The sequence below is a fragment of the Desulfosoma sp. genome, assembly GCF_052743555.1.
Window position 1 is genome coordinate 1 of record NZ_JBRAHS010000005.1, and the last position, 56,685, is coordinate 56,685.

Below are 56,685 nucleotides of genomic sequence, written 5' to 3' on the forward strand. Positions count from 1 at the left end.
AACTGAGCAAGCGCATTGACGAAACCAATCAGCGCATTGATGCTGTTCGAGAGGAATTGGGTAGGCGCATTGATGAAAACACTGCTCGAGCCGACGCCATCAACCAGAGACTGGATCGGTTTCTCGGCGAGATGGTGCGGCACCACGAGCATGCCCAGCTGGCGCAGCGTGTTGCAGTCCTTGAGCACGACGTGAGAGAGCTCAAGAAGAAAGTCGCTTGAAAGGGGCATGGGCAACGGCGCTCATGGGTCGATTTGTTCTCCCGTTTTTTGCAGGATGTGAATACCCGGTCCTCTGGGGCGGAGCGTGCAGGTGGCCGAGGGGGCCTGCCCTGCCACGGCATTCATAAAGCGTTCCAGGTGCGGCTGATCGCGCAGCCATGAAACAGCCCCGTGAATCATTACTGAGGCGAATTAGACAATCTCAATCTATTAGTGCGTTGGGCAGAAGATAAGCTTCGCGCATCAGTGGAATGATCAAGCGAGCCGCTGGTTATCTTGCCCTTCTTTGCAAATCCCCTCAGATTGGCTCTTTGACCAATTGGGGTACGAGCTTGCCGGCTTTCCCAAGGAGGCTCACATCGAAAGCGCGGCTATAAGGTGTGGGTTCCAGGTTGATTTCTACGACGAAAGCGCCGTGCTGTTGGGCATACAGGCCCATGGAGGCGGCAGGCTGAACGACGCCCGAGGTGCCGATGACCAGCATGAGATCGCATTCTTCTAAAGTGGTGTAGGCGCGGTGCAAGACTCCGGAATCCAAAGACTCGCCGAACCAGACCACGTCGGGACGTAGCATGCCGCCGCAGGCGTCGCAGTGTGGCGGAAAGGGGATGGGCACACGGCGGTCCTCAGCCTTAAGGCCGCATCCCGTGCAGCGCACCCACCAGATATTGCCGTGCAATTCCAGCACAGCGCGAGATCCAGCGGCCTGGTGCAACCCATCGATATTTTGCGTCAGCAGAACGAAATGTTGGCAGCGTTTTTCCAAGGCCGCCAACGCCTTGTGGGCGGCGTTGGGCTGAAGGGAGTGAAGCACTTCTCGACGATAGTTGTAGAATTCCCACACCAACTGAGGGTTTTTGGTAAAGGCTTCCGGTGTCGCTAGGTCTGTGGCCCGATAGGTGCGCCACATCCCTCCCGCACCGCGAAAGGTGGGCACGCCGGATTCGGCCGAAACGCCTGCACCCGTCAGAACCACAACGCGGCGAGCTTGCCGCAGCTTTTCTCGAACCAGCGCTATGTTTTCCGCTACCTGCTCCGGCCGAGTCACAGTGCTCCTCCTTCGTCCAAAGATCGAAAAACGGCGTAAATATCCAGCCCCCGCCGTCGAAACCCCTCCAACCCGTAGACCATGTTCGCTTCCAGGACCCACCAACGGCCGTGGGCGTAACAGATGTCCAGCCCCACTTCGTCGAAACGGCACACTGTGGCCGTCCATCGCGCAAAATCCAAGGCCTTTTGCGGAATGTCTTCGAAGCTGATGGAGCCGCCTCGAGACACATTGTTGCGGAACTCTCCGGCGGGAGCCATCCTCCAATAGGCGTGCACTACCTGCTGCGCAATCAGCACCACGCGCAGGTCTCTGTCGATGGGAAGATATTCTTGAATGTACGCTGGGTGATGTTTGTCCAGGTAGGCTTCCAGATCCGCTGCCGTGCGCACCAACCAAACCCCTTCGCCCTGTGAAGATCCCACGGGATTTTTAGCAATCAGAGGGAAGGGAAAATCCCTCATGATCCGCTCGCTGCGGTTGGAGCCGTAGTAGAGTCTGGTCCGAGGGTGAGGCACATGCAGGAGTTGAAATAGAGCGGTTTGGCGAATCTTGTGGCCCATGAAGCCATAATAGTTTTGAGGGAAAACCCTTTTACCCAGGGAGCGGAAAAGATCTTCATAAAGGCGGCTGGGGTAGTACACGATCGAGCTCTGGGCGATTGTTTCCCGAACCTCTCTGGGATAATCTGACCAGTTAGGCTGCACGCCGACGCAGTCCACGGAAGAGCAGTGGCGCAAGCGCTTGCCTAAAGACACCCGTTTCCTTGACATCATCTTCCCCTTTCGCCGTTTTTATGTGACACAGGAGAGAAGGCTACGTCAAAATTTTCGCGATCAACCGTTGCCAACAAAGGAGCATGCCATGGTGCGAATTGTTGCCTTGTACGGAAGCCCGAGAAAATCCGGAAACACTGCGATGCTGCTTTCCCGCGCCGTGGAAGGAGCTCGCGAAGCCGGGGCCGTCGTCGACTGTTTTTACCTGCGGGACCTCAAGATTTCTCCATGCCTGGAACTCTACGGGTGCAAAGCCTCGGGGCGATGCATCATCGAAGACGACTTTCACAAGATTGCCGACGCCATTTTACAGTCCCGCGGTATCATGCTGGCCTCCCCTGTTTTCTTTTACACGGTGTCGGCGCATACCAAGATCTTCATGGATCGATGTCAGTCTCTGTGGGTGAAACGCTATTGGATCGACGCGGTCCCGTTCGGCTCCAAGGACTACCCTCGCCGAGGTTTCTTCATAGCCGCAGGAGCAACGCAGGGGAAAAAACTCTTTGACGGCGTGTTGCTGACCGCTCGCTATTTCTTTGACGCCGTGGGCGCCGACCTCTGGGACAGCCTGCTGGTGCGTGGTGTCGACGCCGAAGGTGACGTTCTTCATAGGCCTCAGGACTTGATTACCGCACAGGAGAAAGGTAAAGAGTTCGCCCGGGTCCTGATAGAAAGTTTCTGATGAAACTGGCGAGACTAGCGATGGATGGCCATGTTTTTTCAGAAGGATCACAAAGTCCTTGTTGTGCGCTCGCGGCTCGTGCCGCTTTCAAAGAGGGATGCGTCAAAGCCTGGGCCGCAAGGAGCCGGTCCCTGCGGACGCGTTTTCGTGCCATGACCACGAATGAAAGGATGTGTTCCCAACAGGCGGTCATAGCCTCACAAGACTGCGAGGAACCCGGTGCAAAACGAAACTCAAAAGGCCTTTCTTATTCTAAACAGCATTTTTGTGGGCAGTTTGGTTATCGCCTCGGTGTTGGCGAGTAAAATCATCACGGTCTTCGGCCTGGTGGTCCCGGCGGGGGTGTTGGCCTATTGCGTCACATTTGTCGTCACTGACGTGATTAGCGAACTCTGGGGCCGGGAAAAGGCCAACTCCGTGGTTCTTGGTGGATTTGTCGCCCTCGTCTTCTCCCTCCTTTTGGTGCGCCTCGCCGTGGTGTGGACTCCTGCGCCTTTTTGGCCTCATGACCCGGCCTTTCGAACTGTCCTGGACAGCACGTCTCGCATTATCGTGGCCTCCTTCTGTGCGTACCTGCTCAGCCAATACCACGATGTGTGGGCCTTTCACTTGCTGCGCCAGCTCACGGGAGGAAAGCATTTGTGGCTGAGAAACAATCTCTCCACAGCCGTCTCTCAGTTGATCGACACGGTGGTCTTCATCACCATCGCTTTTTACAGGGTCATGCCGATCGCTCCATTGATCCTCGGTCAATGGGTCATCAAGCTCGTCATTGCGATTCTGGACACTCCGGTCGTCTATGCGGTCGTCTGGCTTTTGAAGGCATGCCGGTGGGCTCCGGAATCTTCGGCCCTTCCATCACCTTCGACCCGATGAGGTTCTTGCCGTGACGGGCCATCGGCCCCAAAAGATACAGGCCTGCCAGCTTTCGAAGGCCCTGGGGTTCCTCAAACCCTTGGTGGCCCGTTATGCATGGCGGCTGGGTTTCGGCTTTGTGTGCCTGGCCGTTGTGGACCTTCTGCAGCTCTGGATTCCTCGCATCATGAAACACGCCGTGGACGGTGTCTCCACCGGCGAGGACTTTCGCCGGCTCTCCCTGCGTGCCACGCAGATCGTGGCCTTGGCCCTGGTCATCGCCGTATTGAGATACTTTTGGCGGTATCTTCTTTTGGGTTTTTCTCGGCTCCTGGAAAAAGACATTCGTCGAAACATGCTTGTCCATGTGCTGAACCTGGACCGTACGGTCCTGCATAGGCGAAGCCCCGGAGACATTCTGGCCCTTTCCGGAAACGACCTTGCCTCAGTGCAGCTTGCGGTGGGCATGGGGCTGGTGGCCTTCGTCGATGCGGTCTTTATGAGCCTGGCCGCTCTGGCCTTTATGGCCGCTCTTCACGGTCCACTGACGGGCATCGCTATCGCTCCTTTTCCCTTCTTGGCCTTGGCGACCCGATTTTTATCGGAGCGACTGCATCAGCGTTTTGTGCGGGTTCAAGAGAAGTTTTCCGAACTTACCGAATGCGCGCGCATCACCCTGGCATCCATTCGATTGTTCAAAGCATATAATCAAGAAGAGCCGCAAACGGCGCGCTTCGATGCTCTGGGCCGTGCCTATGTGCATCACAACCTGCGGGCGGCCATGGTGCAGGGCACTCTTTTCCCTTTTGCTGGTCTGGTGAGTAATACCAGTGTGTTGCTCGTCCTCTATTTCGGCGGCCTCTTGACCATGCATAAGGCCCTGACTGCTGGGGATTTCGTGGCGTTCATGGCTTATCTGCATCTTTTGACATGGCCCATGATGGCTTTCGGATGGGTGGCCAATCTGTTTCAGCGGGGCTTGACGAGCCTGGAACGGATTCAAGGGCTTCTCGCCGACCGTGCCGCCCTTGAGGATTCCCCGCGCCCCGTTTCCCTGCCGGAAGGCCCTTTCACGCTTCGGCTTCACAGCTGCACCTTTGCGTACCCGGCCATGGAATCTCCCTCGCTTCAAGATTGTTCCATTACCCTGACGCCTGGCATCACGGGCCTTGTGGGCCCGACGGGATCAGGCAAATCCACCCTGTGTCATATTTTGACGCGGCTCTACCCTGTGCCTCGAGGGGCCTACACGGTCAACGGTTGTGACGTCAATGATCTGCGCATCGCCGACCTGAGGTCCCTCATTGCCTACGTGCCTCAGGAAGGGGTGCTTTTTTCGGACACAGTCGCCGCCAATATCGCTTTTGGCAAGCCTGACGCCACCCTTGAAGAAATCGAGGCGGTGGCACGAGCAGCGGCCATTCACGAAGAAATTCTCGCCATGACTTCCGGTTATGAAACGCTCTTAGGAGAAAAGGGTGTACGCCTTTCCGGAGGCCAACGCCAGCGGATTGCTTTGGCTCGAGCCCTTTTGCTCGATCGGCCCATCCTCATCATCGACGATGCCCTTTCCGCCGTGGATACCGAAACCGAACGACGGATCCTCAGGGAATTGGCCGAACGCTGCCAGGGTAAGACCTGCTTGATGATCTCCCACAGAATCACCCAGCTTGCGGACGCTCACAGGGTTTTGGTCATGGACAACGGCCGCGTCGTGGATGCCGGTACCCATCACGACCTGCTGGAACGCAATCCCTTTTATCGAACGATTCACCATCACCAGACCCGCACGTCGTGTGCACGTTGAGGTGCCATGCATTACGGCTACGGATACTTTGAAGAAACTCAACTGGGACGCGTACGGGATCTGAAACTCTGGAACCGCCTTTTAGAGGTTCTGCGGCCCTTTTGGAAACCCATTCTTGGAGCTGCCCTGCTGTCTCTTGGCATTTCCGCCGCGGGTCTGGCCATTCCATATGTGGTGCGCTTGGGAGTGGATCAGTTCGTAACTCAAGAGACCCTGCCCTTGGTGATCCGCATGGAGGGATTGCGTCAGCTTGCCTGGGTCTTTGGGGGCCTGATGGCCTTCGGGTTTGTGGGTAGCTTTTTCCAAGTGGTCCTCTTGGAATGGGCTGGCCAACAGGTGATGCACACGCTTCGACAGCGCCTCTTTCACCATGTGGTGCATCTGGACGTGGCTTTTTTCAACCGGCAACCTGTAGGTAAGCTGGTCACGCGCCTGACCAACGATATTCAAAACATGCACGAAGCCATGACGTCGGTCGTGGTGACGGTGTTCAACGACTTCCTGCAATTGTTCGGTATTCTCGCGATTTTGTTCTGGATGAACTGGCGTCTCACGGCGTTGCTCTGCACGGTGATTCCTGTGGTGATTCTGGTGACGCTGTGGTTCAGCCGGCTGGCTCGAGAGTCCTTCCGGGACCTGCGAACGCGCTTGGCGCGCCTCAACTCCTTTTTGCAGGAAGTGCTGAGCGGATTGTTCATTATTCAAACATTTCAGAGGGAAAAGGATACCGCCACCCGGTTCGAAGCGCTCAATGAAGCGCATCGATTGGCTGCCTTTCGCCAGATTCATCTGTTCGGTCTTTTTATGCCTTTCATTGAAGTGGTCCATTCCAGCGCGGTGGCTCTCATGATCTGGTTCGGTGGTCGAGGCATCGTGGAAGGCTCCATGTCTTTGGGAACCCTGATTGCCTTCTTGTCCTACGTGCGCCTGTGCTTTCAGCCGATCAGGGAATTGTCGCAAAAATATTCCATCGTGCAATCTGCTTTGGCGTCCGCGGAAAGAATCTTTGAACTCCTGGACACGCCGCGGTCCGTGTCGAATTCCCGCGGCGCTGTTCGGCTGCCTCAGCTGCGCGGCGCCCTCACCTTTGATGGCATTTCCTTCGGCTACGACGCCACCCGTCTTGTGCTCAAGGACGTCTCTTTTCATGTCAACCCGGGTGAAACGGTGGCCGTTCTCGGCGCCACGGGAGCCGGCAAGACCACATTGATCCATTTGCTGGAACGATTCTATGAACCCTTAGCCGGGCGCATTCTCTTGGACGGCTACGATCTTAGACACTTAGACCTTACCTGGCTGCGCCGTCAGATCGGTTTGGTCTTGCAGGATGTGTTCCTTGTGTCGGGAACGCTTGGAGACAACATCTGCTTGGATCTTTCCTTGGATGCCGAGACCTTGGATCGCATTGTGCATCATGCGCAGCTGCGTTCTTTGATTCAGCGTCTTCCCGATGGTTTGAACACGCGCATCGGCCCCGGGGGTATGGATCTTTCTGCGGGGCAAAAGCAGCTGTTGGCCTTTGCCCGCGTCTTGGCACGAGACCCCAAAATTCTTATTCTTGACGAGGCCACCTCCAATGTGGATTCCTCCACGGAAGGGGATATGAATGTGGCCATGGAAACCATGCTGGCGGGCAGGACGGCCATTTTGATCGCTCACCGGCTGTCCACGGTGCAAAAAGCCACTCGCATCCTTGTACTGGAAGAGGGCCGCGTGGTGGAATGGGGGTCCCCTGAGGAGCTTCTTCGAAGAAATGGGGCTTACGCCAGGCTGGTTCGCGGTGATTCGGCCTGTGTGGAGGCGATGGATAATGGTACCATCGGGTCTTCTTATGAATTTTTACCCTCAAAATGAAGGAGCGTGTTATGGCCGTCGAGAAGCTGCACATTCTGATCTGTCTTCTCCTTGTGTCGTGCATGATCTTTGCTTCAGCGACTCTTTCCCTGGCTCAACCCGCTGCCGGGCAAATGGGTGGATGGGAAAAAGGAGGGGCTTATGATCGGTTCTACAATCCTCAGGAATTGGACAAGATTAAGGGGACGGTGGTGAAAATTCAGGAAGTGACCCCTGTGGAAGGGATGAGCCCTGGGGTGGCTCTGATGATCGAGGACAAGGAAGGCTCCAGAACGTTGGTCCACCTGGGGCCGCGATGGTTCATCGATCCCAAGACCATGGGGATTCAGGTGGGTGACAAAGTCGCGGTGAGGGGCTGCTGGGCGGACATCAACGGCCAAGAAGTGTTCATGGCCTCCAAGGTCAAAAAAGGGGACCACTTCGAATTCAAAGTGCGGCTCACCAAGGACGGTACGCCCTTTTGGGCCATGAGCCCTGAAGAATTGGCGAAAGAGCGGGCGGGCGACTGAGGTCATGAAGACTTTTCTGCCCGCCTTTCTCACCGTCTACACCACCATGCACGCGGTGTTTCTTTACCGCGTGCATGGCCTTTTTGCAGGTCGCAAAGGCTGGTGGACGGCCTTGTTGGTTTTTTGCGCCTTCATGGTGCTGGCGCCCATGCTGTGCCGCGTCCTGGAACGGACAGGCTGGGAAATGCCTGCGCGCCTTCTGGCCTATATGGGCTATCCCTGGATGGGGTTTCTCTTCCTGGCTTTTTGGCTGTCGCTCATTGTGGGCGCTGTCAACGGCGTGTTGTGGCTCCTGCACCGCTTTGCTGGACTGGGCACAGGCAGCCTTTTGGACACGCCGACGGCTCTGGGGGTGATCGTGGCTGCAGCCGTCCTGAGCTTTTACGCTGCCTGGGAAGCGCAGCACCTGCACATTGAACGCGTGCGAGTGTCCACGGAAAAGTTGCCAGCCCATGTGCCTCGCCTGGTGGTGGCGCAAATTTCGGATGTGCATCTGGGCCTTAACGGCAGGCACGCCCGTTCGGAAAGGATCGCCCAAGTGTTGCGGGACATCGCCCCGGATCTTGTTATATCTACGGGGGATCTGGTGGACGGCCGACCCCATGCCTTGGAACCGTTGCTTCCCGTGTGGCAAAACCTTAAGCCGCCCTTAGGAAAAGTGGCTATCGTGGGAAACCACGAATACTACGTGGGTTTGCCAGAAGCCATGGATTGGACACGACGGGCCGGCTTTGTGTTGCTCAGGGACGACGCCATGACCCTTGGGGGCCTTCTCAACGTGGTGGGCGTGGACGACACCTGGAAGGACCGCCCCGAAACCGAATCCCACCTGCTTCAATCCGCCGCCAACGGCCTTTTAACCCTCTACCTGAAACACAGGCCTCAAATCTGCCCCGACACCCTCGGCCTCTTTGATGTGCAACTCTCAGGGCACACGCATCGCGGGCAAATTTTTCCTTTCACCCTCTTCGTGGCCATGATGTATCCTTTTTTTAATGGGACTTATACGCTGGACAAGGGGTCCATCCTTCACACCAGTCGAGGCACGGGGACGTGGGGGCCTCCCATGCGACTCTTGGCCCCGCCGGAAATCACCGTGCTGGAATTCGTTCGAAAGGAATGAGAGGGCGTGCCGTGCCGCCCGATCGGCGAAGCCGTCGTCAGTCACAAAGGCTCTAAAAAAAGGAGGGCGAAACCGTGGACAAGAACCGATGGCTGTATCTCGTCGGCGCCTTAATGTATGTGGATTTGACGGCTTTGGTGATTCTCGGCCTGCTGCTAAAGTTCGTCATTCCCACAGGAGCTCGGGCCTTGGGATCCCCTCCTGCTTTTCTAGGGCTTTCGCGCCATGGTTGGGCGGACATTCACGGCACTCTGGGAATCCTTTTCGTGGGACTGACGGTGGTCCATCTTGTTTTGAATTGGAACTGGGTGGTCCAGTCTTCCAAACGCTACTTTCAGGACAAATGGGCAAAAGCCCTGTTGGTCCTGAGCGGCGTGTGGGTGCCGGTGCTTTTCGTCGGCTGGATTGCCTCACGCCCTTAGAAGCTCCTCCGAAGATGCCATCCATGGGTTTTTGCCAGCGGATGGATGATTCCTGCGCCCACGCTTTTGAAGGGACGGCCTTCTGGTCGTCCGCGAACTCTCGGAGCGCGAAGGCGCGGACCGTCCGCCGGAACGTGCCGGCCCATAAGAACACCAAGAGCCAAGGGGCAGATCGCGAGGATGCGGTTTCTTTACCAGGAATAAGCGGCGGCATGGGGCGCAAGGCCATCGAACACGCACTTAAAAGCGGATTCCTTCATCACTCCATGGAAAGCTTTCCCCGTTGAGGACCAGCCGTTCCTTGGTGAACCACAGGACCTGGCCGTCCTCACCGTTGGCTTTGGCTTTCTTGGTTTCTTTTCTCTTGCCCGATTCTTTAGCGAGGAATTCCAAAGTCTTGTCTTCGCCAAGGGAACTGTTGGTCACAAGATATGACGTGTACTTGTTGATCTTTTCCAATTGTTCGTGGGCAGAGATCACCGTGACCGAAAAAATCATGGCAATGGTGTAGGCTTCTCGAGCGCTCCTATCTTCGGCTAGTTTTTCCCGTGCCAGCGAAACAATGATCTGAGCCTGACGCTTCTTTTTAAGAAATTTCTTGGTGGACAGGGCATCTTTGAAGGTCAGCACCGTCACCTGAGGATGGTGGGTCAAGGGGGCTACATCTGAGGGCTCGACCTTGTGCTCTCCGTCCTCATCCACCACCCGGAGCTGGACGATGACGTTGTCGGCCATCCATCGAGTGGGCAAGAGCAAGGTCAGATTGTCGCCTCGAAACACGTTGAGCGGGTTCAGCCAGGATTTGTTTTCGGCAAGGAGCAGCACGTGGTCGAACTCCGATTGAATTCGCCGCAGAATGTCCCGGTTTCGAAGCTGGCCGTAGAGCCACAACACATCGTAGTTTTTGACCTGATTGTTTTTCAGTAAGGTGTCCAGAATGCGGTCGAAGACATCGCTGCGCGCATGAAGCAGCAAGGCCGGGCCGAGGGCACGCAACATTTCGGGGTCTTCGATAAAGGCCATGTGGCCGTTGTCCAGATTGCGCATAATGAGGCGTCCGGCCATGTCGTGATCCCCTAGGCGCGCATATTGCAAGGCGGCAAAGAGGATGTTTCCCCAGTCTTCATCATTGGAATTGGCGAGAACCACTTCCAGGTCGCGACGAATCTGCGTTGCGGAAGCGTCCTGGACGGTGAGCATGATCTTGTGCATGGCCGTGGAAGCGGCAAAGGGATCCTTGCGCAAAATGCCCTGGTGAATGTTTTGAAACTCGACAAAACAGCGCAAAGCTTCCCTGTGGTTGCCCATTTCGTAGGCGGCTTGTCCGCGGTAATACCAGTAGGGCGGAAACTGTTGAAACGATGCCTCCAGCCGCTCCAATTTACGATAACGCCGGTCAATGTCGGGTTCCTTGAGAATGGCGGTGTAGTCGGTCAGCTGCTTTTCATTAAGGCGCCACTCATCGGGCAACTGATAGCGGCGTATGAGATTCCATGAGTACTTCAGCAGATTCTTGTAAAAGTTGTTGAGTCCCTGAAGGGTGGCCGCTTCGATTTTCCACGCCGCCTCCTCACGCTCCTTTTTATAATCGTCCATGCGATCGCGGTAATTGAAGTAAAACGATCCCACGTTGACGATGGCGCTGAGCACGCCCATGTAAGGATTGAGAAGGAGGTCGGTTTCAAAGACGCGCTTTCGAAGCCTCCTTCTCAACTCTTCCTGCACGTTTTTTTCATAGGTTCGTGAAAGATAAGCCCTTTCATGCTCCTGAATCTTGGAACTGGTCAGCAGGTCCATGAGTTCCTGCAGCAGACTGATGATGTCGGCATCGGGAATCTTGCTCAAGTTCAAGTTATTGATGATGGTATTATATTCTTGGTCCAGTACGACCTTGTCGTTGTAAGTCAGAATGTGCGTCAGGGACACGACGATCTGGTTCAAGGTCTGCAAAACCTGCAGTTGGACCAAATGGTCGGCGGCGGTGTTGAAGGACTGATCGTCAGCGTGGACGGCCGTCGTGACAGCGACGCAGATCAAACCGAGGCTCGTCCCCAGCGTGCTGAAAAACCGACGAAATCTTGACCCGCTTTTACACATGCGTTCTCGGCACATTCGCTTGCCCTTTAGTCCGTGCTTGTCCTTTTTCAGCTCGTCCCCTGGTGGTGAAAGAAAAGGGTTCATGCACCAGGAGGTATTGATGACCACAGAGACGGTTGGTCTGCATGCCCATGCAGCACAACGGCATGGGCGGAAAAGCCGGCCCACGCCACATCACCTTCCTTGAATGATAAGCGTTGTTCGCTTTCTGTTGACACGATGGCACACAGCGCCGTCCCGTCGGCCAGTTCCACCGTCACCTCAGCGGTCACCTGTCCCCGCACGATACGGCGGATTGTTCCCTGGAATCGGTTTTCCAGGCTCATCAAGGGTTGTTCGGAACCCACAGCCAAAACGACCCACGGCGCCTTCACTTCCGCCACCATGACCGGCCCTTTCTGAATGGCCAGAGCCTCAAGCTGTCCATAGTGATGACCGTGGTGACGCGATGTCCTGCCACAGTGACCAAGCCCACCTTGGCCTGAATGTCACCGAAAAGCATTGCGTCCACGCGCCCGTCAAATGCGTTGCGCGCACTGCTCTGGCCGCTGGTTTCCCGTTCTACGAATAGTTTCATCACTTGACGCATGTCCTTGTCCGAAAAGGACGGATGCGGCAGAGGTCCGCTGGAGACGGTAAGGCCGAGAACCTTTTGCACTACAGACAGAGGAGGATGCCCGCTCAGCAGCTCCATGGCTCGAGCCTTTTGGATCATTTCAGGTGCGCCCAGCGCCGGGAAAACCCGCAGGCCTCAGCCCTCTCGTAAAACTTGCGCCGCACAAGGGGGCGTCCACGTCCAAGTGCTCTTCAAGATGCCCTGTGCGTATGAGCGCTTCCACGACGGCTCGAATCGCCTCCAGCCCGTAACGCGAAACATCCACAACGCGAAATGAAGCATTTCGGCCATGGCGTGCCGTTCGAAAATAGAGGCATCGCGCGTTCCAGTCGATGTCCTGGGAAGTGTTGAGCCGAAGCACCTCATTGAGTTTCGCTCCGGATTGGTGAATCAAAAGGTAAAGAAGAAAGATGCGAAGCCGTGCCGGCCGGTGCGTTGAAAAGGCATCCACCCAGCGCCGAAAGGATTCTTCCAAACGTCGCAGTCCCTCGGTGTCCAAACACGCTACCGATCGGCGCCGCCTTGGGGCCTCCTGTAAGTCTTGCACGGAAGTAGGTTTTTCAGACTTTCTTGCTGCCATGGGACCCATGCACGGTTTCCTTTGCAATGACCCGGTCCACGCCGCCTTCAATCGATCCGCGGCCTTTGCCATTTGCCTTTGGCTTACTCATCCCTTGTAACACAGCTGCCGTTCCACTTTCCAGCAAAGCGCTTTCCTGCAGCACAATGACCATGAAAAGCGAAGCACAGACGCCGCGCTCATCTGAAGCATCGGCCCATTCTTTGGTCTAGGAGGAAAAGCGGCGTGCGGTGAGTGCGTGAGAATTAGGACACAGAAGGACACCGAGGGTGAAAAGGCCATTGACCCTTTACAGCACGCCTTATAGTATGATAGGGAAAATACCCTTTTCGTGTCATACTAAGGATGGGTTTTTGGTGAAAAAAATGGGGGGGTTATGGTTTTTCATAGGGCTGGGATTGAGGTGGCGCCCTGGATACCGCCGCTCGTGGCCTTCGGGATTTCCTTTTTCACGTCCATGGGTGGAGTTTCCGGAGCCTTTTTGCTGCTTCCCTTTCAGATGTCCGTTCTGGGTTACACGCATCCATCGGTGAGCGCCACCAATCAGTTGTTTAACATTGTGGCCATTCCCAGCGGGGTGTACCGGTATTGGAAAGAAGGCCGCATGGTGTGGCCCCTCACCTGGGTTGTGGTTGCGGGCACTTTGCCCGGGGTGCTCACCGGAGCCGTGGTTCGGGTGGCCTACCTTCCCAATCCCAAACATTTCAAATTGTTCGCCGCCGCTGTGTTACTCTACATCGGGTTGCGCATGGTTCAGGATCTGCTCAAGAAGAGCACGGTGGCCAACACAAAAGCCGACGCCGAAGAAAAATTCCAGGAAATGGTGCGTCGTCATCGAGTCCAGGCGGTCCAACCTGGGGAAGGGGCGGCTCAAGCGCTGCCTTCAGTGAAGGTGACGCACTTCAACACACGACGCCTGGGTTACACTTTTTACGAAGAATCCTACGACATTCCCGTTTGGGGTATTTTCGCGCTGACTTTTATTGTCGGTATTGTGGGCGGCATCTACGGAATCGGCGGCGGGTCCATTATCGCGCCTTTTTTCGTCTCTTTCTTTAAGCAGCCTGTCTACACGGTGGCCGGCGCCGCTCTCATGGGAACCTTCGTCACCTCCGTGGCCGGCGTCGGCTTCTATCAGGCCATCGCCCCCTTGTATCCGAACATGTCCGTAGCGCCGGACTGGCTTCTGGGCATTCTTTTTGGGCTTGGGGGCATGGCGGGCATGTACCTTGGCGCACGTTGCCAAAAGTATGTGCCGGCACGGGCGATCAAATGGATGCTGGCTGGCATCATTGTGTTCACGGCCTTGAAGTACGTGGCAGCGTTTTTCGGCTATTAGAGGGCTTCAAGATTCAAAGAGTGTGCGGCCCTAAGTGGCTCTGAAGACGGTCTTTCTCATCGCCCCTTGACAGAGAAAAAAGGATTTTGTTAACGTCGGCTCGTTAAAACTTATATAGCATAAAGGCAATGAAGTCTGCCTGAACCGCCTCCCTCTCTTTCCGGGCGTGGGGATGATGACTTCTCCAAGGAGCTCGAGGGGCACAGGTTGAACGGCCTGTCAGCGTAGTGGCCTTCGGGTGGGGGCGGGAAGCGCGCTGATTTCATTAGAGAACCCCACCCGGTTTCGGGATTGGGGTTTTTTTTGCCGGGTGGGTGCAAAGAGGAGAATGCGATGCTACAAAGCTATCGAAAAACACAAGCTAAGCTTTTAAAAGCTCTGGATGATATCCGTCAGCTCAACACCTTGAACCTCAAGGACACCATCACTGAAAGAATCGATGAACTCAGCAAGAAGATTCAGCAGAGTGCCTTTTACCTCGTGGTCCTTGGGGAATTCAAGAGAGGCAAGAGCACCCTGATCAACGCCATTCTCAAAGATAACCTTCTGCCCACGGCGGTTATTCCCTTAACGTCTATTGTGACCATGATTCACTACGGTCCCGAAGAAAAAATTTCGGTTCGCTTTAAAAACGGATCAATACAGAACATTCCTCGGCGGGCTTTGGCAGACTACGTGACAGAAAGAGGAAACCCCGATAACAGCAAAGGGGTTCAACGGGTGGAAATCGCCTATCCCGCGGATACACTTCGGGGCGGTGTTCATTTGATCGACACCCCCGGAGTGGGCTCCATTTTCGAAACCAACACCCAGGCCACTTACGATTTTCTCCCCCAGGTGGACGCAGCTCTTTTCCTGTTCACCGCTGATCCTCCCCTCAGCCGATCGGAGTTGGCTTTTCTGCGCGATGTGTGTCAGTACGTCTCAAAGATCTTTTTCGTCCAAAACAAAATCGATGTTGTGGCCCCGGAAGACCGAGAACAATCTTTGGCGTTTTCGGAGCAGGTTTTGAGACAAGTTTTAGGAAATACAGAGATACGCATCCTGCCCCTTTCCGCCAAACTGGCCTTGGAGGGTCGCCTCATCGGGGATGAAGACAAGATTTCCCAGAGTTATTTCCCTCAGCTGGAAGAGCTTTTGACACAGTTTTTGACTCAGGAAAAAGGTCGAGTCCTTTTGCACTCCGGCCTGCAGTCGGCCCGAAAGATCCTCAATGATGTGGAGTATACAGCTCAATTGGAACAAAAAGCCATTGAAATGCCGCTTAAGGATTTGGAACAAAAAATCGCTTTATTTCAAAAAGAGCTTCAAAAAATCCAACGGGAGCGAGACGAAAACGGGTATTATTTTGAAGCGGAAATCAGGCGGATCATGGACGGGCTGGATCGCGAAATAAAAAGGCTTCAAAAAAACTGTCTGCCTGAACTGATGGAAGATTTGCGGGAACAGGGCGAAAAACTTCAACATCTTCCCGTATCTCGTTATGTGGAAAAGATGGAAACGTGTTTGAGCGAAGGCATTATTCGTACCTTCGATAATTGGATCATACAACAAGAAAAGGCGCTCAACGAGGAATTTGCCCGCGTCTCGCGACAGTACTCGGACCGGACGAATCAGGTCATCGATCGACTCATCCAGGCCTCCGCCAAATTGTTTGACATTCCTTTTGAAACGATCCAAGCGGATGAATCCCTGCATGCTGACAGCCGTTTCTATTACCTGCTCGGTGACCCTCCCCGTTTTTTTGACATCGCCGGAGCGCTCGATTTCTTTTCCCGCAAAATCATGCCAAAAAGCTTTTCCCAAAGAAAAGTCTTGAGTGATCTGATGAAAAAACTCCCGGAACGCATCGATGCCAACTGCGGGCGGGTCCGCGCCGACTTCATGCGACGTGTGCAGGAGAGTTTCCTGGAATTTCGCTGGAATTTGAATGCGAAGATCGATGCCACGGCAAAGAGTATTCAGGATGCTATGAATGAGGCCGTGGTGCTCCAAAAGGCCGAAGCCCATGAGCGAGACAAAAAAAAGGCAATACTTCACGAGGCCATGCAACGCATCATGAGCATCCAAAGGGATTTGGAGGGAATTGCCTCAGAAATCGCTTAAGGCTTAGCGCACGGCGTGAGTGCAGGAGGCTTTGTCATGGCTATAAGCCTGGCTGTCATTATCGTTTTCGGTCTTCTTGCGAACTACATTTTACAAGAGAATCAAGCTACCGGGTCTGGTGGGAATATTATTTATGGGGATTCTTGTGGGGCCCTACGTTTTGGGTCTTATGCGCCCCGAAATGATGCAGGTCTCAGCGGAATTTCGAAAGATCGCCCTCATTGTCATTTTGCTGCGGGCGGGGTTTGAGCTGCATCGTGACACCTTGAACCGCGTGCGGCGTGCCGCGTTGACCATGAGTGCTGTGACGGCCGTTTTTGAAATCCTGGGCGTCACGTTGGTGGCTCCCCAGTGGCTGGGCATGAGCCTTGTTGAGGCGGCGATCCTTGGATCGATTCTTGGCGCCGTTTCTCCAGCCGTCGTCGTCCCCTTGATGATCGACTACATGGATCGGGGGCTCGGCACGCACAAAGGCTGCCGACACTGATTGTCGGGGCCTCTTCGGTGGACGATGTTTTGTCGTTGTATTGTTCACCATTTTTCTCGGCATGTATGATGGCGGGAAGGTGAATATCGGGGCGAAGCTCGCATAAATCCCCGTCTCCATCGAGCTGGGCATTCTGGTCGGGGCCATTCCCGGTTACCTGCTTCACAAGCTCTTTACCCTCTACGACTGGAATCCCCGAAGCGGACCTTGGTGGTCCTAGGGGTTTCCATTGTTTTGACCTGGCTGGAATCGGCCGTGGAACATTGGGTCCCGGTGGCCAGCCTTCTGGGTGTGATGGCCATTGGGTTCGTGGTTTTGGAAAAGGCCGAACCCATTGCCCACCTGATTTCTCAAGAACTCAGGAAGCTTTGGGTCTTTGCGGAAATGTTGCTGTTCGTGTTGGTGGGAGCCCAGGTGAACGTTCATGTGGCTTGGAAGGCCGGCCTGGCTGGAACGGCGGTCATTTTTGTGGGGCTGATTTTTCGCAGCGTGGGCACGTGTTGTTCCTTGTGGGGTACCCCCTTCAATTGGAAAGAAAAACTTTTCTGCGTGGTCGCCTATATTCCCAAAGCCACCGTGCAGGCGGCCATCGGCGCCGTGCCCATGGCCGCCGGTGTGGCTTCGGGTGAAGTGATTCTTGCCGTGGCGGTTCTCTCCATTCTCTTGAGCGCCCCGCTGGGAGCCATTGGTATTCTGCTGCTGGGCGATTAATGCTTGGAAAAGGGTGATGTGAGCCCGTATCGTTTCAAGGCGCTTCGCGCCAAGCTGGATCTTCCGCAGGTGGGGGAGCGAGTGCGCAGCAAGCGTTATGGAACCGTCTGGAAAATTATTGAAGAAAAAGAGACCTGGATTTCCGTGCCGGCACACCTTCGCGGTCTTTGGTTTCCGGACGGAAAAATGCCGGCCATCGTGGTTCGCTTTTGGAAAGAGGACAGCGCCAAGGGCCCGGAACCGGAAAGACCATGACCCATCGGTACAGTCAGGCAGATCCTTCCTTTCAGGAGCACTGGGAAGTCTTCTACGACTGGTAACGGCTGAGGACCACGAAAAGGAGCCCATGTTCCCGCATGCATGGCGATCCGCCGATGCGGTTTCAAGATCTCCGGCTGCAGGGCTTTAAAAAGCCTGTGCAACGAAAGCCGTGTGGACCTGGCCACTGCTCCGCTTCGTGTCATGGGCACAGGAAGGTGCGGTTCTGGGTTTCTTGAAGCAGAGCGGGGATGGTGCGGGCGCGATATCGAAAAATCCATGCGATGAGCGCGCCAATCACCGGAGCGGCCCATTCCCCGAACGGGTACAGTGGAAGCGCCCATTGGACATGATCGTGCATCCAGACCCCTTTGGGCGTGGCCTGAAATGTGTGCGTGTGGATCCATTGCCGGTATGGGCCGTGAATCTGCTCGTCCACGAAGCAGCATGGAGGATTCCACACGGTGATACGTGTTGTCCAGCCAAAGGGAATGCCGAAAAGCCGCAAGCGGTACTGGATAAGGGTGCCGACGCCCATGGAAATGGGCAAGGGTGTCAGGATGCGAAAATGCAGCGCCGGCGGTGTGATGCATTCTAGGTTGGCCGCATCGGCAAAGAAAGAAAACACATGATCCATGGAATGAGGGAGCAGGATTTTCGTCTCAAAAACCCGCGCCCTCAACCCCCGATTCCAAAGCCCACCGCCGCTACCGGTGGGCATTTGAGGCACGCTTTGGCGCGTGCGGCGACCTTTTGTGGAGGTCAGAAACCGTGAAAGGGTGGCGCGATTTCTCGAGGAGGTCACACAGATGAAAGAGCTGCTTAAGGGTTTTCCAGTGATCATCGAACTTCCTGTGGTATGGGGTGAAATGGACGCCTTTCAACATGTGAACAACGTGGTCTATTTTCGGTATATGGAAACGGCCCGCATCGCCTATTTTCTCAAGATGAATTACATGAAAATCATGGAGGAAACGGGGCTGGGGCCCATCCTTGGTTCCACGCAATGCCGGTACCGTTTCCCTTTGACCTATCCGGACACCGTCTCCGTGGGGGCACGCGTGCCGGAACTGAATGCGGATCGATTTCGTATGGAATATCGCATTGTCAGTCATCGTCATCAAAGCATCGCGGCCGAAGGGGATGCGGTGGTCGTTTCCTATGACTACAGAAACCGCACCAAGGCCCCGTTGCCCGATGTGGTGCGCCGCTACATCCTGGAACTGGAAGGACGAGGCAGCTAGTCGGCACCCACGTGCGCTTCGGATTCCTGAATCTGGATAGAAAATTCTCCGTATGGAAGACGCACCGTCGCCTTGACCAAAACGGCAGGGCTGCCGTATAGAGTCCATGCATGCAAGGAGGATTGTTCCAGAGCATGGGGTTTTCCTGCGAGGACACGCACCGAGGCCTGCCACATCTCGGCATCGCGTTTTCCCCATGGGGTGCGGACGGGTTCCCGTCCCACCGAGGTCATGCGCACCTCAAAGACCCTTTTCCCGTCCGTGACCAACATGGCACTGGCACGAAAGGCATCTTCGGATGCCGACAGAAACCGATAGACCGCTCCCAGAGGATCCACAGTGCCCAACGGCGCTTGAAGGATTCTTCGAAGTTTGCCGTTCTTGAAGACACTGACCGTGTTTTGGTCCGACGCAAAAATGAGTAACTCCGTTTTCTTCTTTTTCGTTCCCTCTCGGGTTTCTTCCTTGTATTGTAAAGGGTGTGCGCCGTCGGCACGAAGGCGGGAATCGGCGCTGATTTTTATAGGATACACGGTGTTCAGCACGGCGAGGGTTTCTCCTTGAAGCTGCATCAGAACTTCGTGGTCCGTTCGACGACACTGTAGCTTCGCCTTACCCGCCGGGAGGCCGTTCCAGAGAATACTGTAGGCTGCGCTGTGGCTCGGGGCCGAGGTTCCCTGTGGGGAACGCCCCTCCCCCGGTGAACCGCACGTCACGAAGAGCACCAGGCCAAAAAGGAGCCCCAGAACATGTCGGGCATTCGGTGGATCTTGACCTGTGCGGGATGCTATGCGCTGTATTGCCTGCTCTTGTTTTTGCTGCAGCGCCATCTCATTTTTCCGTCGCTTTTCGTGGGCTTACCCGATGACCCTTCCCTGCCGGAATTCGTGGAACGGCTATGGGTGAGCGTTCCCGGCGCCAAGGTGGAAGGCTGGTTTCTTCCAAGTGACATCTCGAAAGAGAGCCCAAGGCCTTTGGTCATTTTCGCCCACGGCAATGGGGAACTGATCGATTGGTGGCCGGAGACCTTTCGCGGTTTAAACCGCCGCGGCCTTCATGTGCTGCTTTTGGAATACCCCGGCTATGGCCGATCCTTGGGCAAACCTTCGCAGAAAAGCATCGCACGAGCTTTTTGCGCCGCCCATGACCTTATGACGCAAAGGCCTGATGTGGACGCTTCCCGGATCATTCTTTTCGGCCGATCCATCGGCGGGGGTGTCGCCTGTGCTTTAGCATCCCAGAGATCCTCCGCGGCGCTTATTCTTACGTCCACCTTTACGAGTCTGCACCCCTTTGCGCGGCGCTACCTTGCCCCGAGTTTTCTCCTTCGAGATCCCTTTGACAACAAGGCTGTAGTTTCTTCCTACGCGGGTCCCGTGCTCATTGTCCATGGAACACACGACACCGTTGTCCCCTATGCCCACGGCAAGGCCTTGGCCCAAGCCGCCCGGCATAGCCGATTCGTTGCCTACGACGCCGATCATAATGACTGTCCTCCAGACTGGGAAGCCTTCTTTGACGTCCTGGTTGATTTTCTTGAGCAAACGCGCGTGCTCTAGAGCCTCTGAGGGGGAAATGGCATGCCCGAACCCATGATTCAGGTGAAAGGGCTTCGAAAAAGCTTTACGTCCGTGGAAGCCGTGGCGGGCATTTCTTTTGAGGTGGCCAGGGGAGAAATCTTTGGCTTTCTTGGTCCGAACGGCGCTGGAAAAACCACCACCATCAACATGCTTACCGGCCTGGCACGCCCCGATGCCGGAACTGTAACTATCGCCGGAATCCACTGCACGGACAACCCCAAGGCCGCCCAGCATCTCATCGGTGTGGTTCCCGATGAAAGCAACCTGTACCCGGAATTGACCGGCTTTGAGAACCTGTGTTTTTGCGCGGCACTCTATGGCATTTCCAAGAAGGACAGGAAACGGCGCGCTGAAGAACTCTTGAAGGCTTTTGGTCTCTCGGAAGCCGCCCACAGAAAATTCGCTGCGTATTCCAAAGGCATGAAACGCAAGCTGACTCTAGCGGCAGGCATCATTCATCAACCCGCCATTCTTTTTCTCGACGAACCGACCACGGGCATCGATGTGGCCAGTGCGCGCCACGTCCGCCAGCTCATCGCTCGTCTTCATGAAGGCGGCACGACCATTTTTCTCACAACCCACTACATCGAAGAAGCCGAACGCTTGTGCCAACGTATCGCCTTTCTCGTCTCCGGCCGCATCGTGCGGACGGACTCTGTGGCCAACCTTTTGCAACCGGTCAAGGACCATTTCGTGCTGCATGTGACCTGCGCGCAGCCCCCACCCGAGGATCTCCTTCAGGATATGGCCCGTGTCTTCGGCACGGTTACGTTTTCCCTGGAAAATGGAGAGCATTTGCGCCTTGAATCGAGGCAGCCCATACGTGTGGGCCCCCTAGTGCGGGTTCTGGAAGAGCGCGGTGTGGACGTTCTGGAAGCCCGGCGCGGCCAGCCGTCTCTGGAAGATGTGTTTGTGCACGTGACAGGTCTGGCCGCCGAAGCTTTAAGGAAAGAGAGAGAAAAGTCGGGCGCAGGAGGTTCTTCATGACAACCGGGGCTGTTGCCTTTTGGAACATTTTGATCAAAGACATGCGCACGTATTACCTCAAGCCTCCCAACATCAGCTGGGGAATTGTTTTTCCCCTGGCCTGGACCGCCATGTTTTTCATTAAATCCGGCGAAGGATTACACGACATGCGTCAAGTGCTTCCCGGCGTGGTGGCCGTGTCCATCCTTTTCGGGACCACCTCCATGTTGGCCGTCGCGGTGACCTTTGAAAAGAAAAACCGTTCCTTTGAGCGGCTGCTGCTGGCTCCCATTTCCCTGACCCAGCTCATGCTGGCCAAAACGAGCGGCGCCATCGTGTTCGGCATGGCCAACGCGAGCGTGCCTATGGTTTTGGCCGCTCTATGGACCGACCTTGGCCCGGTGCAGTGGCCGCTGTTCTGTGCGGCCGTTTTCCTCATCGCCGCAGCCTCCACCTTTTTGGGACTTTTCATTGCCGTGGCGGTGAGCGAGGTCTTTGAAGCCCAGACGTTCTCCAACTTTTTTCGCTTTCCCATGATTTTTCTCTGCGGCCTGTTTTTTCCCATCGATCGTCTTCCCACGCCGCTGCGACTCTTGTCCTATGGTCTACCACTTACGTATGGAGCGGATCTGTTGCACAGAGCCATCGAGGGCCGGGGCGCGCTGCCCGTCGCGCTGGACCTCTCGATGCTCACCCTCTTTTGTGTCGGTCTCTTTCTGACAAGCCTCTGGAATATTCAAAGAAAGTGGATCCTTTAACGAATGTGGTTTTGAGCCCGAATTGCGTGTCCATGACCTGGATCGAACGAAGAAGTGCCATCTTATGGTGCCGGACCACAGAACCGGCTCCCGCCGGTCCGAACACCGTCGGGCCATCGAAGGGTGTTTCTGGCAAAACAAGGGGTCGGAAGTTTTCGATCGGAGCGCGCCCTGGATGCGCACACTTAGCTGGGCTCTTAGTGTCCTTTTTGTATCCTTGGGGTATACTTTAATGGGGCTAGCAGTTCATTTGATGAGGACCTATAGCCTGCATTTCGATGCCAAAAGAAGGGGGTCGCCGTCAAGCCTTTGAAAACGCATCATCCCTTGCATTCAGGTTGAACTGAATGAAACTTCGCTAAAAAACTTATACGATCAGGCAATGTGTTTGAATGGCGGTGAGCTGCGACGCCTCAGGGTGACATGCGGGGCATCTCCAGAGGGAAGGCGAGAGGCGGCGACAACATGTTTTAGACATGCGGCACAGATCTTCGCTCAGGACTTGAAGCGGCCAGCCCCAAAAAGACGCGAGGGGTTGAGGGGATTAGCCATGATGGAAGAAACGGCCGTTCAATTGCGCCAATGCCTGGACTTGCTGGAAGATATCGAGGCGAGCTACCCCAAAGGTGTCTTTGATCGAGAGATGCTTCACGGTGAAATGGACTTTAGATATCGTAGAATCCATGAGATGCGGCAGAAATTGGAATCTTTTTCGCCGCTCGTTCGGCGGTTCGCGGGTTTCGTTCATGCCTTGAGGGACGAGTGCAAGCTGCTCGGCCATCTTTTGAAGCTTCTTTTGGAGCAACCTCGGTTTTTTGCGGCATCGGCCCTGCAGGGGCATGCAGGCCTTCTGCGGTGCGTAAACGGGCTGGCGAAGACCGTCTCAGGCCGGCCGGCCGAGATCATGAAAGTTCTGGGGCGCATGCGCCTGGCGGGCATTGTGGACAAAGAGTACGCGATGTGTGAAGACTTTCGATCGCTGGTCAGCGCTTATCTCATGGAGGAAGGCCCATTGAATGGATCGGCTTAAAAGGGCCCTTTTGATGGGTCAAACCCGGCATTCCTGGGTCAAGCGCCGTGACGGGCCAGAAGAGCCGCACCAAGGGCGCCAATGATTTGGGGTTCAGGAGCTACGGAAATGGGCTGTTTCAAGCGGCGCTCCAAGGCTTTGACGACACCGATGTTTTTGGCCACTCCTCCGGTCATGGCCACCATGGGGCGGCTTCCCACCTTTTTCAAGAGCGCGGCCGTTCGATCCGCAATGCTTTCGCAGATGCCTCGGCAGATGTCTTCCACGGGGCACCCGTCGGCGATGTGCGAGACTACCTCGCTTTCGGCAAACACCGAACACACCGAACTGATGGAAACCGCCCGACGTGCTCGAGACGCCTTGTCGCCAAGCTCTTCCACGTCCAGTTCCAGGGCTCGAGCCATAAGTTCCAAAAAACGCCCGGTTCCCGCCGCGCACTTGTCGTTCATGAGAAAATTTTCCACCTCCCCTCTTTCGTTGATGGCGATGGCTTTGGTATCCTGCCCGCCGATGTCGATAAGGGTGCGCACGTCCGAGTAAAGATGCCACATGCCGCAGGCATGGCACGTGATCTCCGTGATCTGTTCATCGGCGAAATCCACCACCTTTCGCCCATAGCCCGTGGCGACGCAACGCCGCACGCGCCCGTGTTGCTCCCGGACTTCATCCAAAAACTCCTGCAGCGATTGCGCCGCTCGGCGTGCGCTGGCACCGGTGTAGCGAATCGTATGGGCCACCACCCGTCCCTGACCGTCCACGACCACAGCTTTGGCCGTCAGGGACCCGATATCGATGCCTGCAAAGAGGCCTTCTCGAACCGCCTGTTTCTTTGGAAGCATCGCCTTGCGCGTTCTCAAAACTTCCACAAACCCCTCCAACCGTGTGCGTGTCGGTCCTTCTGCATAGCTGCGGCTGTCAATGCTGTCACCATCCAGGCTCAGGAACGGCATACCCAATTCTTCCAGCAGACGGGCGATCGGTTGTACACCGCCGACGCCTTGACGGCAGCCCCAGTGGGAAAAATGCACGACGCCGTCGGGCCTTGCCATGCGCACCAAGGCTTCCACCATGCGCAAGCGGTTTTCCACGGGCCCCAAGCCGGGATTGCGAAGAATCTTTGTGGCCAAGCTCTCATAAGGCCGCTCGGGATTCAAAGGTTCCCATGACACGTAGGTCAGCTCGTCCACCACCGGCCAAATCCCTAAGGTCCGTTCCATGTAAGGGACAAAGTTGCCCTTGAAATATGGAAAGGTCAAAAGCCAAACCACACGAAACGCATCACGGCCGGCAGCCGACTCTAGGCGGGCGCGGCGCAGTTCGTCTTCCAGGGCGGCCAGGCGTCCCGGCAACTGTTCACGCCCGAACATGAGCTGCGCTTGAATGAGAGCCGTACTCACGTCTTTACCGCACACACCGGCCGGTGCCGTAGCGCGCAAAGCATTAATGCGGCACATCCTTTCCCTAGCACGGTTACTGGCCTCAAAGACGCGAAACCAATCTTCTTGCGTCGGCATCTTTCCGGTGATCTTGGATAGGGCCAGGTCCGCCTCCGCCAACTGATGGGCCACGTAGGCATGGGCCTCCGGGGAAGATTCGTGAGGCACATCCACAAAAATCAAAGGAATATTCAAAAAGGAAGCTAGTTCTTCCAAGGCCTTGCTTTGGCTGTCACACAAATGGGTCGTGGCGGCCACGGCATCCAGCGGCGGCAAATACCCCTTTAGACACGCTGCGAGAGCGGCGCGATGAAACGCGCAGCTTTCCACCGGATAACCCACGGCGTCAGCCAGGTTGAGGGCATCCTTTTCCAGGCCCGTCGAAGCCAAGGCTGACGCCAGGAATTCCCCATACATGGGGGCCACGCCGTGGACCTGCAACAATTCCACAGGGAAAAAAAAGCCAGCCAAAATCGTCGGGGCTTTTCGCGCGTAGAGGTCGGCCAGCATGTGCAAGGTGTCCAGATGGAGTGCATCGAGGGCCGAACGACCCATCATGGCTCTGAGCCTTGCGACGCAAAGAAGCCCACGAGCCAGAATGGATCGCCATAGCTGTTGAGATCTAGGCATGGGTGGATACCTCACTGGGGAGCTGCAACATTTCCACGAAAGCCTCCAGTCGGGTTTCCAACGGCCCCCAGGACGCGGCCGAACCGTCTCTTTCCACATGAAGAAAAGGAATGCCCTGGCGTGTCAAGGCGTCCGCCAGCCGGGGAACCCGCCAGCGTATGGCATCGCAGAATTTAAGCGTTTGAAAAACCACGCCGTCGGCACGAGCCTCTCGAACTAAGTCCAGCACATGGCCGATGTAGTCCCCTCCGTCCACGCGGCGGGCACAGGGGGGCCGCCTGAGGTAACGGTGGGCAACGGCCAGCATGGGATCCATGGACTCATCCACCAGCGTGTGGAAATGACGGGCTCCCGTGCACAGCTCATCCCCCACAACCAAAGCACCGCTTTTTTCCACAAGCCCCACCAAGGTTCGTGCGTTGGCTGCACAGCCGCCCAGCACAATCCTCGGGCCGCTTTGATGGGAAAAATTTTTGGATCGAGCGTGCTCCAAGAGAGAGGAACTTTCCAATAAGAACCGCTTCTTGTCTTGCATGCAGGCTTTCGCGGCCCAATCGGCAAAGTCGGTGCCTGAGATGGGTCGGTTTTTTGAAGCCCGCAACTGATCCAGAGCCTGTATGGTACGGCGGGTTTGATTCATGAGGTCGATGGCGGCCTGCAGATCGACCTGGCTGATGGAACGCCCTGTGACAGATGCTAGATGTGCTGCAAAGCGGTTGAGAACGCCTGTCCAGTGCCGTTCCGCCGTTTCATCACATCGAAATGGAAAATCCAAGCGATAAACAGGCGGTGTACCGACAAAGCGTTCCCAAGCGTCGGCAAGACGGCGCATGGCATCACAGGAGTTCACGACGACCACCCCGGCCAGATGCCGAAACCTGTCCTCCAAAGCCGCCTGAAGCACGCCGTGGACATAGGCACAAAAGGTCGTGGGCATGATGGCTTCGGACTGTGCCCCGCGCGCCTCAAACCCGTACAGCCTCATCGGCCGCAAGCCGGCGGCAAGAAGAAGTTCTTCGGGCGTTGCGGAACACACCCAGCCCATGACCGGCTCCCCAACGTCCTGATCAGGTTGTCTGTCTTTAAAGCCACCCATGCCCCGTATCTCCACCATCATATCATCGATCCACACCGCTGAGGCCGCATCTGCACTGGCGGCCTTTCAAGGACTCGAAGATTTGTCTTTGCGCTCCGCAGTGTCAAGGGCCTATGAAGCCTGTCCGACAATGCCGATTTCGGGCCGATGGAGCCTTGCAACTTACTGAAATTGCAAGGGCGCCAATTGTCAAAATTGAGTTTTCGAACACGCTCCTATGAAACCTGTGGTTTCTCCTCCGGCTGTTTGCCGGCATTCAGTTGCCACAGACACCTCAGGTATCGCACGTAGGCAGGCCGGATGAATGATCGCCAGTGACGTGCCCTCCGCTTGTCCACCGCTCGCACGTAATCCCTCATGACCCCAAGTAGAGCAGATTCCGACAGACCCTTATGAAAGCCTATCAATGCCAGGTCCACCAAGGGATATGGTCCCAACAAATCTTCGTCTCGCACCCCCCCAAAGCCGGGTGAAGGGGCTTGCTGCAACACCGACACAGGGAGTCGAAGAAAAGCGCCTAACCGACGAACCTGAAATTTGTAGAGCTGAGCCAGGGGAGCCCATTGACCGAAGGTGGCATCGTCGATACCGCCTTCCACGAAATATCCCAATTCCAGCTCCGTTCGATTGGCGCAAACGATGACGGCGGCCTGTCGACCACGGGCGATGCGTTGAAGGATGTCCTTGCGCACCCGGTGCGGCACCAAAAGTCGTTGGTAGTGTCGGCCGATCCAGTCATTCGAGTTCCATTGTTTGGCGCGGCAGACGACCGTCCATCGAAGGGGCATGGGAGCGAGGCGTGCCAGAATATTCAGACCGAAAACCGTCCACCAATGGGGCGGAAGCCGAAGAGCCTGCTCTCGCCTCTGGACTTCGGCCGTAATGTCCACGCTGATCAATTCCGCGCCAAGGCGCTCATACAGGTCCGGATTGTACTTTTCGCCCGCAACCCGTCGATCGATCATTTGTACAGCCAGCACCGGAACGCCAGCACAATGGGCCGCAGGCATGCTGAGGGCCGCGCACACCGCACTGTCCAAGCCCCCGCTGGCCCCCAAAGCCAAGGCCCTAAACCCGCCCAGACGGATCCCTTCCTCAAGGCGTTGATGCCATTGAGCGGCAAAAGCAGCCTCCGAAAACAGTGGCGTCGTATCCAAGGCCGATGGCTTAAGAGAAAGCTCTTGGACACGTCCCATTTTCTCAGCCCCATGACAGGCTAGAGGCCCGATGCTTGCTAACTACGCTTTTATTAATTTACTCCATGCCTAGACGTTATCCAAGACCGAGCATGATGAACCTTTTTCCTGGAAGCGAAAAAGTAGGGGTTGCTGGCTCTGAAAGGGACGGCCTTTGACAGTCCGCCAGCCACGGGACCGACATGAACCGGTCCCATCAACTCGTGAAGCGCGAGGAGTCGGTCCCGCCGGCCGGATCTCCTCCAGGCGGCTTCCCCCAAAATGCGTTCTCCACGGAGCTTGCGGCCCTCTGGGGTGGCCCGTTGAGGGACATCCTTTTTGCGGAAGGGGTAGAAACCGCGACCCGTGATCGCATAATGCGGCGTTTCGACAACAGACTGGAACCGGAAACCGGGGAAAATCCCTTCTCGGAAAGGCTTGTCGTCTCACGAGAAATCGCACCGTTCGGCATTACGGCTCGGACCGATTCAGCTCGCTGGGACGAGGGCTTGTCCCATGACTTCAATGGGGTGGTAAACAGGAAGGCCGAGAGCGTACTGGAACTGCAGGCGACAGCTCAGGCAATCCGTGACGATGGCTTGGGGATCTTCTTTTGTGATCTTCTCCATGAGGGATGCGCCCAGTTGCAGGGATTTTTCGTGAAAAGCTTTTTTGTACCCCAAGCTTCCACCCATGCCGCAACAGTCGGTGCTACTGCCCACACGTTTCAGCTGCAAGCCGGGAATTTCTTGAAGCAGATCGAAATACGGCGTGCCAAAGCCCTGCTCCCTTTGATGGCATGGAGCATAGTAAACCCATCGGCCTTTCGAGGGATGCCACCGAGGGCGCCAGCCGTATTGCTGCCGCAATCGATCTAGGTATTCCCCCACGTCCCAGAGGTGTTGAGAAAGCTGAAGGCGTTTTGATGGGCTGAGGTTCAAAAAAGCATCGTCGGCCAAAGCACTGGGTCCGTACGTCTGTGCCGATGGTCTTTTCGGCGGCCCGGAAGGGATCGTCACTTCATGCGATGGAACCCCGGCCGTGGCCCGTTTTGCAACGCCCGCCTCAAGGGCGGTTTCCAGACAGCCGGTGGCCAGGCACGCGTTTTCCTTCAAAAGATTTCTCATGAAATACCCGCATGTGGGGCAGGAACACACCACATGGTAACCTTCACTCACCGCGTGCAGCAGCGTGTTCATGTTGGCGGTGATCCGTTCCACGCTTCTGGCCATGTCCCCTTCCACCACTGTGGGCATGCCGCAGCACTGCTGAGGAGGCACCTCCATATGGGCCCCCGCGGCGCGAAAGACCTGAACCACGGCTCGAGCCACTTGCGGGAAAAGGTACGCGGCTGTACAGCCCACGAAGTAGGCGATGCGCACTCCACCTTGTGGCGGTGGGCCTTTGCGCTGAAGGCCTTCTTTAACGGCCCATGAAAAAAAATCCTCCTTGGCCAGTCGAGGCAGCTGCCTTTGTGGATGCAGCTGAAATATCTTTTCCAAAAGGTGGCGCACGGCGGGCACGGACGACAGAGCGTTGGCGACTCGAGGCACTTTTTGTCCCAGCCGCGCAAACGTCTGCAGATCCGACAAGAGGCGAGCCCCCGGATCAAGGCCTTGGCGCTGTGTTCGCATGGCCTTGGCCAGAATCACGTTGGATCGAACATCCGGGCATGGGCACAAGCCGCACAAGGTGCAGCGATCTGCCAGGTCCTTCAGAACCTCCAGAGATGGAGACCTCTTTTGGGCCACGGCCTCGTCGTAAAGGCGGTACATCTCCGGAAACAGAAGACAACTCTCGTCCATGAGAAACCGGCAGATATCGCAGTCCGTGCAGCCGTCAAAGAGTCGCTGCAAAGGATGGCGAGCCGTCGTTGCGGCGGCGGTGGATTGTCGTGAAGAAGGCACGAGCGTGCTCCTTGAAACGCCGCATGGCGTTATGCCCAAGCAAGCCGTGGAGGCCTGTCCAAAATGGTGTTCGAGGAGTCTTGCGCCTGGAATTTCAATTTACGCGCCCGTTCTTTCGAGGGAATGGCCTTCCGTCGGACGGTCTCTTAGCCTCCATTCAAGTGGGACTTAAGGGCTTTTCTTTCGTCGGCTTCGATTCTTCTGAGAAAAACCTTGATGAGGCGAAAAGCCTCGTCCTTGTCGCCATCCAGGATGATCCCTTTCATGGCCACATACTCTTCCGAGGTGATGTTGAGAACGGGCATTCCCGACTTCCTCCAGTTATCCCCACAGTTTCTTGACCCAGCGAGCGGCATCATCCAGCAAACTGTAAGTTACGGGCGTGATGACCAAGGTCATGACCGTACCGACAAGGAGCCCAAAGCCTGCGACCGTAGCCAAGGGAGACATGCGTTCCAAACCCACGGCCGTTTCCAGAATCATGGGTAACATGCCCACAATAGTGGACACCGTGGTCATGAGCACCGGGCGCAGCCGCAGCCGCACCGCCTCTTCGATGGCTTCCTGTCGCGCCATGCCCTGAGCAAGACCCTGGCTAATAAAATCGATAAGAAAAATGGAATTGTTGATCACCACCCCCGCAAGAAGGACCATACCCATCATAGCCGGCATGCACATGGGTTTGGCAAACAGCAGCAAACCCCACATGGATCCGATCACCGCCAAAGGTATGGCCACGAGGATGGGAAGGGGTAAAAGAAAGGAACGGAAAGTGCCGATGAGAAGCACGACCAAGAGGGCCGAGCCCAGCATGAGCGCCTGCATCACCCGTTGCATACTCTCCTGCATGTCTGCCGCCGTACCGCTCACTTTGAGGCGCACATCTCCTGGAAGCGCCATGCCGGAAACCGCCTCTTGAATCCGCGCCATCACGTGACTCAATGGGCACCCTCTGTTAAAAGCCGTGATATCCAGAGTGTTGGTCAAATCTTCGCGGGTGATCAAGGTTTGGGTGGTCTCTTCATGCACACGAGCAAGGGTGCGCAGGGGAACAGATCCAAGGGGGGTCGGAATGGGAAGACTTTCAAGTTTGTGGGGGTCCTCCACCCAGAGATCGTCGTAGGCCACTCGGATAGGCACATCGAGAAAGCCATGAAGCCGAAGTTCGCTGGCGGGCATGCCGCCCACGGCGAGGCGAATCCATCGCGCCACCTGGCCGGGCGTGGTTCCATAGACTCGAGCGATGCGGGGATCCACCTCCACGCGAACCTCTTCCTTGTCCGGCCACCAGCCGGGCACCACGTCGGAAAGTCCGGAAATGCCCTCTAGTCGACGCCGCAACTCCCCAGCACTGTGCCACAGGATTGACGGCGAGTGCCCTCCCATAATCACCAGATCCACCGGCGCCCGAGACGTGCTCATGACCGTGGCTCCGTATTCATAGATCTGCAGCGACCGAAGCCCCGGAATCTCGGCGATTTCCTTTCGCCATGCATCTTGAATCTCCCAAATGGTTCGATCCCTTTGGTCGCGGGTGGTCAAGGTCACAATCATGCTCACCTTTTGGGCGGTTTGCGCACCAGCGCCAAAGGAAACCTCCCCCGGTTCGGACCCGACGACGGAAGAGATCATGCGAACACTGGGTTCTTTTTGGATGATGTCTTCCACACTTCTGAGAACTTCCTCCACCCGACGCACCGATGCCGACGGGGGCAATTCAAAATCCACGTTGACGAATCCAGAATCCATGGGCGGCATCAGATCGCGTCCGATGAGTGGCGGAACGAGGCGCATGGTCAGGAGAAAAGCAGCCACGGCGAATCCTACGAACAGCCACCGTCTTCGCAAAGCCTGCCGAACCGTAACCACGTAGAGGTTGGCGAGTTTTTCCACGCCGCGGTTGAAGGGGATGGCCATGCGTTCTAGAAAGTTTCTGGACCTTTGAGGACGGCCGGAAGGATGTCGTAGGAGCCGCAAAGCCACTGGAGGCACCACAAAGACGGCCACTAGAAGCGAGCCCACGAGGGCGTAGCAAAGGGTCAGGGTAAAACGCCGCATCACCTGCTGGACGTAGCCTCCCGCAAACATGATGGGCACCAGCATGACCACAGTGGTGAGTAGTCCCGCCGTGATGGACAAAAGGATTTCTCCCACGGCACCTTCCACACACCGGATTGGCTCCTCAGGACACAACTGCTGATGGCGATGAATGTTTTCCACAACGACCACCGTGGCATCCACGACCATCCCCGTGGCGATAATCAGGCCGGAAAGGGTGACCACGTTGAGGGTATGACCTGTGAGTCCCAAAAGCGACAGGGCAAAGAGGAAAGACAAAGGAATGCTGACTAAGGAGATGGCGGATGTGGACAGATCCGCCAGGAAAAGGAAAATGATGACTACGGTGAGCATGATTGACATGTAAAGGGACGATCGCATGCCGCTGGTGTTGCGTTCAATCAGGGGTTCCTGATCGTTGGTGATGTCAAAGTCCAGCTGTGGATACTTTTTCTCCAAAGTCGGCAGCGCCTTTTTGACCGCGTGAATGGCGCCCATAACGTCACCGCCCTCGGCGCGAAGCACATTGACGCCGATGGCTTCTTTCCCATTGCCGTGATAAAGGCTCCGAAGGTCCTCAGTGCCCAGTTCAACGCGGGCCACATCTTGGAGGCGCACGTAGGCGTCCCGGCTTTGTTTCACCACCACGTTTTCCACATCCAAAAGGTCTTGAAATTCACCCACGGTCTTGACCAGCCGTTCCGACCGGGCACTTTCCATGAATCCGGCGGGTGCTGTGATGTTATATTCCGAAACGGCCGTCACCACATCTTGAGGCGTCAACCCGTAGGCTTCCAGTCGGTCTCGATCCAACCACACGTTGACCTGGAGTTTGTGGCCGCCGAAAGTGTCCACATCAGCCACATTTGGCAGCCGCAGGAGTTCGTCCTTAATGTCGTTATCCACAAGAAGGCGGACTTGCGCGAGGGAAAGGTGCGCATCGGGCTTGGGCCGCACCGATAAAGTGATCACCGGCCGTGTGGCATCCGTAATGCGATAAATGCGCGGCTCAAGAATATCCTCCGGCAAATCGGCTCGAATGCGGCTCAAGGCGTTTTGGATGTCTGTGACGGCCTCCCCGATGGGTTTTTCGTATCCGAACTGGACATTGATGGAAGCGACTTCGTCGCGGGATGTGGACGACAATTTGGTCAATCCCGAAAGGCTGGACAGTTCCTTTTCCACAACTTCCGTGATGCGCCGATTCACGTCGACGGCGGCCGCTCCCGGCTGGACAATAATCACGGCCGCCTGCGGGGGATTGGTGTCCGGAAAATATTCCACCGGCATGGTCATAAAGGCTTTGAGGCCCATCACGGCCACGATAAGACTTCCCACAAGAACAGCCCAGGGATTTTTGAGTGCCCAGCCGTGAGGGTTCATGGACGGGCCTCCGTTTTGACCAAAAGTCCCTCGTGCCAACGCACCCAGTTAAGGTATTCACCGACGGCTGTGCTTTCCCCAACCGATAGGTCGCCGTGTACCAATACGCGTTCCGAAGCGGCCAAGACGACCTTGACGGGCACCTTCTTCAACCGCCCTTCGCGAACCACATAAACCTCATAACCTCGGTCGGGTCCGAGAACCAGCGCCTTGCGGGACACGCTCAATCCTTCCATTTCACGAAGCACGGCTTCCACGGCCACATAAGCCCCAGGCCGCAGCGGCGCGTCACAGCTCCATGGAAAATCCGCCTCCACTCGCACGGATTTGGCCGTCTCCAACGCAGGAAAGATGCGGCTAATGGGGATCTCTGAAGGCAGGCCGGCGTGGCCTTCAGGCCAGTGCACGCGAAGCTTTTGGCTGGGCCGGAGCGCAGGCAGGTCCTCCTGGACCGCGTCCAGGGCTAATTTGGCGTTCGAGCATTCGATGAGTTCCAAAAGCGGCATGCCGGCCTTTGCCAAATCTCCGGGATCCACCAAACGGCGGCGGACGACGCCATCAAACGGGGCCTCGATGCGCGCGTAGGAAAGCCGGGTTTCGGCTTCTTGAAGCTGCGCCTGCGCCGCGAATACCTCGCGTTGGGCACTGCGCACCTCGGCTTCCAGGGATTGCCGGCGGCCTAGGGCGGCATTGAAGCGATTGCGGGAGGTGTCCAGTGCCGAGGCGCTGATACCCTTTTTTTTGTAGAGCGCCTGGTCCCGTTCCCATTCCAAACGATAGTATTCCGTGTCCTTGCGCGCGGCGGCTTCTAACGCCATGACGGCATTCAGCTTTGCCCGAAGGGCTTCCACCTTGGCCTTTAGAGTCTCCACTTCGGCTGTGAGGTCCCGATCGTCCAAAGTGGCCAAGAGGTCTCCTTTGGCGACGCTGTCGCCTTCATTGACCAGCACGGTTTCCACTTGGGCGGTCAGGCGCGCGGAGACCGCCGCCTGTGTTGCTGGTTCCAGGCGAGCCAGATATCGGACGGTTTCCGCAAGTGTTTCTTGGCGCACGGCGTCGGTTTCCATGGGCGCGGGCCGTTCGCGCCATACGGGAGCCGAGGCCAGCCGTTTCTTGGCCGTCTGGGCGGCGAGGCCCAAACCCACAACAATCACCACGGCCGCCCCTATCATTCCCCATCGCAAAACCCAACCGCGTTTTTCCATTTTGATTTCCCCAAAGTGGCTGGCCTTTCACCTCTGCGTTCTTGTCTGAGAGCTGCCTGTCCCCTCCCTATTTCGCAGGCGGCCGCAACTCTGTCCCGCCGAAAAGCATGGTCACCGCGAGTTCGCGATCGCAGCCCAAACACCCTTCCACCTCATTCTCGAACCCCTCGAAGTACATCTGCGAGTGTTTTTTTAAACCCTTTACACGATGTTATAGGAGCGCCGCAAGGCGCGATCTCCACATCTCACCAGAGTCTCATGGAACCCGTGGCGACCTGGGGTCGCGGCGTGCGCTGCTCCTAAGCCATCGAGCCCCAAGGACGGAGTTATGCCATTATTGGACACGCTTCCGGCAGTGTGCGCCGTTCCTACAAATGGCACAGATCACATCCCGGGGGCTTCTCGGAAAAGGCTATTTTTGAAAGGAGCGTGACCTCGCGCTCGGCACAAGGCTTCCAAGCCCGGAACTCCAGGCTCTCATCCCCATAATCCCCAGGCGAGACGCCCAGGCTTCCGAGGGGGGCAAATTTTGTACCGACGCGTCCTCTGGACAGTCCTTCTTTGCTGCTACTGAAAGCGTTGCGCCAAGTCCAGCCCCATGGCCCGATCGCGTTCCAGCACGGCGATCTGCGCATCCGACACCGCCTGAGCGTATTCCACTTCGGCTTGCAACAGTGCGGCCTGAGCATCCAAGACGTCGTTGATGCTGTTTTTCCCTGCAGCATATTTTTCCTGTTCGATGCGAAGGGTTTCCTTAGCCACGGCGATGGCCGACTGCGTCACCTCAATGCGATCCAGGGCATCCTTGAGCGCCGTCAGGGAGCGTTCCACATCTTGGCGCACGGCCAGTTCCGAAGCTCGAAGCTGTTCTCGTGCTTGTTCTGCAAGGAACGCCGCCTGGCGCACGTTCGCACGAACAGCTCCCGCTCGAAACAGCGGCACATCCACCTGAACCCCCGCCGCCCACGTGTCTTCATGGGACAACCCCTGAAGAGAGGAGTCGGCGTCATAGGGCACGCCGTGGCGCAGGCCGTAACGGCCAAAGGTCGAAACCTGCGGCCAATGATCGGCGCGGGCGGCTCGAACATTTTCCATAGCCGCCTGGACAGCGGCTCGCGCCGCCTTGATGTGCGGACGATTTTTCATGGCTTCCTGAAGGGCTTGGTCTTGAGAGATCCATGCCACAGCTGGTTTTTCCAGGGATCCCGAGATGTCCGCAAAGGGCTCTTCGCCGGGATGTATACCCATAAGTTTTTCAAGCAAAACCAGCAACACCTGCCGATCGGCTTGAAGTGAGGAAAGCTTTTGCGTCAGGCTGGAGACTCTTACCTGGATTTTCATGAGATCCACAGGAGCGGCTCGCCCCACGTCCAGCTCATGGTGAGCCAGCTGTTCATGGGCCCGAAGCGCGTCCAGAGACCCTTCCGTGGCGCGAAGGACTTGATCCAGCTGCAGGATTTTGTAATAGACCGAGGCCACATTGAGGACCAAATCGTGGGTGGAGGCGGTCAGGTCCCAGAGGGATTGCTCCGCTTTGAGTTCCGCAACACGAACAGCAGCTCGACGACGCCCCCCTTCGAAAAGAATGAGGCGGCCGATCAGCGCCGTATCCACAAGATCGCGATCGAAAACTCCCGGCTCGTTGTTGGCGTGGGCGGGGATCACCCGCTGAGGTTCTCCGTAACGCGTGTAGAGGCTTTGAACGTCCAGAGAGGGAAAAAAGCCAGCCCTTGCCTTGATTTTCTCTTCCTTCGCAGCATCATGGCCGTAACGCAGGGCTCGAAGTTCCGGATTCTTTTCCAGAGCTGTGCGAACACAGTCCCGAAGGGTGAACAACTGAGCGCACCATCCCGTGATCGGCCCGAGCACCCCCGCAGCCGAAACCAGGGTCCAAAACACAAGAAAGGCAAGGTATTTCGCGCGTTGTTGAGCGAAAGGAAAGTCACCAGGCATTGGACAATGCCTCCCTGCGGCCTCTGGAGCTTTTTGACTCAAAGGAAAACAAAAGGCCGAACGATAAAATAGACCCCTAAAAGGCCGACGGCGACCCCAGCCACCTTGCGAATCCATAGACTCCCTTGCTGAAAAGCGCCGTTGGCCAAGACCTTTCGCACCAAGGCCATGCAACTTCCGGCCACCGCGATGGGAACACAGTGGCCAACAGCGAAAAGCACGATGGAGGCGATCCCTGTGAGGACCTGGTTCTGGACAGTGATGACCGCCAAAATCGGGGCGATGAAGCCAAAAGTGCATGACCCCGAGAGGACCCCATAGGCCAGGCCCAAGACCAGAGCTCCTCCCAAACCGCGCAGCTGAAGCTTGGACAAGTTAGCTGTGAACAAAGAACAAACCGACACTCCCATCATGTCCAGGGCCAACCACACAAGGATCAGGCCCACAACGACCGTCCAGTAGGGGCTCACATCCCCCAACATGCGGCCCAAAAGAGAACAGGCGATGCCGATGACGGCGATGGTTGTGAACAATCCCAGCGTGAAGGCGATAGCGTAACGGGCCGCTTCCCGGGGATCCAAAACCCGCTGCTGGCCGGCCACATAACTGACAACCAAAGGAATGGAGGCCATGTGGCACGGACTCAACACCACTGACACCATCCCCCACAGAAAGCATCCCACCAGCGCGACGGCGCCGGGTTCGCTCATCCATTGGTTGACCGCAAGGAAAAAATCCTGCACCGCCCTACTCCTTCTCTGTGGCTGTCATTGGACGCCCAACTTAGCGAACACATGGACGATGCTCTTCTTGTCCAAGAAACCTTCGTGTCGAAACACTTCCTTACCTTCCTTGTCGTAGAAAATCTGGGTCGGAATGACACGAATGCCGAACCGGCCCGCCGCTTGTCGATCCTTCCAGACATCGATAAAAATCACGGCGGCCCGCCCCTGATATTCTCTCTGCAAATCCTTAAGAATGGGTTCCATCATTTTGCAAGGAATGCATTCATGGGCTCCCAAGTCCACCATGGTCACCAATCCCTTGACGGGAATTTCCGGAGCCGGTTCCGTGGCCTGTCCACCACAGGCCCCGAAGAGGCCAAGCCCCACCAGGATCAAGAGCACCGTAAACCGCTTTTTCATTCTCTTGACCTCGCTGTTTCTTTTTGAATTCCATCCACTAGTTTTACCTGTGCCACGTCGCTTGGGTGCATGACCAGCCATGTGCCCACTGCGGCCGTGGCCACAAGCACAGTGTCGCGAAGAATGCTCAGGGTCATGGACGAAGCACCGTTGCCTTCACTCCCTCCAAAACAACCGCAATCCACATCCACGCCTCGAAGTTGGTTAAAGACGAGAGATACCCAAAAAACCAACAAGAGTCCTGTGGCCGTCGTGAAGGATCCGGGTAGCCACAGGCCCGCCATGAGGCAGACGCCGAGCACCGCCTCGAGCCACGGAAGGACCAATGCGACCGCGTTGACGGCCCAGACCGGCAGAAGGCGATAGTTGTGCACGGTTTGCGCAAAATCCCAGGGGTCAAGAATCTTTTCGTAGGAGGCGTATAGAAATACGAGCCCCAAGGCAATGCGCACGACCATGAGTCCGCCGTGCCGAAGTCTCTCATATCTATCATTGACGCCGGCTTGTAGCGATGCCGGTGACGCGGCACCCGGCGAGCGAAGATCTTCCGTTGCGGTGTCTTGGTCTTGACATGTGGCCGTTGTCCCATGGCACGAGGCTTCGCACAGGAGGGATCCGTTGCCGCAGGAGAGGGTTTCCAGTTGGATAATGGCATGATCAATGCCAAACCGGCGCCTGAGCGTCTCGGCCGCCTGCCACCTCACCCGTTCCCCTTCGCTGAGTTTCTGATCGGACACCACCAGGTGGCACGAAAAGGCGACACTGGAGGAGCTCACCTGCCAGGCGTGAAGATAGTGGGCATTCAGAACGCCCGGGACGGCTTCCAGGGTTTCCTTGACGAGAGCAATGTCTACATGGCGCGGCGCGGCGTTCATGAGCACAGCTACGGCTTCCTGCAAAACGCTCCAGCAATTCTTAAGAATCAAGGCCACGATGACCAAAGAAAGCAGAGGATCGAGCCAGGTCCAGGGCCTGAAAAGAAGCACAGCCCCATTGATCAAGACGGCCACGGACGTCAAGAAATCTCCAACCATGTGCAAAAACGCGCCGCGCACGTTCAGGTTATGGCTCGCATCGCGGCGCAGAAGCCATGCCGAAAAGCCGTTGCCCGCGACACCCACCGCCGCCAAAGCCATAACCCAGCCCCCGGAGACATTCTGAGGGTGCCGGAATCTCTGGGCGGCTTCCCAAAGAATCACTGAACAGGCTCCCACGAGAAGGACCACATTGAGCAGTGCAGCGAGGATTTCCACACACCGAAAACCAAAGGTGTGGCGTGTCGTGGCCCCTCGCCGTCCCACGCGCCAGGCGATGTAGGCGATAAGCAAGGCGGCAAAATCGCTGAAATTATGGACGGCGTCGGAAAGAAGGGCCACGCTGTTGGCGAGAATGCCGCCGGCGACCTGAGCCGACGGGATGAGCAGATTGAGAAGCATGGTGAGTAACAACTGGCTTCCGGAGACGTCTCGAACTTCCAGGCCGTGCCCATGGGAATCCGATGGGCCATGTCTATGAATAGGCGTTTGCGAGCCGTTTTCTTGAGACGCAGATGTCACACCGGCCGCGGCATCCTCATGGGCATGGTTTTGCTGTTCGTCAATATGAAGGGCTTTGGCGAGGGAAGCCATAGGATCATTGGGCATGCGCAAGGAACCTCCAGTCAACGGCGTAGCGCCCGGCCGGTGCGAGCATCACGTTTCATGGCATGGACGGCAGAAAGAAATCCGGCACATCCATCAAGGCCCTGTCGCAACGGGAAGTCCGTGCTGCACCCACGCGGACCATCCATTCGCCAGGACGCGCACCTGAGTGAATCCCTGAGCGATCAAGGCCATCGCCAATTCCTGGCTCAAACCGCAGCCGACATCGCAGTAGGCGATGATCAGTGTTTCCTTGCCAAGGCCACTTAAAGCCTCCGAGGCACGCTCTGCAAAATGAACCCACGGAAGGCTTAAAGCCTTCTCGATGTGTCCCGCACGGTAATCCTCCGGGCTTCGAGCATCCAGGAAGACCGCTTGCCCCGTCAGATAAAAAATCTGGGCTTCTTCAAGGGAAATTTCCAAACCGGTTTCCTTCAGCGGCGAACCACTCGTTTCGATCCACGGCAGACTATTTGAGCGAAAGCTGTTGACCACAAAAGACAGGATCAAAGCCAGGGCCAGCAGCGTCAGGCTCTGCCGCAGCGCCTGACGCCACGGCGCGGTCACAAGTTGTCTGTTTTGCAAGGCCGTCCTTTTTTTCTATGGCGTCATGAGCGGTCACATGACTGAACCCGGCGCGAGGGGGAAGCCAGAAACGAAAGCCCCGTTTTCGCGTCAGCGGATTCGGACTTTGAGCTCATTCAGTTCTTGTCGCATCCGGCCCACATCTTCCATGAGGCGCGCCACTGCTTCATGCAGGTTCATTCCCTTGAGCCAGTCTTTGAACCAATGACTGGTGGCCAGGCAAATCTTGACCAGCATGAGCATCACCGGAACCTCGATCAAGACTCCGACCACAGTGGCTAGTGCTGCTCCGGAAGACAACCCAAAAAGTAACGTCGCCGTGGCAATGGCGACCTCAAAATGGTTGGATGCACCGATCATGGCCGACGGCGCCGCATCTTCGTACTGGAACTTGAGCAGCTTGGAAAGAGCGTAAGCAATCCAAAAAATCAAGTTGGTTTGAATGAAAAGGGGAATGGCAATCCAAAGGATCGTCAAAGGATTTTGGACTATGACGTCTCCTTTGAAAGAAAACAATAAGACGAGCGTGACAAGTAAGGCAATAATGGTGACGGGCGTCAAGACATGTAAAAATTTAATCTCAAACCATTGGACTCCCTTGGCCCGAATGATCAGCTTTCGCGAAAAGTAGCCGGCCACCAGGGGTAAAGCCACGTAAATGCCGATGGAAAGCACCAGCGCCTGCCACGGCACGGGAAGACGTCCCACCCCCAGCAGAAAACCACCCAGAGGACCGTAGAGAAAGAGCATGGTGAGGCTGTTGATGGCGACCATGACCAGAGTGTGGCCATCGTTGCCGCGGGCCAAATATCCCCACACCAAAACCATAGCCGTGCACGGAGCAATTCCCAGAAGAATACATCCTGCCAGGTAGCTTCGCCATAAGGGAACTTCCAACATCTTCATCCCGTTGTGCAGCACAACCGTACCGACGCCGTGGCTGGCTCCTACGGGCAGATTCAACCCCAAGGGCATTTTCACATAATCCACGGCGTCGAGGCCGATCAGGCCTCTGAAGGCGTAACCCAAAAAAAACAAAGAGATGGCGTACATGGTGAACGGCTTGATGGCCCAATTGACAAAAAGGGTGAGCCCCACAGGCTTGATGTTCTTGCCGGCCGTGAGGACTTCGCCGAAATCGATCTTGACCATAATAGGATACATCATAAAGAAAAGGCAGACAGCAATGGGAATGGAAACCACCGGTGCTTCATTGACGTAGATGGCCAGGCCGTCCAGGTACCGAGCCACACCTGGGGCAACTCGGCCGAGGATGATGCCCGCCGCAATGCACAAAAGGACCCAGACCGAAAGATACTTTTCAAACAGACTGAGTCCCCGCCCTTCCTTCTTGATCTCAGCATCCGATGCCACTCTCTGACTCCTCTGTTTTCGGTTGCATGCTCCAAGAACGCCTTTCCGCACTTTTTCAGAGCCTTGCATGGCGAGAGACCGTTTCGCCGCTCTAGACTCTTCAAACACCCTTTGAGGGGGCGCTCAAAAGGCCTGGCGTTTTTCACTACATTTCCGTGTTTTCATATAGCCCTGCGCCCACCCTGTCAAGAGTTTCGATGACATCTGCTTTATTTGGAAAATTCTTGGAAGACCTCCAGCCTTCACAAAGGGATTGACAAACCAAGATGCATTGCTAGATGGTAATACATCTAGGCAGCCGAAGGGCTGCCGGCTGGGCGGTGGTAAGGTCGACTCATGACATCATAAACAAAGGAGGTTGTGTCATGGCGCGTGTGGATGCCACTTCAACGAACGTTTCCTTGGACCAGGTGCAGACTGCTGGGGAGGAAGAGAGTCAAATTCAGTGGTCCGAGATTTGGAAACCTTTGGCCTTGATTGTGATCAGCTTTCTCATCCTTTTTTGGTTGCCCATAGATAGCCCGAGGTTTCGCCGCGCCGTATTGGAATCCCTGGCTTTGGCCAAGTGGTACGCTCAGGAACACGTGTTGCTTTGTTTGGTCCCGGCTTTCTTTATTGCCGGAGCCATTTCTTGTTTTGTTTCACAGGCCGCGGTCATGAAATACTTGGGAGCCGGCGCCAAAAAGGTTTTAGCCTATGGTGTGGCCTCGGTTTCCGGCAGTATTCTTGCGGTGTGTTCCTGCACGGTGCTTCCCCTGTTTGCTGGCATTTGGAAGCGTGGCGCGGGGTTGGGCCCGGCCATCGCCTTTCTGTATTCGGGTCCGGCCATCAATGTTTTAGCCATTGTGCTCACGGCGCGCATTCTGGGATTGCCTTTGGGTATTGCGCGGGCGGTTGGCGCCATTAGCTTCAGCATCGTGATCGGGCTTCTAATGCATCTCGTCTTTCATAAAGAGGAGCAGGCGAAAGCGGCTGCGGCACTGCACATGCCCGCTCCTGAAGTGGCAAGACCTTTGTGGCAAAATGTCATTTATTTTGCCAGCATGGTGGGCGTGCTCATTTTTGCCACGTGGGGCAAGTCCTCGTCACCCATAGGGTTTTGGAATGCGGTCTACAACATGAAATGGTATATTTGCGGCGCTTTCGCGCTGTTTTTGGGATATCTTTTGGTGCAGTGGTTTCACGTCAAAGCCTACAAGATTGTTCTTTCCGCCATCGCCGTAGCGGCCTTGGCCTGGCTGTTTCCTCATGAGCCTCTGATCGCCTTTTCTGCGGGCATTGTGCTGTTCACGGTGTGCTTGGTCACCACGCGGGGTGAGACGGAAACCTGGTACCTGTCCACCTGGGATTTCACCAAGCAGATCACTCCTCTTCTCTTTGGAGGCGTTCTCGTGGCGGGACTTTTGCTCGGCCGTCCCGAGGGAGCCGAAGGGCTCATTCCCTCCAGGTGGGTGAGCGACCTTGTGGGAGGCAATTCGCTGGAGGCGAATTTCTTTGCCGCCGTTGTCGGGGCTTTCATGTACTTTGCCACCTTGACGGAAGTCCCCATTTTGCAGGGATTGATCGGAGCCGGTATGGGCAAAGGGCCTGCATTGGCCTTGCTGCTTGCCGGACCGGCGCTAAGTCTTCCCAACATGCTGGTCATTCGAAGCGTTCTCGGTACTTGGAAAACCGTGGTGTACGTGACCCTGGTGGTGGTAATGTCCACTGCCGCAGGGCTGATTTTCGGCGCATCCTTCTAAACCATTGCAGAGGGGGGGCTGGGGCCTTTCTACGTCCTGCACGCCCCGAGAAGCCGTGGAAAGAAGCGGGTTCGATAACTGGTTTGCCCATAGGCTGTTGCGCAGTTTCATCTGGTTATGGATCTTAAACCGTCCAAAAAATCGCATGATCGGACGGGCTTGCGGGGGAGGGCGTCCGATCATGGTTTGGCCGCGCCCTTTCGGCTTGAGGCTGCAGGAGCGTCCACGCGCGATGAGCAATCGCGCCTTGCGCTGCTCCTCCTGAAGGTGTTCTCGCACATCCTGCTGGAAGGCCCTCCGAGCATGCCCTTTTGACGCGAGAGTCCGGGCCCTCGCATGACGAGTTCAAGAGGGACCGCGTCTCCGCGGTTGTATCTTCTTGCATGTCGCTCAGGCCGTCCGTCACTGTCCAGATCGACAGGAGCGGGTTCTGTTGGTGACGGATCCCATGGAGGCGGCCGCTCCATTGGGGCCTGCACGCCGTTACCATCGCCCGGCGTGCTCTAAAGCATCAACTTTTCGATGAAAGCTTTGATTTCGTCCCGAACCCGTCGGTACGGCGCCATGGCTTCCTCCTCTGTGGCGGCTCCGGCCGCCAGCAGAGGAGGATCATCAAAGGGAACGTGCAGGCGTTGCACGCTGGCGGGAAAAAAGGGACACGATTCCTGGGCATGGCTGCACAGCGTCACTACGTGGGCGAAGTCCTGAACCGGCAGTTCATCCAATGATTTGGATCGCTGCCCTCGAATGTCAATGCCCACTTCGGCCATGGCCTTCACCGCGCGAGGATCCAGTCCCTTGGGATCCACTCCTGCCGAATAGGGCTCATAGACGTCCCCTTTGAGAGCACGGGTCCAGGCTTCCGCCATCTGGCTGCGACAGGAATTTCCGGTGCACAAAAAGAGAATGCGCTTGCGGGTCGCCACGGTATCTCCTTTGCGTGAGACCGGTGTCAGCCACTGAGGTCAAAGGGTTCGAGATAGGTGTGCAGTGCCTGCCGCTGTTCAGGGCTCAGATGCGGGCAGTTTTCCGGACCGCGGCCGCCTTCGGACACCTTGACCGCAAAAACGGTGCAGGTGGAATACCCGCACTCGCCGCAATTGGTTTTCGGAAGGTGTTTTAGGATAGTAAAGACCTGCGGCTTCTTCAGCGGCTCGAACTTGGGCGTGATGTTCGCACGTTGCTCCCAAATGCTGTTGATTTCGTCCCGTAACCATTGAAGGATCTTGTCGGCTTCTTCCGGTTCCTTGAGCGCATTGATGGCGATTTGTCGAGGATGGACCGTGATGAGCTTGCCATGGGCCTTAAAGGTCACTGAGGGAGGGTCACGAGTAAACTGTGAGCCTCCCAAGACGGCGTTCAGGTACGGAATGACTTCCCCAACATCTTGATCCAGGTGGGCGATGCAGTGCAGCGACTGAAAACTGGGGTTGCATTCCGGGCGAAAGATTTCTTTTCGATAACTGTGAAGCAACATAAGGCACCTCCTTGATTCAAGATGCCTTCCGGGTCGAAGTATAATCTTTCGAAGGTGCCCGCCCGGGCGCCTTTGATGTGGGTCTTCAAAGAAGAATATGAAAGGGCAGCAGCCAAGAGAAGGAACGTCACGTGCAGCATGCCGGCCCGGAAGAAACGTCCGTAGGAAGGTCCTTGCAGGCTTCCCGAACGGCTGCCTTGACTCTTTCCAAAGTTCCCCGTTCAAGCGTAAAGTTTTTGTTCTTTTCGATCCCCAGGTCGGTGAGCACCACATAGGCTTTCAGAGGCACTTGGGCGTGTTCCAAGATGGCCTTGACGCAGCCGATCTGGCATCCATCGATGGCCACCATGGCCGCCGTGTCTTTGGCCGATTGCACAAACCCCGACAGGTGCCCTCCAATGCCCGCGAGGCAAAACATTTTGCCGAATCCTTCCAAGGTCAGTTCCACCGCGGCCTGGTTGGACAACTGCCCTACGTTGGATCCTCCCGAACAGGCCAAAATCATCACGTTTCCTTGAGCACCACCCCCGGTGGGGCAACATGGCTCTGACATGGACAACCCCTCCTTTCTCCAGTGTTCACGATGCCGCCCGAATCCACGTCAGCACTTCTTCCTTTTTGGGAATTTTGCCAACGCATTTCACTTCGCCGTTGATCACCAAAGCCGGCGTGCCAAAAACACCATAGCTGGCGATTTCCATGGCATCCGTCACGTGCCCCACGGAGGCCTGCACGCCAGATTCCGCCACCGCTTCTTTGACCACCGCTTCGGTCTGTTGGCATTTCTTACAACCTGGTCCCAATACCTTGATGTCCATGAGATGCCTCCTTTTTGTGCCCCTGCCACGCCGCTTCAGGGCACTTAAGGCCTCGTGCGGAGCATTTTCCCACCCCAACGTGGCAGGTCTTTCGTAGAATCATCATGCGTCTTTGAGCGCCTGCAGCACACGCCTTTTCAGTTCCGCTCTCAAGGGCACACGGCCGGAAAATACCACGCGGCCCTTGACTACCAAAGCGGGCACTTCCAATATTCCCATCTCGGCGATGGCCATGGGATCCCGCACATGATCCACGCTCACCGCAAGGTTTTCTGCACTCAGAATCTCCATCACCGTTTTTTGCAGCGCATCGCACTGGGCGCACCCGGGTCCCACCACCACGATGGAAGGCGCTTCCATCGGCTCATCCGCCACCGGTTCCCCCACAAAGCGCTGCCACTCACTGTACAGAGCCTTTTTATAGGCTTTCCGCGCACTCGAAGGAATGTAGTTGTCCGTGGCGAGACGATCCAGCAGCACCTGTTCGATGGTGTCGCGGGGTTGGCCCCTGAGCGAACCCGCAAGTTCCTGTAAGGCTTCGTCCAGTCCCACCATACCCACCAGGTGCCCGTCGATGCGGATCTGTCGTATGGACTTCATCGGGCCACTTCCGGGGATCGAGCGCACACCGCCGTTCGATCCAGGTTGGGAACCTTGAGCAGCAGCGCGTGAATTTCGGGATCATCGTTCAGCCAGTGCTTAAGGCTGCCCAGGAGGGTTGCCGCATACGGACTGCTATGTCCGTCCGCAGGCCGATAGTTCATCCATAGGCCGTCTTTACGCTTTTCCACAAGGCCGGCATCTTCCAGGATCCTTAAATGCTTGGATACGGTGGGCTGCGCCAGACCAAGCCCCGCTTGCAGTTCGCACACGCACAACTCTCGACGCGTGAGCATCTTGAGAATTTTGATTCGGCTCGGATCCGAAAGGGCCTTCATGACCCGAATGAAATCCTTCATGAATCCCTCCCGTTACTTTAGATGGTGACATAGGAATATACCGAAGAAGCAATTCCGTCAAGGCCTTTGTGCCTTGGAACCTCAGTTTTACAGCACTTGGGTGAGCTGTAGGGCAATATCTTTGGCGGCCAGGGATTCTCGAGATCCCAAGACCACGATGCGGCTGGTGTGCTGCGCGCTGTGGAGCCACTCGCCAAAGGCACGAAAATCGTCCTTTGTGGTGGCTAGGACCTCGTCGCGCATGCGTTGCCGCGCCGCGTCATCATCCCCCGCGAGGTGCCTCATAAAGGACGTGAACCCCTTGGCGTCGGGCAACAGGTGCCGGTCCAGATCTCCAATGACGCCGATGATGGCCTTGGTCAGCTCCTCCTGGGGCAGCTCAAGGTTCTTCAGAAACTCCGCGCAGTGGTCGTAGATGTGCAACGTCTTGTGCACATTAGGGTCCCTGTAGGAGACCAGAGTGAAAACCCTGGAAAATCTATCCAGTTGACTGAAGGCTCCATAGGCGCCGCCCTGCACGCGCACGCGATCCCACAGGTACGCCGTACGCAGAAAGTGGCTCACCACCAGAGCCGATCCGCGAAAGCGAAAGCCTGCGTCGCGGAGGTTCACACCTTTAGCCACGTAGTTCACATGCAACGGCCCCGTAAAGCCTTCTCTAGCGGGCAGGCTCTGCGGATTCCAAGAAACGCGGGCCGTCTTATGGGTCGGAAGGACGTCGAGCAGTTCCTCCAGAACGGGGGTGAGCTTTTGGTAGGTAGCGGCGTCCACGGTCACGTTGACTCGAAGGTTTTTGGAGGAAAGAATGCCATGGCGCACCTGTTCTAGATCGGCCAAGACCCCTTTCCAATCATTGTCCACGCGTTCACAGAGCTTTCGCACAAAAAACAGGGCCTCGATCCCTTTCATGCTTTCTTCCACCCAGTGGGCCGCATGCCATGGCGCCCTGACTCTTCGGCCCACAAAGCGATGCCCTTCGGGGATAAGCTGCGCTTCACGACGGGCTTTGGATTCCAAAACGATTTGACGAAATCGCTCCCGGTTGTCCAGCCGCACTTCGCTGACAAGGTCTCGAAGGATGGCGCAGAGCTCCGGGACCTGCCGGATCAAGGCCTTTCCTCGCATCAAGAGCCAGCTGCCCACGTTCTTTCCGTCGGCACACACAAAGGTGCTGGTTTGTATGGCTATGCCCCCCGTCTTTCGGCTGATGCGTTCATTGAAGGTGACGTAGTCTTCTTTGTTGGTTCCCATCTCCAAGAGGGCTTGGCCCAGCAGAGGCACGTAGCCCAAAAGGTGCGCCGGCACGGCGCTCACGTCAAAAGCCAAGTCCAGATAGAAAATACCATTGGTGAATAGATCGTGCGTGAGCACCGGAACCTGAGCCAGGGTGTGTTCTTCAGCGGCAATTTTTTTGTTTTCCCGATCCAAATCTTCCAGCCGCAATCGAGGAATAGTGGCCAAGGCTTCAGGCGGGTCGGGAGTTTCCTGCAATTTTCGCAGTATCTGGGTTTCTTCCACGAGACGCTTCAACTCTTCTGAAGGCATGGACGCCTTAAGCTCGGCCAGTTTTTTGGCTTCTTCGGCCCGCCGGCGTTCTGCCAAGGTTTCGTCGGGCTCCAGAAACAGCGTGGCTCGATGCCGATTGTTCACCCAGTACCTGGCCAGGAGTTCTTCCAAGTATTCTGTGCCGTTCAAGGCTTTTTCTTTGACGGTCCCCAGCGGGGCTTCGAAAGCCAACAGAGCCAGAGGGTCCCCGTCATAGAGCCAGGTCGTGAGCGCGCGCAGCATCAAGGCGAGGCCTCTCGGGTATTGCCCTGTGTTGTTTTCCCGTAAGCGAAATTCCAGAGTGTTCAGGGAAGCTTCGACGGTTTCCCGGGGAATACCTTTTTCGGCCAAGTCCTTGACCACATCCAAAACGAGGGCTTCCACCATTTCCAGATTCTGGGGGGCCACACCTTTGAGACCCGTGGAAAACATCATCTGCCGCAGTTCAGATTCCAGACCGACACCAGCCAAATCTTCCCCAAGGCCCGATTCAATCAAGGCGCGGCGCAGCGGCGACCCCGGCATGCCCAGAAGGACATATTCCAAAACGTGAAGGGCCAGATAGGTCTCCGCCGGTTCCGTTGTGGTCAGCAACCAGTTGACGGTGACCATGGCTTTTGGGGGCTGATCTTTACCGACGGCGTAGACCTTGCGGACGCGACGAGGGGCTGTTAGAGGCGGCTGCAGAGGAATGCGGCTGTCCACGGGACGGGGCTGAAAATCCTTGAGTCGGTCATCCAAAAGAGCGAGGCGCCAATCGGGATCGTCATTGCCATAAAAATAAAACCAGGCATTGGATGGGTGATAGTAGGTTTCGTGAAAAGCTTTGAACTGTTCGTAGCTGAGCGTTGGAATGACATCCGGATCCCCGCCCGAATCCAACCCATAGCACGTGTCGGGAAAAAGGCTTTGCTGGCTGTATTCCACCACCAATCGATCGGGTGAGGAATAGGCGCCGCGCATTTCGTTGTAGACGACCCCCTTGTACTGCAGCGGGCTTTGAAGATTCTCCAGTTCGTAATGCCAGCCTTCTTGCTTAAAAATCCATGGGGTGATCTTGGGATAAAAGACCGCATCCAGGTAGACGTCAACGAGGTTGTAGAAATCCTGAAGGTTTTGGCTGGCCACGGGATAACAAGTTTTGTCCGGATAGGTAAAGGCGTTGAGAAAGGTCTGCAGGGATCCTTTCAGCAGTTCCACGAAAGGTTCTTTGACAGGGTATTTGCGTGATCCGCAGAGCACGGAATGCTCGAGAATATGGGGAAGTCCCGAGGCATCTTTGGGGGGTGTGCGAAAGGTGACGCCGAACACCTTGTTTTCGTCATCGTTTTCCATGGAAAGAATGCGAGCCCCCGTGGGAACATGGGTATAGATCTTCGCCTGGGTTTGGATTTCCTGAAGGAACGCTTCCCGAATCAGCTGAAACGCACTCCTGTGCCCCATTGAAAGCCTCCTTTGCGTCTTTACCATTCTCTTGGTCGGCCACGGCCCACGGCCCACTCTGAAATCCTCTGGCCGCAAGGGTTTGTTTCGAACACAATTCCTGGTAGAAAGAAAGCCTACTCATGGTGAACGGCAAAGAAAAGCCCTTTCTCCATCCGATGACATGTTCATGGAGGCCTGTGGTGTTCGCTCCATACCTTCGATTCGGAAAACCGGTGCGCGTTTCGCTGACGGTTGCGGCGGTGATGGTTTTTTCGGTCCTGGCTTTTCAAGGCGCCTACGCCCAACCTCCTTTAGATCGTGTGCGCGAACTGCTGGAGGCGCAGGGCTGCTCGAGGCATGCCCTATCCTTGCTTTTTTCTTCCCTTGAAAGCCAGGCCTACGGAAACGTCGCATTGTCTATGAGGGTTCGAGAAGCGGCGCTCCACTACGAAGCCTTTTTGGAACCTTCGGCCTTGGCCAAAGCTAGGAAGTTCTGGCGCATTCACGACGAGGCCTTGGAACGCATCGGGGCGGCTTACGAGGTGGACCCTTCCATCATTGTGGCCATTTTGCTGGTGGAAAGCGCTCTGGGTGAAAGGACGGGAAAGCACCCTGTGGCCACCACTCTGGCCACCTTTGCGCTGATGCTCGATCCCAATGAAAGGGAACACGTCTGGCGCACGCTTTCGCCCCAAGACCGTGCTCGGTGGACTCGAGACCGATTCCACGCCAAACTGGAACAGCGGGCCTCTTGGGCGCTCAACGAACTTCGCGCACTCCTGACCCTTATCGACAGGGGCGTTCCAGAAGCGGCCCAATGGCGTGGATCTTACATGGCGGCCATCGGCTGGCCTCAGTTTCTGCCTTCCAGCCTGTTGCACTACGGCGCAGATGGAAACGGGGATGGCACGGTGGACCTGAACCATCCCGACGATGCCTTTGCCAGCATCGCCAGGTATCTCAATAGTCACGGCTGGCGTAATAACGCCCTACCGGAAGAGCAGGAAAGCGTGGTCCTTAAATACAACAACAGCCGACCCTATGCCCAAACCGTTCTCGAGGCGGCCCGGCGCCTTCGGGCTTTGAGATCGGCCGACCGAGAGGGAACGCCCACATCAAAGCCCTTTTCGCGCCCTTTTGCTCATGGGTCAACGTCTTAACGGAGCGCTTGAAGGCCGAATGCTCTTCGGTGCGGAAGGACCGCTCATCAGGCGCCTTTCAGAACGCAAGGATAGCAGGAACCCGTTCCTGACAGAGTCGCCTGTGGATGGCCTGTTCCAGAATGAATATTGTGGCCGGTTTGGGCCTCATAACTCGCTGCAATGGCATGGTTGCAAAGCAGATCAAAAGAGTTTTCGGGCACGTTCCGGCACATCTTGTTTGAGAACACCTTCAGTAGGAGCGGCGCAAGCGGCGATTCCTTATGGCGCCTTGCGCCGCTCCTACTGAATGAAAGGAATAAGGGGCCGAAAAGCCATTCTCGGACAAGCTCCTATGGAGCCTGTCCGACGATGCCGATTCCGGGCCGATGGAGCCTTGCAACTTATTGAAATTGCAAGGGCGCCAATTGTCAAAATTGAGTTTTCGGACAAGCTTCTATGGAGCGTGCGCACAGTCGCGCGCAAAGGCCTGGCCGAAGGTGCTTCAGGACGTCGAGCCTGAAAGCGGTGGTGCCTTGGCGCCGCACAACCTTTCGATGAGCTTTTTTTCCACCACTTCAGGCACCAGGCCCTTGACGTCCCCACCGGAGACCACGACTTCTTTGATGATTCGGGAACTGATGTAAATCCAACGCATGCCGGTCATCAGGTACAAGGTCTCGATGTTGTTGTTCAATTTCCGGTTCATGAGGGCCATCTGAAATTCGTACTCAAAGTCGCTCACCGCCCGCAGCCCTCGCAGAATGGCTCGAGCGCCCACCCGGTCTACATAGTTGACCAGAAGGCCGCTGAAGGTGTCCACGTCGATGCGGTCTCTCAGGGCATGGTCCGTGAGGGATTGGCGGATCATGTCCATGCGTTCTTCCAATGAAAAGAGAGGGTTCTTGGCGGGGTTGCTGGCAATGGCTATGATGACGCGATCGAAGATTTTCAACGCCCGCTCCAGAAGATCCAAATGTCCATTGGTGATGGGATCGAAAGAACCTGGATAGACGGCCAGCTTGTCCATGAACCCTCCTTCCATTTGCGTTAACCATGCCTTGACCTTTTTAAGGTCTCATCCTACGCCCGAAAAGAAAGGAACATAGCGCTATGGTCTCTGAAAGTCAAAGATTGGGGGGGTGTTGTTCTCTTCACTCACTGGGACCACCGTGAGGGTCAAGGAACGCACCCCCGTGATCCGAACCATATCGCCGGGGGGGGCAAGACCGTTTCACTCTGCGCTTTCCATCGTTCCCCCTCGAGTTGAACGACTCCGGAGGTATTGTCCCAGTACAGGACTTGAGCGCGTTTTCCCTGCATGGCTTCTAGGCCGGTCAGCGGCGGTTGGCGGCGCATCTTCCAGCTCCACACCAGAGGGAAAATCACGTGCTCGCACACCTCAAAGGTGAGGAATGCCAGACCGATAACCAGAAGAATGTTTCCACCCTTCATGAGGCACTCGCCGAGCCGTTACCGGGGTTGGGCGGATTCAATCCAGAAACTGATGGCCGACAAACAGCAATCTGAAAATGGCGGCCGCCACGATGGGATGCGTGTGCACGGCACGAACTCTGGGGATCAAGGGTTGTGGAATGAGACGAAATTTGATGACGATGCCCGTCAGGGCAAGAACACTGACCAGCAGCACAGCCCATTCAAGAAGGTTTGTGGATCGGCACCACGAAAGGTTGAAATGGATGAAGCCGTGACGATGTTTGTCCGGAACCCCAAATTTCAAGACACGCCGACACCGTCAATCCCCTGCCCCAACGGCTTGTCCATGGCGCTCAGACATTCTCACTATTTTTTTCCTTGCGCCCGAAAAAGGTCAGGCACACGGTGCCGTAGCGGCGCCGGTCCACAACCTGCCATGGCGGAACGCTTTCCGGCACGTGATCTTTCTCGTGGTGTTCGGCGATGACCAGGGCGCCGGGTGCGGCCACGGAATCCAAAAGGGTCAAGGTTTTGGAAATCCAGCCTTTGCCGTAAGGAGGATCCATGAAGATGAGGTCAAAACGGCGTTCTTGGGCTGCAAGGCGCGATATGGCCGCCGCAACGCTCACTGAGAGCACCTCCGTTTCCGGAAAAGACACAGCGCAGTGTTCGAGGTTGGATTTCAGCGCCGCGAGAGCCTTGCGGTCCTGGTCCACAAATACCGCGCAGGCGGCTCCTCGGCTCAACGCCTCCAGCCCAAGGGCGCCTGTGCCGGCAAAGAGATCAAGGACCCGGCTTTCAAGAACACGCGGACCCAGAATACTGAAAAGAGCTTCCCGCACTCGGTCCGCTGTTGGACGCACCCATAAGGATTTCGGGCAGCTCAGGCTTCTTCCGCGAAAACGTCCCGCAATGATGCGCATGAAAAGTGTTTGGCTTCCATACCCAAAGCCCGTTCCGCACAGGCTCGTTGGCCCGGTGGCACGGTGTTTCAAAGTATGCGCTCAGGGGACACGCAACAGGCCTTCTTTGTGCAGAATTTCTGCGATCTGCACCGCATTGGTGGCCGCCCCTTTACGGATGTTGTCGGCCACAATCCACATGGCCAACCCGTTTTCCACGGAAAGGTCCTTGCGAAGACGTCCCACGAACGTCTCGTCCCGTCCGGCCGCAAGCAGGGGCATGGGGTACTGGTTCTGAAGCGGGTCGTCCACAACCACAACGCCTTGGGCTTTTTCCAGCAGCTCCCTGGCTTCCTGAACACTCAAAGGTCGGTGAGTTTCTAAGGCCACCGACTCGCTATGTCCGTAATAGACCGGCACCCGCACCGTAGTGGCGCACACCTGAATGGACGCGTCTTCAAAGATCTTTCGCGTCTCATTGACCATCTTCGTTTCTTCTTCGGTATATCCCGTGTGCAGAAAGGCACCGATGTGGGGCAGGCAATTAAAGGCAATCTGGTGAGGATAGACGGTTCGGGGCACAGGTCGGCCCTGTAGGAGTGCCTGCACTTGGGCTTCCAGTTCAAAAACCGCTTTTTGGCCCGTTCCGGAAACCGCCTGAAAGGTGGTGACCACGATCCTCTTGATTCGTGCAGCATCCTGAATGGGTTTGAGGGCCACCACCATCTGGATGGTGGAACAGTTCGGATTGGCGATAATGCCAGGATGTTCTCGAAGCGCATGCGGGTTGACTTCTGGGACCACCAGGGGGATGTGCGGCTCCATGCGAAAGGCGCTGGAATTGTCCACGACCACGCAACCCGCCTTGGCCGCTATGGGCGCAAAGCGGCGGCTCACTCCAGCTCCCGCAGAAAACAAGGCCAACTGCACGTCGTCAAAAGATCGCTCATTGAGTTCCTCCACGGCAAGGACCTTGCCTCGAAAAGGCACCTTCTTGCCCACGGACCTGGACGACGCCAAGGCCTTGAGTGAGGCTACGGGGAAATGGCGTTCCTCCAACACTTTGATCATCATGGTTCCCACGGCACCTGTGGCGCCGACCACGGCCACTCGATAACCTTGCTCACTCATCCTAGATTCAGCTCCTTGATGACAACAATTTTGAGGCCCCCAAACCGCTTCCCTTTGAACGTCACCTTTATCCTGCATTCAATTTCGAAATGCCGCCGGATGCCGTTTCTTCACATACGCCATCAACCCTCCAGATCGAAGCAGGTCAATCATGAAGGGCGGCAGCGGTTCCGCACGGTAAATTTTGCCTTGTCGTTCATTGTGGATTTCCCCCGCCTCCAAGCACACCGTCAGGATATCCCCTTCCTGGGCATCGCGCACGGCTTCCGGGCATTCCAAAATGGGGAGTCCCATGTTAAAGGCGTTCCGAAAGAAAATGCGGGCAAAATTAACGGCGATGACACAGGCGACCCCCGCGGCCTTGATGGCGATAGGTGCGTGTTCTCTTGAGGATCCGCAGCCGAAATTTTTGCCCGCCACAAGAATGTCACCGGGCCGGACCTTGGACGGAAACTGAGGGTCCGCGTCTTCCATACAGTGTTTCGCCAATTCCAAGGGATTGGACGTATTGAGATAGCGGGCCGGTATGATGGCGTCCGTGTCCACATCATCGCCGAAGATCCACACGCGCCCTGTCATCTTCGTCGTTTGCCCGCCGCATTGATCGTCATAGGCCATGAATCGCTCCATGCGTTTGAGATTCACCCATTGCTTCAACGACAAGCCCGGCACTCCAACAGGGAACCTTTGCTGTTCAGCGTGCTCGAGACCGACATCCTCATCCGACCTCTTTTGGATGGGCGATGCGGCCGAGAACGGCCGATGCGGCCGCTACCGCCGGGGAACTCAGGTAAACCTCACTTTCCGGATGGCCCATGCGTCCCACAAAGTTTCGGTTCGTGGTGGCCACGGCGCGTTCCCCGGCAGCCAAAATGCCCATGTGCCCCCCTAAGCATGGCCCGCACGTCGGAGTGCTCACGGCCGCTTCCGCCTCAAGGAAGATTTCCATCAGTCCTTCCTTCATGGCGTCTCGATAGATCCGCTGTGTGGCCGGAATAATGAGGCACCGCACGGAGGGATGGACCTTTCGGCCTTTGAGCACCGCGGCGGCTTCCCGAAGGTCTTCAAGACGCCCGTTGGTGCAGCTGCCGATGACCACTTGGTCGATGGCAATGGAAGAGAGCTCGGTTACCGGTTTCACGTTTTCCGGAAGGTGTGGCAGAGCCACCATGGGGTCGATGAAGGACACGTCCCATTCATAGACCACATCGTAGGTCGCGTCCGCATCCGGGGCAAAGAACCTGTAGGGCCTTTGGGCTCGTCCCTGGACATATTCCCTTGTGATATCGTCCGGGGTCATGAGTCCCACCTTGGCTCCCGCTTCGATGGCCATGTTGGCCATGGTCATGCGATGACTCATGGGCAAGCGCTGAATCACCGGCCCCGAAAATTCCATGGCCATGTATCGCGCGCCATCCACTCCGATCTGCCCAATGGTGTAGAGAATGAGGTCTTTACCGCCGACCCAGGGTTTGAGCCGTCCGTGATAGATCAATTTCATACTGGCAGGCACTTTAAACCAGGTGGTGCCGGTGATCATGGCTGCCGCCAGATCCGTACTGCCCACGCCGGTGGCAAAGGCCCCCAGAGCTCCATAAGTGCAGGTGTGGCTATCCGCCCCGATGATCACATCGCCCGGAAGCACCAGTCCCATTTCGGGAAGCAGGGCATGTTCAACGCCCATGCGGCCGACGTCAAAGTAGTGGGCGATGCCGAATTGTTTGGCGAAATCCCGAAGCATTTTCACCTGCATGGCCGAGGCGATGTCTTTGTTGGGCGTAAAATGATCGGGAATCAGGGCGATTCTTTGAGGGTCGAACACTTTTTTCGCTCCGGTGCTGCGAAACGCCTTGATAGCGATGGGCGCCGTGATGTCGTTGCCGAAGCAGAAATCCACGGGCACCTCCAGGAGTTCTCCGGGATGCACTTCCGATCGGTTCGTATGGGCGGCGAGGATTTTTTCCGCCAAGGTCATGGGCATGGGAACATTCCTTCCACTCAAGGTTCAGCAGGCTGGGGATCCGTTTTCTTTCGGAAGTTCGTGCATGGAAGAGCCGTTTTCGGCCGTCCTGGTTTTCTTGACTCTGCGATAAACGTAACGCACCGGCCCCGAGAGGACATAGAGGGAAAAGACGATAAAGAGCATCACGCTGGGTTGAGCCGCCACCACGGTGACCAGGAACACCAGAACGAAAAGCACGGGCAGCGGCCGTTCCTTGATTACTTCCAATTCTTTAAAACTGTCAAAGGGAATGCTGCTCACCATGAGGAAACCGAGTATATAGGTTTCCAGCAAAAAGACGATGTGCACCGGACTGAAGTCCGGGCCCTTGATCTTCAACAGACACAGCACGGTGGTGGCCACCATGCAGGCCGCTCCAGGAATGGGTAAGCCGGTAAAGTATTTCTTACTGCCCGTGCCCGATTGCACATTGAAACGGGCGAGACGCAGCGCGCCGCAGGCCACCAAGAGAAAGCCAGCCAGCCATCCCAGGCGCCCAAAGGGCTTCAGTGCCCACAGATACATCAGGAGCCCCGGGCCCACACCGAAAGCCACCAAATCCGCCAAGGAATCGTATTCCACGCCGAATCGGCTGGTGGCCTTGGTCAGCCGAGCAATTTTTCCGTCCAAAATGTCAAAAACACACGAAACAAGAATCGCGATGGCGGCCCTGTCATAATGGCCGTTGATGGCGCTGACGATGCCGTAAAAACCTGCAAACAGATTCCCCGTGGTGAAAAGGTTGGGCACCACATACGTCACGGGCCCCGCTTGCCCATGTTCGGACCATCGGCGTTTCTTTTTCCGTTTGGCATAAAACCGGTTTACGGGATTCGACATAGTATCGTCTCCCCGGCGAAGACTTTTTGACCCTTGCGGACCAAGACCTCGCCTGTTGAGGGAATATAAAGGTCCAGTCGAGAGCCGAACCGAATCATCCCGAAGCGTTCTCCTCGATGCACTGTATCTTCCACTTGGGGCCAGCACACGATGCGTCGGGCGATCAGACCAGCCACCTGAGTGACCACCACCGAAGATCCCGACGCCGTTTCAATGCGGATCCAGTTTTGCTCATTTTCCATGCTTGCCTTTGCCTTGTCCGCCGCCAGGAATCTTCCTTTTTGGTAGTAGATGTCCACGATGCGGCCCGAAACGGGAACCCGATTGACATGCACGTCAAACACATTCATAAAAATGCTGATCTTCCAACAGGGCTGTCCTGTAAAACGCGGTTCCGTGGTCTTCTCCACCACGATGATGCGGCCGTCCGCGGGGGACACCACATCCCCAGGTCCCGCATGGCACCATCGCACTGGGTCTCGAAAAAAATGCACCATGAGCACCGTCACCGCGGCCAGAAGGAGGGTGGCCACAGTCCAGCCAAGCAGTGCGAAGGTGAAGGTGACAAAAATGCCGGTCAGCACATAGGGGAGGCCTTCCGGAATGAACGGA

The 56,685-nt window shown here is 56.4% G+C and carries 57 protein-coding genes, 1 pseudogene and 1 riboswitch (1 of these 59 only partly in view); of the genes and pseudogenes, 20 read left to right on the forward strand and 38 right to left on the reverse strand.

What is annotated here, in order from left to right; translation table 11 throughout:
- A pseudogene (locus tag ACUVSA_RS04155) lies at positions 1-221 on the forward strand (hypothetical protein); the annotation flags it as partial.
- Between the two features lie 298 nt (positions 222-519).
- Here ACUVSA_RS04155 and ACUVSA_RS04160 read toward each other — a convergent pair.
- Together ACUVSA_RS04160 and ACUVSA_RS04165 are read right to left on the reverse strand one after the other, a co-directional pair.
- Positions 520-1,269, reverse strand: coding sequence for an SIR2 family NAD-dependent protein deacylase (locus tag ACUVSA_RS04160; RefSeq protein WP_445893891.1), 750 nt, complete (start codon positions 1,267-1,269; stop codon positions 520-522).
- The gene (locus ACUVSA_RS04165) at positions 1,266-2,042 is read right to left on the reverse strand and encodes an ATP-grasp domain-containing protein (RefSeq protein WP_445893892.1); all 777 of its coding nucleotides are present in this window, start codon (positions 2,040-2,042) and stop codon (positions 1,266-1,268) included. The genes ACUVSA_RS04160 and ACUVSA_RS04165 overlap by 4 nt, the downstream gene beginning before the upstream one ends.
- A 91-nt stretch (positions 2,043-2,133) precedes the next feature.
- On the opposite strand from ACUVSA_RS04165, the gene ACUVSA_RS04170 reads away from it, so the two are divergent.
- The 7 genes from ACUVSA_RS04170 (at position 2,134) to ACUVSA_RS04200 (ending at position 9,297) form a co-directional block, all read left to right on the forward strand.
- On the forward strand, positions 2,134-2,727 hold the full coding sequence (locus ACUVSA_RS04170) for a flavodoxin family protein (RefSeq protein ID WP_445893893.1): 594 nt from the start codon (positions 2,134-2,136) through the stop codon (positions 2,725-2,727).
- A gap of 219 nt (positions 2,728-2,946) precedes the next feature.
- On the forward strand, positions 2,947-3,603 hold the full coding sequence (locus tag ACUVSA_RS04175) for a queuosine precursor transporter (protein ID WP_445893894.1): 657 nt from the start codon (positions 2,947-2,949) through the stop codon (positions 3,601-3,603).
- Between the two features lie 10 nt (positions 3,604-3,613).
- On the forward strand, positions 3,614-5,389 hold the full coding sequence (locus ACUVSA_RS04180; RefSeq protein ID WP_445893895.1) for an ABC transporter ATP-binding protein: 1,776 nt from the start codon (positions 3,614-3,616) through the stop codon (positions 5,387-5,389).
- 6 nt (positions 5,390-5,395) lie between these two features.
- On the forward strand, positions 5,396-7,243 hold the full coding sequence (locus ACUVSA_RS04185) for an ABC transporter ATP-binding protein (protein ID WP_445893896.1): 1,848 nt from the start codon (positions 5,396-5,398) through the stop codon (positions 7,241-7,243).
- A gap of 11 nt (positions 7,244-7,254) precedes the next feature.
- Positions 7,255-7,752 (forward strand): hypothetical protein, encoded by a 498-nt coding sequence (locus ACUVSA_RS04190; protein ID WP_445893897.1) that lies wholly within the window; start codon positions 7,255-7,257, stop codon positions 7,750-7,752.
- 4 nt (positions 7,753-7,756) lie between these two features.
- Positions 7,757-8,875, forward strand: coding sequence for a metallophosphoesterase (locus ACUVSA_RS04195; RefSeq protein WP_445893898.1), 1,119 nt, complete (start codon positions 7,757-7,759; stop codon positions 8,873-8,875).
- Between the two features lie 74 nt (positions 8,876-8,949).
- Positions 8,950-9,297, forward strand: a complete 348-nt coding sequence (locus tag ACUVSA_RS04200) for a DUF4405 domain-containing protein (RefSeq protein ID WP_445892488.1) — start codon at positions 8,950-8,952, stop codon at positions 9,295-9,297.
- Between the two features lie 240 nt (positions 9,298-9,537).
- Here ACUVSA_RS04200 and ACUVSA_RS04205 read toward each other — a convergent pair whose 3' ends face one another.
- The 5 genes from ACUVSA_RS04205 to ACUVSA_RS04225 form a co-directional block, all read right to left on the reverse strand.
- A complete protein-coding gene (locus ACUVSA_RS04205) occupies positions 9,538-11,334 on the reverse strand; it encodes a hypothetical protein (RefSeq protein WP_445892489.1) in 1,797 nt (598 codons plus the stop codon).
- Between the two features lie 140 nt (positions 11,335-11,474).
- Positions 11,475-11,780 carry a TOBE domain-containing protein gene (locus tag ACUVSA_RS04210; protein ID WP_445893899.1) on the reverse strand — a complete coding sequence of 102 codons (306 nt, stop codon included), beginning with the start codon at positions 11,778-11,780 and terminating at the stop codon, positions 11,475-11,477.
- On the reverse strand, positions 11,765-12,088 hold the full coding sequence (locus ACUVSA_RS04215; protein ID WP_445893900.1) for a hypothetical protein: 324 nt from the start codon (positions 12,086-12,088) through the stop codon (positions 11,765-11,767). The genes ACUVSA_RS04210 and ACUVSA_RS04215 overlap by 16 nt, the downstream gene beginning before the upstream one ends.
- A gap of 22 nt (positions 12,089-12,110) precedes the next feature.
- A complete protein-coding gene (locus tag ACUVSA_RS04220; protein WP_445893901.1) occupies positions 12,111-12,557 on the reverse strand; it encodes a hypothetical protein in 447 nt (148 codons plus the stop codon).
- A gap of 13 nt (positions 12,558-12,570) precedes the next feature.
- Positions 12,571-12,744: a hypothetical protein gene (locus ACUVSA_RS04225; RefSeq protein ID WP_445893902.1), complete on the reverse strand. Its 174-nt coding sequence runs from the start codon at positions 12,742-12,744 to the stop codon at positions 12,571-12,573.
- Between the two features lie 222 nt (positions 12,745-12,966).
- Between ACUVSA_RS04225 and ACUVSA_RS04230 the strand changes: the two genes are divergently transcribed.
- The 5 genes from ACUVSA_RS04230 (at position 12,967) to ACUVSA_RS04250 (ending at position 17,488) form a co-directional block, all read left to right on the forward strand.
- The gene (locus ACUVSA_RS04230) at positions 12,967-13,929 is read left to right on the forward strand and encodes a sulfite exporter TauE/SafE family protein (protein ID WP_445893903.1); all 963 of its coding nucleotides are present in this window, start codon (positions 12,967-12,969) and stop codon (positions 13,927-13,929) included.
- A gap of 115 nt (positions 13,930-14,044) precedes the next feature.
- Positions 14,045-14,121: riboswitch (Fluoride riboswitch) on the forward strand.
- A 141-nt stretch (positions 14,122-14,262) separates the two neighbouring features.
- Entirely contained in the window at positions 14,263-16,035 is a 1,773-nt protein-coding gene (locus tag ACUVSA_RS04235) for a dynamin family protein (RefSeq protein WP_445893904.1), read from the forward strand.
- Positions 16,036-16,153: 118 nt separating this feature from the next.
- Positions 16,154-16,522 (forward strand): cation:proton antiporter domain-containing protein, encoded by a 369-nt coding sequence (locus ACUVSA_RS04240; protein WP_445893905.1) that lies wholly within the window; start codon positions 16,154-16,156, stop codon positions 16,520-16,522.
- A gap of 210 nt (positions 16,523-16,732) precedes the next feature.
- Complete coding sequence (locus tag ACUVSA_RS04245; protein WP_445893982.1) at positions 16,733-17,233, forward strand: cation:proton antiporter domain-containing protein; 501 nt, start codon at positions 16,733-16,735, stop codon at positions 17,231-17,233.
- Between the two features lie 18 nt (positions 17,234-17,251).
- Positions 17,252-17,488, forward strand: coding sequence for a hypothetical protein (locus ACUVSA_RS04250; RefSeq protein ID WP_445893906.1), 237 nt, complete (start codon positions 17,252-17,254; stop codon positions 17,486-17,488).
- A 205-nt stretch (positions 17,489-17,693) separates the two neighbouring features.
- On the opposite strand, the gene ACUVSA_RS04255 is transcribed toward ACUVSA_RS04250, so the two are convergent.
- Complete coding sequence (locus ACUVSA_RS04255) at positions 17,694-18,128, reverse strand: SRPBCC family protein (RefSeq protein ID WP_445893907.1); 435 nt, start codon at positions 18,126-18,128, stop codon at positions 17,694-17,696.
- 172 nt (positions 18,129-18,300) lie between these two features.
- On the opposite strand from ACUVSA_RS04255, the gene ACUVSA_RS04260 reads away from it, so the two are divergent.
- Positions 18,301-18,735, forward strand: a complete 435-nt coding sequence (locus ACUVSA_RS04260; protein WP_445891096.1) for an acyl-CoA thioesterase — start codon at positions 18,301-18,303, stop codon at positions 18,733-18,735.
- Here the strand turns inward: ACUVSA_RS04260 and ACUVSA_RS04265 are convergent.
- Entirely contained in the window at positions 18,732-19,565 is an 834-nt protein-coding gene (locus tag ACUVSA_RS04265) for a DUF3108 domain-containing protein (protein WP_445893908.1), read from the reverse strand. The genes ACUVSA_RS04260 and ACUVSA_RS04265 overlap by 4 nt on opposite strands.
- Between ACUVSA_RS04265 and ACUVSA_RS04270 the strand changes: the two genes are divergently transcribed.
- The 4 genes from ACUVSA_RS04270 (at position 19,485) to ACUVSA_RS04285 (ending at position 23,069) form a co-directional block, all read left to right on the forward strand.
- The gene (locus ACUVSA_RS04270; RefSeq protein ID WP_445891094.1) at positions 19,485-20,294 is read left to right on the forward strand and encodes an alpha/beta hydrolase; all 810 of its coding nucleotides are present in this window, start codon (positions 19,485-19,487) and stop codon (positions 20,292-20,294) included. The genes ACUVSA_RS04265 and ACUVSA_RS04270 overlap by 81 nt on opposite strands.
- A 21-nt stretch (positions 20,295-20,315) precedes the next feature.
- A complete protein-coding gene (locus tag ACUVSA_RS04275) occupies positions 20,316-21,302 on the forward strand; it encodes an ABC transporter ATP-binding protein (RefSeq protein WP_445893909.1) in 987 nt (328 codons plus the stop codon).
- Positions 21,299-22,039 (forward strand): ABC transporter permease, encoded by a 741-nt coding sequence (locus ACUVSA_RS04280; protein ID WP_445893910.1) that lies wholly within the window; start codon positions 21,299-21,301, stop codon positions 22,037-22,039. Before ACUVSA_RS04275 ends, ACUVSA_RS04280 begins: the two co-directional genes overlap by 4 nt.
- 550 nt (positions 22,040-22,589) lie before the next feature.
- The gene (locus ACUVSA_RS04285; RefSeq protein ID WP_445893911.1) at positions 22,590-23,069 is read left to right on the forward strand and encodes a hypothetical protein; all 480 of its coding nucleotides are present in this window, start codon (positions 22,590-22,592) and stop codon (positions 23,067-23,069) included.
- Between the two features lie 38 nt (positions 23,070-23,107).
- Here ACUVSA_RS04285 and ACUVSA_RS04290 read toward each other — a convergent pair whose 3' ends face one another.
- The 13 genes from ACUVSA_RS04290 to arsB form a co-directional block, all read right to left on the reverse strand.
- The gene (locus ACUVSA_RS04290) at positions 23,108-25,063 is read right to left on the reverse strand and encodes an acyl-CoA dehydratase activase (protein WP_445893912.1); all 1,956 of its coding nucleotides are present in this window, start codon (positions 25,061-25,063) and stop codon (positions 23,108-23,110) included.
- 64 nt (positions 25,064-25,127) lie between these two features.
- Entirely contained in the window at positions 25,128-26,252 is a 1,125-nt protein-coding gene (locus tag ACUVSA_RS04295) for a 2-hydroxyacyl-CoA dehydratase subunit D (RefSeq protein ID WP_445893913.1), read from the reverse strand.
- A 194-nt stretch (positions 26,253-26,446) separates the two neighbouring features.
- Positions 26,447-27,427 carry a hypothetical protein gene (locus ACUVSA_RS04300; protein WP_445893914.1) on the reverse strand — a complete coding sequence of 327 codons (981 nt, stop codon included), beginning with the start codon at positions 27,425-27,427 and terminating at the stop codon, positions 26,447-26,449.
- A gap of 467 nt (positions 27,428-27,894) precedes the next feature.
- Entirely contained in the window at positions 27,895-29,313 is a 1,419-nt protein-coding gene (locus tag ACUVSA_RS04305) for a heterodisulfide reductase-related iron-sulfur binding cluster (RefSeq protein WP_445893915.1), read from the reverse strand.
- A 146-nt stretch (positions 29,314-29,459) separates the two neighbouring features.
- Positions 29,460-29,618 carry a hypothetical protein gene (locus ACUVSA_RS04310; RefSeq protein ID WP_445891086.1) on the reverse strand — a complete coding sequence of 53 codons (159 nt, stop codon included), beginning with the start codon at positions 29,616-29,618 and terminating at the stop codon, positions 29,460-29,462.
- A 16-nt stretch (positions 29,619-29,634) separates the two neighbouring features.
- On the reverse strand, positions 29,635-32,754 hold the full coding sequence (locus ACUVSA_RS04315) for an efflux RND transporter permease subunit (protein ID WP_445893916.1): 3,120 nt from the start codon (positions 32,752-32,754) through the stop codon (positions 29,635-29,637).
- Positions 32,751-33,926, reverse strand: coding sequence for an efflux RND transporter periplasmic adaptor subunit (locus ACUVSA_RS04320; RefSeq protein ID WP_445893917.1), 1,176 nt, complete (start codon positions 33,924-33,926; stop codon positions 32,751-32,753). Before ACUVSA_RS04320 ends, ACUVSA_RS04315 begins: the two co-directional genes overlap by 4 nt.
- Before the next feature lie 600 nt (positions 33,927-34,526).
- The gene (locus ACUVSA_RS04325) at positions 34,527-35,858 is read right to left on the reverse strand and encodes a TolC family protein (protein WP_445893918.1); all 1,332 of its coding nucleotides are present in this window, start codon (positions 35,856-35,858) and stop codon (positions 34,527-34,529) included.
- A gap of 92 nt (positions 35,859-35,950) precedes the next feature.
- On the reverse strand, positions 35,951-36,655 hold the full coding sequence (locus tag ACUVSA_RS04330) for a cytochrome c biogenesis CcdA family protein (protein ID WP_445891082.1): 705 nt from the start codon (positions 36,653-36,655) through the stop codon (positions 35,951-35,953).
- 24 nt (positions 36,656-36,679) lie between these two features.
- Complete coding sequence (locus ACUVSA_RS04335) at positions 36,680-37,057, reverse strand: thioredoxin family protein (protein WP_445893919.1); 378 nt, start codon at positions 37,055-37,057, stop codon at positions 36,680-36,682.
- Positions 37,054-38,700, reverse strand: coding sequence for a cation diffusion facilitator family transporter (locus ACUVSA_RS04340; protein ID WP_445893920.1), 1,647 nt, complete (start codon positions 38,698-38,700; stop codon positions 37,054-37,056). The genes ACUVSA_RS04335 and ACUVSA_RS04340 overlap by 4 nt, the downstream gene beginning before the upstream one ends.
- 93 nt (positions 38,701-38,793) lie before the next feature.
- A complete protein-coding gene (locus ACUVSA_RS04345) occupies positions 38,794-39,282 on the reverse strand; it encodes a rhodanese-like domain-containing protein (RefSeq protein WP_445893921.1) in 489 nt (162 codons plus the stop codon).
- A gap of 90 nt (positions 39,283-39,372) precedes the next feature.
- Entirely contained in the window at positions 39,373-40,656 is a 1,284-nt protein-coding gene (gene arsB, locus ACUVSA_RS04350; protein ID WP_445893922.1) for an ACR3 family arsenite efflux transporter, read from the reverse strand.
- A gap of 440 nt (positions 40,657-41,096) precedes the next feature.
- Between arsB and ACUVSA_RS04355 the strand changes: the two genes are divergently transcribed.
- Positions 41,097-42,398, forward strand: coding sequence for a permease (locus ACUVSA_RS04355; protein WP_445893983.1), 1,302 nt, complete (start codon positions 41,097-41,099; stop codon positions 42,396-42,398).
- A gap of 503 nt (positions 42,399-42,901) precedes the next feature.
- On the opposite strand, the gene ACUVSA_RS04360 is transcribed toward ACUVSA_RS04355, so the two are convergent.
- From ACUVSA_RS04360 to ACUVSA_RS04390, 7 genes are all read right to left on the reverse strand, one after another.
- Complete coding sequence (locus tag ACUVSA_RS04360; protein WP_445891076.1) at positions 42,902-43,324, reverse strand: arsenate reductase ArsC; 423 nt, start codon at positions 43,322-43,324, stop codon at positions 42,902-42,904.
- Positions 43,325-43,350: 26 nt separating this feature from the next.
- Positions 43,351-43,875 carry a (Fe-S)-binding protein gene (locus tag ACUVSA_RS04365; protein ID WP_445893923.1) on the reverse strand — a complete coding sequence of 175 codons (525 nt, stop codon included), beginning with the start codon at positions 43,873-43,875 and terminating at the stop codon, positions 43,351-43,353.
- Positions 43,876-44,002: 127 nt separating this feature from the next.
- Entirely contained in the window at positions 44,003-44,428 is a 426-nt protein-coding gene (locus ACUVSA_RS04370) for a putative zinc-binding protein (protein WP_445891074.1), read from the reverse strand.
- A 25-nt stretch (positions 44,429-44,453) separates the two neighbouring features.
- Positions 44,454-44,693, reverse strand: a complete 240-nt coding sequence (locus tag ACUVSA_RS04375; protein WP_445893924.1) for a thioredoxin family protein — start codon at positions 44,691-44,693, stop codon at positions 44,454-44,456.
- Between the two features lie 102 nt (positions 44,694-44,795).
- Positions 44,796-45,293 carry a thioredoxin family protein gene (locus ACUVSA_RS04380; protein ID WP_445893925.1) on the reverse strand — a complete coding sequence of 166 codons (498 nt, stop codon included), beginning with the start codon at positions 45,291-45,293 and terminating at the stop codon, positions 44,796-44,798.
- Complete coding sequence (locus tag ACUVSA_RS04385) at positions 45,290-45,652, reverse strand: ArsR/SmtB family transcription factor (protein WP_445893926.1); 363 nt, start codon at positions 45,650-45,652, stop codon at positions 45,290-45,292. Before ACUVSA_RS04385 ends, ACUVSA_RS04380 begins: the two co-directional genes overlap by 4 nt.
- Positions 45,653-45,739: 87 nt before the next feature.
- Complete coding sequence (locus ACUVSA_RS04390) at positions 45,740-48,640, reverse strand: insulinase family protein (protein ID WP_445893927.1); 2,901 nt, start codon at positions 48,638-48,640, stop codon at positions 45,740-45,742.
- Positions 48,641-48,798: 158 nt separating this feature from the next.
- Here ACUVSA_RS04390 and ACUVSA_RS04395 point away from each other — a divergent pair, with 158 nt between their 5' ends.
- Positions 48,799-49,782 carry a lytic murein transglycosylase gene (locus tag ACUVSA_RS04395; RefSeq protein ID WP_445893928.1) on the forward strand — a complete coding sequence of 328 codons (984 nt, stop codon included), beginning with the start codon at positions 48,799-48,801 and terminating at the stop codon, positions 49,780-49,782.
- A 484-nt stretch (positions 49,783-50,266) separates the two neighbouring features.
- Here ACUVSA_RS04395 and coaD read toward each other — a convergent pair whose 3' ends face one another.
- The 9 genes from coaD to ACUVSA_RS04440 all read right to left on the reverse strand — a co-directional run.
- Positions 50,267-50,791, reverse strand: a complete 525-nt coding sequence (gene coaD, locus ACUVSA_RS04400) for a pantetheine-phosphate adenylyltransferase (RefSeq protein ID WP_445891068.1) — start codon at positions 50,789-50,791, stop codon at positions 50,267-50,269.
- 149 nt (positions 50,792-50,940) lie between these two features.
- Positions 50,941-51,216 (reverse strand): hypothetical protein, encoded by a 276-nt coding sequence (locus tag ACUVSA_RS04405; RefSeq protein ID WP_445893929.1) that lies wholly within the window; start codon positions 51,214-51,216, stop codon positions 50,941-50,943.
- A 37-nt stretch (positions 51,217-51,253) separates the two neighbouring features.
- Complete coding sequence (locus tag ACUVSA_RS04410; RefSeq protein WP_445891066.1) at positions 51,254-51,502, reverse strand: hypothetical protein; 249 nt, start codon at positions 51,500-51,502, stop codon at positions 51,254-51,256.
- A 49-nt stretch (positions 51,503-51,551) separates the two neighbouring features.
- A complete protein-coding gene (rsmD, locus tag ACUVSA_RS04415) occupies positions 51,552-52,121 on the reverse strand; it encodes a 16S rRNA (guanine(966)-N(2))-methyltransferase RsmD (protein ID WP_445893930.1) in 570 nt (189 codons plus the stop codon).
- A gap of 81 nt (positions 52,122-52,202) precedes the next feature.
- Complete coding sequence (locus ACUVSA_RS04420) at positions 52,203-53,231, reverse strand: aspartate-semialdehyde dehydrogenase (RefSeq protein ID WP_445891064.1); 1,029 nt, start codon at positions 53,229-53,231, stop codon at positions 52,203-52,205.
- Positions 53,232-53,309: 78 nt separating this feature from the next.
- Positions 53,310-53,849 (reverse strand): 3-isopropylmalate dehydratase small subunit, encoded by a 540-nt coding sequence (locus tag ACUVSA_RS04425; RefSeq protein WP_445891063.1) that lies wholly within the window; start codon positions 53,847-53,849, stop codon positions 53,310-53,312.
- Positions 53,850-53,949: 100 nt separating this feature from the next.
- The gene (gene leuC, locus ACUVSA_RS04430) at positions 53,950-55,212 is read right to left on the reverse strand and encodes a 3-isopropylmalate dehydratase large subunit (RefSeq protein WP_445891062.1); all 1,263 of its coding nucleotides are present in this window, start codon (positions 55,210-55,212) and stop codon (positions 53,950-53,952) included.
- A 24-nt stretch (positions 55,213-55,236) separates the two neighbouring features.
- Complete coding sequence (pssA, locus tag ACUVSA_RS04435) at positions 55,237-56,073, reverse strand: CDP-diacylglycerol--serine O-phosphatidyltransferase (protein ID WP_445893931.1); 837 nt, start codon at positions 56,071-56,073, stop codon at positions 55,237-55,239.
- Positions 56,058-56,685, reverse strand: the 3' portion of a protein-coding gene (locus ACUVSA_RS04440) for a phosphatidylserine decarboxylase family protein (protein ID WP_445893932.1). Its footprint extends 50 nt past the window's final position; 628 of the gene's 678 nt are visible here — the last part of the coding sequence; the start codon falls outside the window, past its right edge — the gene reads right to left on this strand; it ends in the stop codon at positions 56,058-56,060. The genes pssA and ACUVSA_RS04440 overlap by 16 nt, the downstream gene beginning before the upstream one ends.

Bases quoted from the DNA above. Each gene is read 5' to 3' on its own strand.
- ACUVSA_RS04270 (WP_445891094.1), top strand. From the start codon at position 19,485: ATGTCGGGCATTCGGTGGATCTTGACCTGTGCGGGATGCTATGCGCTG.
- ACUVSA_RS04385 (WP_445893926.1), bottom strand. From the start codon at position 45,652: ATGAAGGATTTCATTCGGGTCATGAAGGCCCTTTCGGATCCGAGCCGA.
- ACUVSA_RS04260 (WP_445891096.1), top strand. From the start codon at position 18,301: ATGAAAGAGCTGCTTAAGGGTTTTCCAGTGATCATCGAACTTCCTGTG.
- ACUVSA_RS04405 (WP_445893929.1), bottom strand. From the start codon at position 51,216: ATGAAGGGTGGAAACATTCTTCTGGTTATCGGTCTGGCATTCCTCACC.
- ACUVSA_RS04340 (WP_445893920.1), bottom strand. From the start codon at position 38,700: ATGCCCAATGATCCTATGGCTTCCCTCGCCAAAGCCCTTCATATTGAC.
- ACUVSA_RS04230 (WP_445893903.1), top strand. From the start codon at position 12,967: ATGGTTTTTCATAGGGCTGGGATTGAGGTGGCGCCCTGGATACCGCCG.
- ACUVSA_RS04215 (WP_445893900.1), bottom strand. From the start codon at position 12,088: ATGGAGCTGCTGAGCGGGCATCCTCCTCTGTCTGTAGTGCAAAAGGTT.
- ACUVSA_RS04425 (WP_445891063.1), bottom strand. From the start codon at position 53,849: ATGGCCTATGACGATCAATGCGGCGGGCAAACGACGAAGATGACAGGG.
- pssA (WP_445893931.1), bottom strand. From the start codon at position 56,073: ATGTCGAATCCCGTAAACCGGTTTTATGCCAAACGGAAAAAGAAACGC.
- ACUVSA_RS04265 (WP_445893908.1), bottom strand. From the start codon at position 19,565: ATGGCGCTGCAGCAAAAACAAGAGCAGGCAATACAGCGCATAGCATCC.
- ACUVSA_RS04370 (WP_445891074.1), bottom strand. From the start codon at position 44,428: ATGTCAGAGCCATGTTGCCCCACCGGGGGTGGTGCTCAAGGAAACGTG.
- ACUVSA_RS04395 (WP_445893928.1), top strand. From the start codon at position 48,799: ATGACATGTTCATGGAGGCCTGTGGTGTTCGCTCCATACCTTCGATTC.
- ACUVSA_RS04380 (WP_445893925.1), bottom strand. From the start codon at position 45,293: ATGAAGTCCATACGACAGATCCGCATCGACGGGCACCTGGTGGGTATG.
- ACUVSA_RS04190 (WP_445893897.1), top strand. From the start codon at position 7,255: ATGGCCGTCGAGAAGCTGCACATTCTGATCTGTCTTCTCCTTGTGTCG.
- ACUVSA_RS04165 (WP_445893892.1), bottom strand. From the start codon at position 2,042: ATGTCAAGGAAACGGGTGTCTTTAGGCAAGCGCTTGCGCCACTGCTCT.
- ACUVSA_RS04210 (WP_445893899.1), bottom strand. From the start codon at position 11,780: ATGGTGGCGGAAGTGAAGGCGCCGTGGGTCGTTTTGGCTGTGGGTTCC.
- ACUVSA_RS04170 (WP_445893893.1), top strand. From the start codon at position 2,134: ATGGTGCGAATTGTTGCCTTGTACGGAAGCCCGAGAAAATCCGGAAAC.
- ACUVSA_RS04185 (WP_445893896.1), top strand. From the start codon at position 5,396: ATGCATTACGGCTACGGATACTTTGAAGAAACTCAACTGGGACGCGTA.
- ACUVSA_RS04390 (WP_445893927.1), bottom strand. From the start codon at position 48,640: ATGGGGCACAGGAGTGCGTTTCAGCTGATTCGGGAAGCGTTCCTTCAG.
- rsmD (WP_445893930.1), bottom strand. From the start codon at position 52,121: ATGCGCATCATTGCGGGACGTTTTCGCGGAAGAAGCCTGAGCTGCCCG.
- ACUVSA_RS04275 (WP_445893909.1), top strand. From the start codon at position 20,316: ATGCCCGAACCCATGATTCAGGTGAAAGGGCTTCGAAAAAGCTTTACG.
- ACUVSA_RS04225 (WP_445893902.1), bottom strand. From the start codon at position 12,744: ATGGTCATTGTGCTGCAGGAAAGCGCTTTGCTGGAAAGTGGAACGGCA.
- ACUVSA_RS04315 (WP_445893916.1), bottom strand. From the start codon at position 32,754: ATGAACCCTCACGGCTGGGCACTCAAAAATCCCTGGGCTGTTCTTGTG.
- ACUVSA_RS04300 (WP_445893914.1), bottom strand. From the start codon at position 27,427: ATGGGACGTGTCCAAGAGCTTTCTCTTAAGCCATCGGCCTTGGATACG.
- ACUVSA_RS04280 (WP_445893910.1), top strand. From the start codon at position 21,299: ATGACAACCGGGGCTGTTGCCTTTTGGAACATTTTGATCAAAGACATG.
- ACUVSA_RS04310 (WP_445891086.1), bottom strand. From the start codon at position 29,618: ATGCCCGTTCTCAACATCACCTCGGAAGAGTATGTGGCCATGAAAGGG.
- ACUVSA_RS04335 (WP_445893919.1), bottom strand. From the start codon at position 37,057: ATGAAAAAGCGGTTTACGGTGCTCTTGATCCTGGTGGGGCTTGGCCTC.
- ACUVSA_RS04320 (WP_445893917.1), bottom strand. From the start codon at position 33,926: ATGATAGGGGCGGCCGTGGTGATTGTTGTGGGTTTGGGCCTCGCCGCC.
- ACUVSA_RS04255 (WP_445893907.1), bottom strand. From the start codon at position 18,128: ATGGATCATGTGTTTTCTTTCTTTGCCGATGCGGCCAACCTAGAATGC.
- ACUVSA_RS04290 (WP_445893912.1), bottom strand. From the start codon at position 25,063: ATGATGGGTCGTTCGGCCCTCGATGCACTCCATCTGGACACCTTGCAC.
- ACUVSA_RS04375 (WP_445893924.1), bottom strand. From the start codon at position 44,693: ATGGACATCAAGGTATTGGGACCAGGTTGTAAGAAATGCCAACAGACC.
- ACUVSA_RS04420 (WP_445891064.1), bottom strand. From the start codon at position 53,231: ATGAGTGAGCAAGGTTATCGAGTGGCCGTGGTCGGCGCCACAGGTGCC.
- leuC (WP_445891062.1), bottom strand. From the start codon at position 55,212: ATGCCCATGACCTTGGCGGAAAAAATCCTCGCCGCCCATACGAACCGA.
- ACUVSA_RS04195 (WP_445893898.1), top strand. From the start codon at position 7,757: ATGAAGACTTTTCTGCCCGCCTTTCTCACCGTCTACACCACCATGCAC.
- ACUVSA_RS04285 (WP_445893911.1), top strand. From the start codon at position 22,590: ATGATGGAAGAAACGGCCGTTCAATTGCGCCAATGCCTGGACTTGCTG.
- ACUVSA_RS04235 (WP_445893904.1), top strand. From the start codon at position 14,263: ATGCTACAAAGCTATCGAAAAACACAAGCTAAGCTTTTAAAAGCTCTG.
- ACUVSA_RS04365 (WP_445893923.1), bottom strand. From the start codon at position 43,875: ATGTTGCTTCACAGTTATCGAAAAGAAATCTTTCGCCCGGAATGCAAC.
- ACUVSA_RS04295 (WP_445893913.1), bottom strand. From the start codon at position 26,252: ATGATGGTGGAGATACGGGGCATGGGTGGCTTTAAAGACAGACAACCT.
- coaD (WP_445891068.1), bottom strand. From the start codon at position 50,791: ATGGACAAGCTGGCCGTCTATCCAGGTTCTTTCGATCCCATCACCAAT.